The sequence below is a fragment of the Legionella gresilensis genome (genome assembly GCF_900639865.1).
Classification (GTDB): Bacteria; Pseudomonadota; Gammaproteobacteria; order Legionellales; family Legionellaceae; genus Legionella_C; species Legionella_C gresilensis.
Window position 1 is genome coordinate 115343 of sequence record NZ_CAAAHX010000006.1, and the last position, 57671, is coordinate 173013.

A 57671-nucleotide genomic window follows, 5' to 3' on the forward strand; every position below is an offset into this window, starting at 1 on the left:
ATTTAGAGTGAGCATAGTTACGGAATAAGATTTTTCTAGAGGCTTCTATGGCAGTTGCAGAATTGCAAAAAAAAGGCTTTATCACTACCTCAATTGACCAATTAGTGGGATGGGCGCGTAGTGGTTCAATGTGGCCAATGACGTTTGGTTTAGCGTGTTGTGCTGTTGAAATGATGCACGTCGGTGCTTCTCGTTATGATTTGGATCGTTTTGGTATCATTTTTAGACCTAGCCCCAGGCAATCTGATGTGATGATCGTTGCAGGAACACTATGCAATAAAATGGCACCTGCATTACGTAAAGTATATGATCAGATGCCAGAGCCCAGGTGGGTTGTTTCTATGGGTTCTTGTGCTAACGGCGGTGGCTATTATCATTATTCTTATTCGGTCGTCCGTGGTTGTGATCGGATTGTACCCGTAGATGTATATGTGCCTGGCTGTCCACCTACAGCTGAAGCTCTCTTGTATGGCATAATCCAGCTTCAGAACAAAATTAAGCATAAATCTGTGATTGAAGTTTAGATTAGGACAGTAAAATCAGATGACAAAATTAGCAGCTTTAACGGAAAATATTAAAAAAGAATTAAATGGCAAATTAGCCTTAGTTAATACTGAGTTTGGTGAAATTACATTAGATGTAGAGATAGCTAATCTCAAATTCGTTTTAAATGCTCTAAAAACTAATGAATTATTTGCTTGCGATCAGCTTATTGATCTCTGTGGTGTAGACTATCTGCATTATGGTTTATATGATTGGGAAACCCAAGAAGCAACAGAGTATGGATTCTCACGCGGTGTTGAGCGACATGAGTCCAGAGCTTACATTATGGATAAACCTCGATTTGCAGTAGTTTATCATTTATTATCCACAAAGCTTAATCATCGCATTCGAGTTAAAACCTTTGTAGAGGAACATCATTTGATTGTTCCGTCTGTACATGATTTATGGAAAGGGGCTAATTGGTTTGAGCGAGAAGCTTATGATTTATATGGCATTTTATTTGAAAATCATCCAGATTTAAGACGTATTCTTACCGATTATGGCTTTATTGGTCATCCTTTTAGAAAAGACTTTCCACTGAGTGGTCATGTGCAAATGCGTTATGATGCTGCTACACAACAAGTGATCTATGAGCCAGTTGATATAGCGCCTCGCGTCCTTGTTCCTAAAGTCATACGTAATGATAATCGCTATTTTGATGTGAAAGGGGTGGTTAATGATTGAACTTAAAAATTATACACTCAACTTTGGGCCACAACATCCTGCTGCGCATGGCGTGCTACGCTTAGTATTAGAACTTGAAGGAGAAACGATAGTAAGAGCTGACCCTCATATAGGACTATTACATCGTGCTACCGAAAAACTGGCAGAAACCAAACCATATCTTCAGAATATTGGTTACATGGACCGTCTTGATTATGTGTCTATGATGTGTAATGAGCATGGTTATATTTTGGCTATTGAAAAATTACTAGGTATTGAACCTCCAATTCGGGCCAAATATATTCGTACGATGTTTGATGAAGTAACGCGTATTTTAAATCACTTATTATGGATGGGTGCCAATGCACTTGATATTGGCGCAATGACTGTTTTTTTATACTGTTTTCGTGAAAGAGAAGATTTATTTGACTGTTACGAAGCGGTGTCCGGCGCCCGTATGCATGCTAAATATTATCGTCCTGGTGGAGTGAACCGTGACCTACCTGATAGCATGCCAAAATATAAACCTTCTCGTTGGCATAATGAACGAGAAGTAGATAAAATGAATCAAGATAGGGAAGGTAGTTTATTAGATTTTCTATGGGCTTTTACAGAGCGCTTTCCTAAACGAGTTGATGAATATGAGACCTTGCTTACGGATAATCGTATTTGGAAGCAACGTACAGTAGATATAGGTATTGTTTCACCTGAAGATGCATTGCAATGGGGATTTACAGGGCCAATGTTGCGAGGTTCAGGTATTGCTTGGGATTTACGTAAGAAGCAGCCTTATGCTGCTTATGATCAGATGGAGTTCGATATTCCCGTAGGAAAAACAGGCGATTGCTATGATAGATATTTAGTTCGTGTAGAAGAGATGCGTCAATCCAATCATATTATTCGTCAATGTATAGAATGGTTGAAAGCAAATCCAGGGCCTGTAAGAATTAATGATCATAAGATAACACCGCCAAACCGAGCTGAAATGAAACATGACATGGAAGCCTTAATTCATCACTTTAAACTTTTTACGGAAGGTTTTTGTTTGCCACGTGGTGAGGTTTATGCAGCTGTAGAAGCACCTAAAGGCGAGTTTGGCATTTATTTAGTATCGGATGGGGCAAATAAGCCTTATAGAATAAAAATCCGTGCGCCTGGTTTTGCTCACTTATCAAGTTATGATGAAATGGTTAAAGGACATATGTTAGCAGATGGTGTGGCAATTTTGGCAAGTCAGGATATTGTATTTGGGGAGATAGACCGGTAATTAGTACTTACGGGTCTATTTTAAACTTAGAATTAAAGCGACAAAACTAGCTTCCAAATTAATAAATTATAGTGTAAATGATTAATTTGGCAGGTACTCAAAGTTACTACATTCTTAAATATAACTATAGAGAATTGCATTAAGTTTAGCGCTAGGTTTTGTTCAATAATAAAGAAACTGAAAATTAACTGTAGTGTTTCATATTGGCTGATCGTCAATTGCTAGGTTAACTATTTTTAAGGTTAAAATATGTCTCAGAATTCAGCAAAACTACTTTGTCAATTTTTAACTCCTGAGCGAATAGCAGAAATTGATAGTTGGATAGCAAAATATCCTCCCGATCAAAAACAATCTGCAGTGATGAGCGCTTTGCATATTGTACAAGATCAATATGGCTATTTAACATCTGAATTGATGGACGCTGTTGCTGATTATCTAGATATGCCTGCAATTGCTGTATATGAAGTATCAACTTTCTATTCCATGTACGAGCATAAACCTACAGCTAGAAATATAGTCAATGTATGTACCAATATTTCATGCCAGTTACGAGGTTCAGCAGAAGTCGTTGACTATTTACAACAGAAGCTTGGAGTAAAATTAGGCCAAGTTACAGCTGATGGACGTTTTACTATTCGTTCAGTCGAGTGTCTCGGTGCATGTATCAATGCGCCTATGATGCAAGTGAACAAGGATTATCACGAAAACTTGACCAAAGATAAAATTGATCAAGTTTTAGAACAATATTCGTGAGTGAGGTCGTAGCAATGATTCAACTAAATCAAGTGTGTTACCGAACGCTTCATCTTAAAGAACCGTGGGCATTAAAGTCTTACGAAAGTTTAGGAGGATATAGTTCATGGCGACGTATTTTAGCTGAACAAACGCCGCCTCAACAAATTATTGATGAATTAAAAACTTCTGCTTTACGAGGCCGAGGTGGTGCAGGATTTCCAACAGGGCTTAAATGGAGCTTTATGAATCGTAATGCGCCTGTGCAAAAGTATGTTGTTTGTAATTCAGATGAAGGTGAGCCAGGCACCTGCAAAGATAGAGATATTCTGACTTATAATCCTCATCAGTTAATAGAAGGCATGGCTATTGCTGGTTATGTTATGGGGGCAACGGTTGGTTACAATTATATCCGAGGCGAGTTTTGGTTGCCATTTCAACATTGCGAACAAGCTTTAAAAGAAGCTTATGATGCAGGGCTATTAGGTAAAAATATTCTTGGTAGTGGCTTTGACTTTGATTTGTATAACCATTTAGGTGCTGGCGCTTATATATGTGGTGAAGAAACCGCTTTGTTAAATTCACTTGAAGGCCGTAAAGGCATGCCACGTTTCAAGCCACCTTTTCCGGCTAACTATGGTTTATATGGAAAGCCCACCACAATTAATAATACTGAAACCTTTGCTTCTGTGCCGGTTATTTTAGAAAAAGGTGGAAACTGGTTTTTAAAGCTGGGCAAACCCAATAATGGTGGTACAAAGTGCTTTAGTGTTAGTGGTCACGTCAATAAACCTGGGAATTTTGAAATTCCACTAGGCACTCCTTTCAAAGATTTATTAGAGCTAGCTGGCGGCATGCTTAATAATAACCGTATTAAAGCTGTCATTCCTGGTGGAACATCCATGAAAGTATTACCAGGTGATGTTATGATGCAGCTCGATATGGATTATGACAGTATTCAAAAAGCAGGTTCAGGATTGGGATCAGGTGCGGTAATTGTTATGGATGAAACAACATGTATGGTTGATGCCCTTTATCGAATTTCTGAGTTTTATATGGATGAATCCTGTGGCCAATGTACGCCTTGTCGTGAGGGTACAGGTTGGATGGTACGCTTAATTCATCGTATTCGACATGGTCATGGTGAGCCTGGAGATATTGAGAAATTAGTTAATGTTGCTAATAAGATTGAAGGCCGTACGATTTGTGCATTAGGAGAAGCAGCAGCTTGGCCTGTACAAAGCTTTGTGAAACATTTCTATCATGAATTTGATTATTTCATCAAGCATAAACGCTCAATGATTGCGGCATAATTGATAAGGTTTAAAAATGGCTACTATTGAAATTGACGGAAAAACGCTAGAAGCGGAAAACGGTAAAATGATTATAGAGGTTGCCGATGACGCAGGCATTTATATTCCTCGTTTTTGCTACCATAAAAAGTTATCAATAGCTGCAAATTGTCGAATGTGTTTAGTTGAAGTTGAAAATGGTCGTAAACCTGTTCCAGCTTGTGCTACGCCAATTACTGATGGTATGAAGGTATTTACGAAATCAGAAGAAGCTGTTCGTTCTCAGCAAGCCGTGATGGAGTTTTTATTAATTAATCATCCACTAGATTGCCCTATTTGCGATCAAGGCGGTGAGTGTGAATTACAAGATATTTCATTAGGTTTTGGTTATTCAAATTCTGAATACGATGAATCCAAGCGATCAGTTGTGGATGATGATTTAGGGACCTTAATTGCAACGGAAATGACTCGCTGTATTCATTGTACTCGCTGTGTGCGTTTCGGTACTGAAATAGCGGGTGTTCGTGAACTTGGTACTTTAGGACGTGGCGAAAAGACGCAAATTGGTACTTTTATAAATCATAGTATGACTTCAGAAGTATCTGGAAATGTTATTGATTTATGTCCCGTAGGCGCCCTAACTTCTAAACCTTATCGTTTTACTGCTCGCCCTTGGGAATTAGTACAGTATGATAGTGTTGCGCCGCATGATTGTTTAGGATCGAATGTTCATTTACATGTAAGAAACGGAGATCAGCTCATGCGAGCTGTTCCACGCGAAAATGAACAGATTAATGAAATGTGGCTCTCTGATAGAGATAGATTTAGTTATTTAGGTTTAATTGGCCCAGGTCGAGCGGCACAGCCTTTAATTAAAAAGGATGGTCAGTGGGAAGAGGTTGATTGGCCAACTGCTTTAAAATTTACGGCTGAAGGTATTAGTCGGATCATAAAGCAATATGGTGCAGAGCAATTTGCTGCTTTTGCCTCGCCTTCTTCAACATTAGAGGAATTCTACCTATTACAAAAGTTAATGCGGAATTTGGGTGTTAACAACCTTGATTATCGCATTCATCAAACAGATTTTAGTGATCAAGATAATTTACCTGTGGTCGTAAACAATACCTTAACTTATGCCGAGTTAGAAAAACAGGCACATATTCTATTGATAGGTTGTAATATTAACCGAGAAGTGCCTTTAGCTAGTACGCGCATTCGTAAGGCTTATCGAGACGGTGCAAAAATTTATGCAATTAACTCAGTTGATTACGATTACCACTTTGTTGTAGATACAAAAGAAATTGTCTCTCCTTTAGAAATACCTCAGCAAATTGCGCAAGTGTTACTGGCAATTGCACCTGATAGTTCACAATTTTCAAAAGAAGTGCAACGGTTATTAATTGGACTTAAACCGAGTGAAAAATCAAAAGCGATTGCAAATGGTTTACAACAACCACAATCGGTTATTGTCTTAGGAGCAACTGCTGAGAATCATCCACATGCAGCCTTAATAAGAACATTAGTATATGCTTTAGAGCAAGTAACAGATGTGAAGGTAATTCGTTTTACAACAGGTGCAAATACTGCAGGTGCTCAATTAGCAGGCATGCTGCCACACCGTGGTGCTGCAGGTAAAGTAATAGATAATTCTGGATTTGATATTCAAAAAGCTTTAGATAATAAACTTAAAGGTTATTTCTTACTGGGCCTTGAACCTGGCTTTGATTTCGCTAATCCTTATGGAGCTCGTCAATCCATGTTGGGCGCTGAATTTGTAGTGATGCTCTCAGCGTTTAATCATGATTCTATGAAGGATTATGCAAATGTCATATTACCTATAGCGCCTTACACTGAAACGTCCGGAACTTATGTTAACGTTGATAATATTTGGCAATCAGTTAAAGGTGTATGCAAGCCATTCGGGCAGGCCAGGCCTGCTTGGAAAGTACTTAGAGTTTTAGGAAATTTATTAGATTGTGAAGGTTTTGAGTATACTTCTTCAGAAGAAGTGTTAGATGAGATTAAAACACATGTAAACATGATGAGTGAGATAAAATATCAACCTTATTACCCTGAATCTTTGCCTGTGTTAAATCAGCAGTTAGTTCGAATTGGAGAATGGCCTCTATATCGCAGTGATTATATCGTTCGGAATGCAGAAGCGTTACAGCACTGTGCTGCTGCTGATCCTGTTTGTATTAGAATTCACCCAGAAACTGCTAATCGTTTGCAATTAGATAACGTTGCTACTGTTTCTCAAGGAGATATTGAGATAACATTGCCACTTGAACTTGACGAACGGATAGCTTTAGATGCCATCTGGATCGTAAATGCAGTACCAGAAACGTTAGATTTAGGGCATTCATTTGCAGCAATCACCATTAAGCGCTAAATAGGTAAGAACATGCTTCATGATATTAGCATTTTGCTTTGGATTATTATTAAAATCCTAGTTATTGTAGTTCCATTATTGCTCGTTGTAGCCTATTTAACTTATGCGGAACGTAAAGTTATTGGTTATATACAAGCACGTATTGGCCCTAATCGTGTTGGGTTAAAAGGGCTATTACAACCGTTTGCTGATTTAATTAAACTTATACACAAAGAAATTGTAGTACCTAATAAGTCTAATAAATATTTATTTATTATTGCTCCTTTATTTGCATTAGCACCAGCACTTGCTGGATGGGCAGTGATACCTTTTAGCCAAGGACTTGTTTTATCCAATATAAACGCAGGCGTCTTGCTTATCTTTACACTCAGCTCGTTAGCTGTTTATGGTGTATTAATTGCCGGTTGGGCATCGAATTCTAAATATGCAATGTTTGGTTCTCTACGTAGTGCAGCACAAACAGTTTCCTATGAAATTGCTATGGGATTTGCTTTTGTAGGTGTATTGCTTGCTGCTGGTAGTATGAATTTAACTGATATCGTTCTTTCTCAAAAAGGTGGCATTTGGCATTGGTGGTTCATTCCTTTGTTTCCTCTTTTTGTTATATTTTGGATTGCAGCACTTGCAGAGACTAATCGTGCACCGTTCGATTTAGCGGAGGGTGAGTCAGAAATTGTAGCGGGTTTTCATGTTGAATATTCTGGTATGGGCTTTATGATTTTTTTCTTAGCAGAATATGCAAGTATGGTATTAATTTCAACAGTGATCTCACTATTATTTTTAGGCGGTTGGTTATCTCCCTTTGAAGGTATTCCAATTTTAGGCGATATTTTCTATGTTGTACCAGGGTTTGTGTGGTTGTTGGTAAAAATTTCATTTTTTCTATTTGTTTATCTATGGGTACGTGCCACACTCCCACGCTATCGTTATGATCAATTAATGCGTTTGGGCTGGAAAGTTTTAATTCCTGTAACTATTGTATGGGTTATTGTTACTGCTTTAATGGTATTGGCACAGCTAAAACCGTGGTTTAATTAGTAACTGAGTAAATTAATGAAAAACATATACCGAGTCATAAGATATTATATTCGAAGCTTTTTACTGCTAGATATATTGGCGGGTTTAAAACTAACAGGAAAATACTTTTTTAAGAAAAAAGTGACTATCCAATTTCCTGAAGAAGCAACCCCAATTTCGCCCCGTTTTCGTGGGCATATGTTAGCATTGAGGCGTTATCCGAATGGTGAAGAGCGCTGTATAGCCTGCAAATTATGTGAGGCCGTCTGTCCTGCATTGGCTATTACTATTGAGTCGGAAGAGCGCGCAGATGGCTCAAGACGTACAACGCGCTATGATATTGATGCCTTTAAATGTATTTATTGTGGTTTGTGTGAAGAATCCTGTCCTGTCGATTCAATCGTGTTAACACCTATACAGCATTACCATATTAGTCAGCGTGGCCAAAATATCATGACAAAAGAAAAACTCTTGGCCGTTGGCGATTTGATGGAAAAAAGACTGGCTTCTGATAGAGAAGCTGATAAAGAATGGCGATAATGGGGTAATGATGGGAAATTTATTAGTTCAAGTAATTTTTTACGTCTTTGCAGCACTTGCTTTACTCTCTGCAATCATGGTCATTACACAAAATAATCCTGTTCGTTGTGTTTTGTTTCTTGTTTTAACATTTTTTGCAAGTTCCGTACTGTGGATTTTATTAAGAGCCGAATTTTTAGCGTTAATTTTAGTATTAGTTTACGTAGGCGCGGTTATGACGCTCTTTTTATTCGTAGTAATGATGTTAAATATTGATACAGAATCTTTAAAGGCGCACTTTGCTAGATATTTGCCATTTGGCATGATCTTAATTGCCCTTCTTGTTGGATTACTGCTAATAGCTTTACCAGATGCATGGTACTCACAAGCTGTCGCACCATCTGTACCTACAGCTCAGCCTTTGGATTTGCATGATATATCAGATGTGAAGGCAATGGCTAATAGATTGTCAAATACAGAACAGATAGGCATGGTTCTTTATACTGATTATGTTTTAGCGTTTGAGTTAGCAGCGGTCCTTTTATTAGTTGCTATTATTTCAGCTATCACATTAGCGCACCGTGGTATTATACGTTCGAAAAGACAAGATATTAAAAAACAAATTATGACTCGAGCTGAGGATAGAGTTAAACTTGTTTCGCTAAAATCTGAAAAATAAGTAGCAGGAAAACTCATGATACCAGTTAATCATTACCTAATCTTAGCTGCCCTTTTATTTGGCCTAAGTTTAGTTGGCATTATGCTAAATCGAAAGAATATTATTCTTCTTCTTGTTTGCATTGAATTAATGCTTTTAGCAGTCAATACAAATTTTATTGCTTTTTCCCATTATTATGGCGGGATAGCAGGACAAGTTTTCGTCTTCTTTATTTTAACCGTTGCTGCTGCTGAGGCTGCAATCGGTTTGGCTATTGTTGTGTTGCTTTATAGAAATCGTGGCAACATTGATATCGATAAAATGAATCATTTAAAAGGTTAATAACGTGCATATTCAACAACTATGTCTTTTACTTGTTCTTGCCCCGCTTATTGGCTCAATCATTGCTGGATTTTTTCGTAATCAAATTGGGCGCGTTGGTGCTCACTCAGTAACTATTGCTGGTGTCGGTTTTTCCTTTATTTTATCTCTTATCGTAGCTACAGCAATTTTTACTGGTAGGGCTGATGATTTAAATACCAATCTTTATACCTGGGCAAGTGGCGGTGCTTTTTTCCCTTATACTTTTCATATTGGCTTTCTAATTGACCCGCTAACCTCTGTAATGCTAGTCGTTGTTACGTTTGTATCCTTACTTGTGCATATTTACAGTATTGGTTATATGGCTGATGATGATGGTTATCAACGCTTTTTTAGCTACATTTCGCTATTTACTTTTATGATGTTAATGCTAGTAACAGCTAACAATTTTCTGCAATTATTCTTCGGGTGGGAAGGCGTAGGTTTAGTCTCTTATCTACTTATTGGTTTTTGGTATACGAAAGAGTCAGCTATAGAGGGTAATTTAAAGGCTTTCTTAGTTAACCGTGTTGGCGATTTTGGTTTTGTGCTAGGTATAGGCCTAATTTTAGCCTATACAGGTAGTTTAGATTATGAAACAGTTTTTAGAGGTGCTAAGTTTTTAGCCGGCCAGTCTATTCAACTTTACAGTGGGCATGATTGGTCATTACTGACGGTTATTTGCATACTGTTATTTATTGGCGCAATGGGTAAATCAGCTCAAGTGCCGTTACATGTTTGGTTGCCTGAATCCATGGAAGGTCCTACACCTATTTCTGCGCTTATTCATGCCGCAACCATGGTCACCGCTGGTGTGTTTATGATTGCTCGTATCTCGCCTATGATAGAGTTTTCTAATACAGCGCTAAGTTTTGTTCTAATTATTGGTGCAACAGGTGCTCTTTTTACCGGTATTCTTGCAATTGTTATGAATGATATCAAGCGTGTTGTCGCTTATTCAACTTTATCTCAACTAGGTTATATGATGGTTGCTATGGGCGCATCGGCCTATAATGCAGGTATATTCCATTTATTAACTCATGCTTGCTTTAAGGCATTATTATTCCTAGGGGCAGGTTCAGTTATTATTGGCATGCACCATGAGCAAGACATGCGTAAAATGGGCGGCTTATGGCGAAAAATGCCAATTACTTATGTGACATTTATTATAGGTAGCTTGGCTTTATGTGCCATTCCTCCGTTTGCAGGTTTTTATTCTAAAGATACAATTATTGAAGCAGCTAAATTGGCTACGGTGCCGGGTGCACGTTATGCTTATTTTTGTGTTGCTCTAGGTGCTATGGTTACAGCTCTTTATACCTTCCGTGCTTTATTTATGACATTTCATGGTAAACCACGTATGGATGAGCATACATGGTCGCATTTACATGAATCACCAGCAGTAGTATGGGTGCCATTAGTTCTTCTGGCTATTCCGTCAGTTATTATTGGTTATATATTATATATGCCTATGTTGTTTAATAGGCCTTCTCTATTAGATAAATCAATCTTTGTTTTACCAGAGCATAACGTATTAGCTGAGTTAGCGCATGAAGTAACATCACCATTAATGAGCGCTATTCATTCTCCTTTAACACTTACCTTTTGGGTAACTGTAGCTGGTATTTTCTTAGCGTGGCTCTGTTATATTGCTTTTCCAAACACACCAGCAATCTTGGCAAGAAAATTCTCTGGTGTTTATAAATTACTATTAAATAAATATGGATTTGATACATTCAATGATAGGGTTTTTGTACGTGGTTCTAAAGCTCTAGGACGTGTATTTTACCGAGGGGGCGATCAAACGTTAATTGATGGCTTCTTCGTTAATGGAACTGGTCGTATGGTACGCTGGGTCGCTGGAAAAGGACGAGCGCTGCAAAGTGGGTATCTATATCATTACGCTACTGTAATGGTATTGGGTCTGTTTGTCTTTTTATGCTGGTTGTTACTTGGCTAATAGAAGGTGAGGAAATGCATTATTTGCTTAATTTATTAATCTGGTTACCTATTATTGGCGGAATATTTGTATTTTTGACTGGTGATGATAAAAGCCCAAATAATTCTCGCTTTTTAGCATTATTTACTATTTTGCTCACTTTAATCCTTTGTATTCCATTAGTTATTGGATTTGATCCTAATGTAGCTGGTATGCAATATGTGGAAGAATTACCTTGGATGCCTGCTTTTGGTATTAATTATAGTCTTGGCATTGATGGTTTATCACTACTAATGATTGTACTTAGTGTATTTACTAATTTAATTGTTGTTTTAGCAACTTGGGACAGTATTCATAAACGCATTGGTCAGTATTTAGCTGCATTTCTAATTATGCAAGGCTTATTAGTTGGTATATTTTCGGCAACAGACGCGATTGTATTTTATATCTTCTTTGAAGCAACTCTCATTCCTATGTATCTTATTATTGGTATCTGGGGTTCTGATAATCGAGTTTATGCGGCCATAAAATTTTTCCTCTATACCTTTTTAGGTTCGGTTTTAATGCTTGCTTCTTTCATTTACCTTGGATTTCAAGCAGGTTCGTTTAAAATTGAAATGCTTTATGCTGCTAACTTAACTATGACAGCACAATCATTAATTTTTATTGCCTTTTTCCTTGGTTTTGCAATTAAGATTCCAATGTTTCCTGTGCATACTTGGCTTCCTGATGCGCACACGGAGGCGCCAGCTGGTGGATCAATTGTATTAGCAGCGATTTTACTTAAATTAGGTGGATATGGATTTATTCGCTTCGCGCTTCCAATTGTACCTGACGCCTGTCGTTATTTTGCGCCAGTCATGATTGCTTTATCTTTAATTGCAGTTGTATATATTGCGCTGATTGCCATTATCCAACAAGATATGAAGCGTTTAATTGCTTATTCTTCTATTTCACATATGGGTTTTGTTACCTTGGGTTGTTTTGCTATCTATGCAATTGCCAACCATGCAGGTTTAGCTAATGCAGGTTTAATCCTTGAAGGCGCGATTGTCGTCATGATTTCACATGCTTTTGTTTCAAGCGCCATGTTTGCAGGTGTGGGATATCTTTACGACCGCATGCATACTAGACAATTAAAGGATTTTGGTGGAATCGTAAATACGATGCCTGTTTTTGCTTCTTTTTTTATGCTTTTTGCTATGGCTAACGCCGGCTTACCAGGCACTTCGGGCTTTGTAGGTGAATTTATGATCATTCTTGGAAGTATTAAGGCGAATTTTTGGATTGCTTTCTGGGCCGCAACAACCTTAATTACCGGGGCTGCTTATACTTTATGGATGTACAAAAGAGTGATATTCGGCAGAGTAGCAAATGAGAAAGTTGCTGCCTTGAAAGATTTATCAGGTTTTGAGTTAAGTGCTTATGTTTTATTAGCATTAATGGTTTTAGCAATGGGCATTTATCCAAAACCGATACTTAATTACGTACATCAATCTGTCAGCTACACGCTGGCTCATGCTGATAAATCCAAATTATAATGGTAGGTTAATTACATGATTTCATTACTTGATAACCTTAATTTTGCTCTTCCCGAAATAATAATTTTAATCACAGCATCTATTGCTTTGCTGGCTGATTTATTCTTTAGGGACCATTATAAAAATATAACTTTATCTATTAGTTTAATTGGACTTGCTTTAGCTGGCTTATGCAGTTTTATGCTGCTTGGAAATTTTAAAGTTCTCATTTTAAATGGCTTATTCATTAGCGATGATATTGCTCAGTTGATGAAGATTTTTATTGCAATTAGCGCATTTATTTGTTTTGTTTATTCAAGCGCTTATATTGAGGAACGTCAAATGCCAGCAGGTGACTATTACATCCTGGGGTTATTTTCAACCCTAGGCATGATGGTACTTGTTTCGGCGCATTCACTATTGACTATCTATTTAGGCTTAGAGTTATTGTCTTTACCTCTTTACGCTATGACGGCTATAAGAAGAACAAATAGTGATGCTGCAGAGGCTGCTTTAAAGTACTTTATCATGGGTGCGATAGCCTCAGGCATGCTACTTTATGGCTTCTCTCTTCTTTATGGCGCTACTGGTAAATTAGATTTACTTGATATTGCAAATGCTATCGCTGTTAATTGGAATCAGCAAAATATGCTTATTTCTTTTGCTCTCGTTTTTATTATTGTAGGAGTAGGATTTAAGCTTGCAGCAGTACCCTTTCATATGTGGGCGCCTGATGTCTATCAGGGTGCACCAACTTCTGTAACTCTATTTATCAGTTCTGCACCTAAAATTGCTGCGTTAGGTATGGCTTTAAGAATATTAACGATTGGTTTAATTAATGTAACGCCACAATGGCAGCAAATTATTTTAGTTATGGCTCTTTTATCGACGGCAATAGGTAATTTTATCGCTGTAAGTCAAACTAATATTAAGCGACTACTTGCTTATTCAGCCATTGCACATGTGGGCTACACATTATTTGGCATACTAGCTGGCAGTGCCGCAGGTTATGCTGCAGCAACATATTATATTCTTGTGTATTCTTTAATGACAGTCGCTGCATTTGGGTTTATTGTTTTACTTTCCAAAAGTGGATTTGAAATTGAAGAGGTAAATGATTTAAGAGGCCTAAATAAGCGTAATCCCTGGTTAGCATTTATGATGTTAATTGTTATGTTTTCAATGGCTGGTGTTCCTCCAACGGTAGGATTTTTTACAAAATTACTTGTTTTAAAAGCATTGATTGATGTTGGTATGACATGGGTAGCTATATTAGGATTAATTTTTGCTGTAGTAGGTGCTTACTATTATATTAGAATTGTGAAGTTCATGTATTTTGATGAGCCTGCTGAAACTTCTGAAGTATTTTTCTCCAAATCATCGACCATTATCTATTCATTAAACTGTTTATCTCTTTTATTTTTAGGGATATTTCCTTCTGGCTTAATTAATGCTTGTATCAATGCCTTTACAGGATAGGAAATAATAGACTTCTGCGGAAACTCTACTACAGAGGCGCATTGCTTCGTCAATACGATGCTCGAATCCTCATGTACTTATGTGTGTACACTCCGGTTCTGCGCGCCGCGTCTCCTCGCACTGCACTCTTTGTAGCGAGTTTCCGAAGAAGTGTATTAAAAAAAACTTGCTATATTTTGGAGGCATGCTTATAATTGCCTCAGTTGATGCGGGGTGGAGCAGCCTGGTAGCTCGTCGGGCTCATAACCCGAAGGTCGTAGGTTCAAATCCTGCCCCCGCTACCACTATTGAAAGCCCCATTTATGGGGTTTTTTATTATGTATAGGTTAGCTCGACGTATAGGGGTGAAATAATTCTACCTAATTTAATTAGTTAGGATTTATGCTTTGCGTTATTAATGTGGCCGACTAAATAAATTTAATAATTAAACTTAGTCGGTAGTCATCTTCCTTGCATCTGGACACGAATTATTGAATTATTGGTATTCAAGCGATGCAAGCCGATAACTATTCATAATGAATAACTTTAATATTGGATATTTTTACATCCACAGAGAAAATTTTACTATTGGCAAGTTTTAGTAATAAAGAAAGGTTTTTTGCCTGATTAAGAATCACCAAATAACGTTAATCTAGAATTAAGCCCTAGGTACTTTATTCAAATACTATGTAAATTGAGTATGTTATGATTAGAAAGGATATTCAAGATTTAATAGAGCCTGTAGTAAATCAATTAGGCTACATATTATGGGGCTGCGAGTATTTATCGCAGGGTAAATATTCGTTGTTAAGAATCTATATTGATAAGAAAGATGGCGTTAACATAGATGATTGTGAACGAGTAAGTAAGCAGGTAAGTGCACTTTTAGATGTCGAGGATCCAATTCAAGGACATTACAACTTAGAAATTTCATCACCTGGTATTCCGCGCCCTCTATTTGATAAAGAACATTATCAACAATATATAGGTTATGGTATAAAATTGAAACTTCATAAACCTATCAAGGGTAAGCGTACCATAAAAGGGATAATCCAATCTGTAAAGGAAGATACGTTTATCTTAAACATGGATGATGAAGAATATGAAGTGCAGTTTTCCCAAATTATAAAAGCAAATTTGATAGGCGAGTGAGGCCAAGAATGAGTAAAGAAGTGCTATTAATTGCTGAGGCATTATCCAATGAAAAAGGGGTAAGCAAAGAGGTAGTATTGCAAGCTATTCAGTCCGCGTTAGAATCGGCAACCCGCAAATTATCAGTAGCTGATATTAATGTTCGCGTTAAATTAGATCCTCGAACTGGTGAATATGAGACATTTCGTTATTGGGACGTTGTGCCAGATGAGGAACTTGAATCAACAGAGAGTCAGATTTCATTAAGTGCAGCCAAAGAGCGTTCACCATCTCTTCAAGTCGGAGATACATTAGAAGAGCCAATGCCCTCTATTGAATTTGGTAGAATTGCCGCGCAAACCGCACGTCAAGTTATTACTCAAAAAGTACGCGAAGCTGAAAGACAACAAGTTGTTGATCAATTTAGAAGCAAATTAGGGCAGCTCATTTACGGTACAGTTAAGAAAGTTACTCGAGACAATATTATCGTTGATTTAGGTGGTAAAGCAGAAGCATTTTTACCACGGCAAGAAATGCTTCCCAATGAAATGTTTAGGACAAATGATAGAGTTCGGGCGTATTTATATGATATTACCCCGCAGGCTAGGGGACCGCAGCTCTATATCAGTCGAGTTCGTAACGAGATGCTTGTTGAGTTATTTAGAATTGAAGTACCAGAAATAGGTGAAAATATTATTGAGGTTAAGGCAGCTGCTCGTGAACCTGGCGTACGAGCTAAAATTGCTGTTAAGACAAATGACGGTCGTATTGACCCTGTAGGCGCCTGTGTAGGTATGCGTGGCGCTCGAGTACAAGCGGTATCAAGTGAATTAGGCGGTGAGCGAGTTGATATTGTTCTATGGGATGATAATCCCGCTCAGTTAGTAATTAATGCAATGGCACCTGCAGAGATTTCGTCTATTGTTGTAGATGAAGATACTCATACAATGGATTTAGCCGTACAGAAAGAACAACTATCACAAGCTATCGGACGTAATGGTCAGAATGTAAGACTAGCTAGTCAGCTGACTGGCTGGACACTCAATGTGATGACAATTGAAGAGTTTAATAATAAAAATCAAGAGGAAGCTTCAAAAAGTATTAATCTATTTACCTCAACACTAGATATTGATGAAGAATTAGCTACCCTATTAGTAACGAATGGCTTTTCTTCGCTTGAGGAAATTGCCTACGTACCTAAAGAGGAGCTCTTAGCTATAGAAGAATTTGATGAGGAAATTGTTGATGAGCTAAGAAATCGTGCTAATGACACTCTATTAACTCAGGCATTAACTTCTGGAAGTGAAACATCAAATTCCTCAAATGGTGATTTATTAACCTTAGAAGGAATGACAGAAGATATTGCTGCTAGTTTATTAGCACGGGGAATTAATACAGTTGAAGAACTAGCTGAGCTTTCGGTAGATGAATTATTAGATGTTCCGGATATGACTGAGGAAAAGGCCGGTGCTTTAATTATGAAAGCTCGTGAGCCTTGGTTTCTTTAAAAGGGTAAGTAGTACTAACATAAAATAAAAAACCTATATTGGATTTAAAAGGTTTAAAGTTAAACATAAGATTACGTAGTTAACTTTAATAAACTTAAGCTTTGTCATTGGAATTTATATAATTAAATTAAAATGACAGCTTAAAATTAAACTTGGGTCTGTTGACATTTGGTGTTGCCAGCTCAAAATCTGGATAATTTAGTGTAAATTTTAGTTTGAATGAGGCGAATAGCGAATCCTATTTAACGAGTTCAAACTGAAATTTACGCAAATTAGCCAAGTTTTTGAGCCGTAATGCCAATTGTCAACAGGCCCTAAAATAAATCGAGGATCTTATCTTTAAATTTGCAGTTAGTTATTAAGGTTTTAAAGCATGTTGTTAGGTACTTATTCTATAATGCAACAAGCAAAAAATATGAACATAAGCGATGAAATAATTGCTGAACGAGGATCATGAATATGGCGGATGTAACGGTTAAACAATTGGCTCAAGTTGTGGGAATTCCAGTTGAGCGTTTATTGAACCAGTTGCAGGAAGCGGGTTTATCATTTACGAATGACGTTCAAACAGTAAATGAAGACCAAAAGCGAATCTTGCTAAATTATTTAAAAAGCAGCGGTAAACGTGACATACGTACTACACCGGAGCGCTTTACTTTGCAACGCAAAAGCTTAACACAGATACCGCAAGGTAATGATATTCACAAATCTAAAACAGTAAATGTGGAATTTAGAAAAAAGAAAACGTATGTAAAGCGCGCAGCACTGCCAGAGCAGTCCGCAAAAGAACAGCTCACTACGAGTGAAGGTGTCCAACAAGAACAAGCTACGGATTCTTTAGTAGAGGAGAATTTAACAACTCCAACTACTGAATTAGAAATAGAAAATATTGATGAAACTACTGCAGCTACATCTTCTGAAGAAACTGAAGCGCTTGATACCAGTATAGGCGAAGAAGAAGTAAAAACGCCTGCTGCTGAAGAGGAACAATTAGCTAGTGCAGAAGAACAAGAGGCCGAGCCTACCTCTGATCAAATTGATGAAATAAGTACTACAGAAGAGTTAGAACAAGAAGAGGATTTGGATCTGAAATTATTTGTAAAAGATCCAGCGTTAGTCACTCCAAAGGCAGAAATAGAAAAGGGATCTAAGAAAAAGCATTTTGACTATGAAGAGAGTGATAAATCTGAGAAAAAAGGTAAAAAGAAGAATAAATATCAACCTCAAATTGATGATGAAAATGCTCAAGTCCGTTTTAAGCGTAATAAAGCAAAAAAACGTAAAGGTAATGAAAAATCCGAAAAATATCGTGAGGCAGAAGAAGCATTAACACATGGTTTCGCTATGCCTACAGCGCCTGTAATTCGCGATGTAGTTATCCCGGAAACAATTACTGTGGCTGAGTTAGCTAAACGGATGTCTGTAAAAGCGGCAGAGGTGATTAAAGTTATGATGGGCCTTGGCGCCATGGCAACAATTAACCAAGTAATTGATCAAGATACAGCTGTTATTGTTGTTGAGGAAATGGGGCATCGGCCAAAAGTACTTAAAGAAGATGCTATTGAACAAGATTTAGGTAACACTCTAACACAAGGTAGTAACCAAGAACCTCGTGCGCCTGTGGTTACTATTATGGGTCACGTAGATCATGGTAAGACCTCTTTACTTGATTATGTTCGCCGCACTCGAGTTGCTGCTGGTGAAGCAGGTGGGATTACTCAACATATAGGTGCCTACCATGTAAGCACACCTAAAGGGAATATTACCTTTTTAGATACACCAGGCCATGCTGCATTTACTGCAATGCGCGCCCGTGGAGCACAAGCAACTGATATTGTTATTTTAATCGTTGCTGGTGATGATGGTGTAAAACCGCAAACTATTGAAGCAGTGCAACATGCTAAAGCTGCGAAAGTTCCGATGATTGTTGCTGTTAATAAAATGGATAAACCTGATGTTGATCCTGACCGAGTAATGAATGAACTGTCCAACTACGAGGTTATTCCTGAATCGTGGGGCGGTGATACTATGTTTGTAAATATTTCTGCAAAGACAGGAATGGGTGTTGATGAACTTCTTGATGCGGTGTTGTTACAAGCAGAAGTATTAGAATTAAAAGCACATACTGATGGTGCTGCTCGAGGTGTGGTCATTGAATCCAGACTTGATAAAGGACGAGGTCCGGTTGCAACTGTACTCGTACAAAATGGTACTCTGCATAAAGGGGACATATTATTAGCTGGCTTTCAATACGGTCGTGTCAAAGCCTTGGTTAGCGATAATGGTTCGCAGATTGACAGCGCAGGCCCATCTATTCCAGTAGAGGTCTTAGGTTTATCTGCTATTCCTCATGCTGGTGATGAGGCTGTTGTTGTTACTGATGAAAAGAAAGCAAGAGAAGTTGCATTGTTTCGCCAAGGAAAATTCCGTGATGTAAAATTGGCGCGTCGACAAAAATCCAGTATTGAAGGTATCTTTGAAAATATGGCGATGGCTGAGACTAAGGTGCTTGGCATTGTACTCAAAGCTGATGTACAAGGTTCAGTTGAGGCTATCGCTGATGCATTAGTTAAATTATCTAATGAAGAAGTAAAGGTACAAATCGTTGCAAGTGGCGTTGGTGGTATTACTGAATCTGATGTACATCTAGCAATTGCTTCCAATGCTATTCTTATAGGCTTTAATGTTCGCGCAGATGGTGGGGCTAAACGTCTTGCTGAGCAAGAGTCTGTTTCTCTGCATTATTATAGTGTGATTTATGACATTGTGGATCAAGTTAAAAGTGCGCTTTCAGGCATGCTTGCACCTCAATTTAAAGAAGAAATTATTGGTATTGCTGAAGTACGTGATGTCTTCCGCTCACCAAAATTAGGTGCTATTGCAGGTTGTATGGTCACAGAAGGCACGATAAAAAGAAATAATCCTATACGTGTATTACGTGATAACGTTGTCATCTATGAAGGTACATTAGAATCTCTAAGACGATTTAAAGATGATGTTATTGAGGTTCGACAAGGCTTTGAATGTGGTATAGGCGTTAAAAATTATAACGATGTCAAGGCTGGTGATTTAATTGAAGTATTTGAGACAGTAGAAATCAAGCGAGATTTATGAGTAATAACTTTAAGCGCACCGATCGTGTAGCAGAAATGATTCAGCGCAAGCTATCACAAATTATTCAGCAAGAGATCAAAGATCCACGTATGCCTGCTTTCGTCACTATTTCAGCAGTAAAAATTTCTGCTGATTTAGGACATGCAAAAGTGTATTTTACTGTTTTAAATAGCGATGTAGAACAAACAGCGCAGATTTTAAATACTGCAGCAAGTTATCTAAGAACAGCTCTAGCACGTACAATAAAATTACGCACTGTTCCTCAGTTGCATTTTGTCTATGATGAATCAATAGAATATGGCCGGCGCCTAAGAAAGCTTATTGATGATGTAAATGTGCCTCGCCAAGATCCTGATCATGAGTCTGAATGAAACGAAGAAGCCAATAAACGGAATATTGCTTTTAAATAAACCGCAAGGAATTACTTCTAATGTAGCCTTACAAAAAGCGAAACGTCTTTTTAAAGCAATGAAAGCAGGCCATACTGGCAGTCTAGATCCGCTCGCTACAGGTATGCTACCCATTTGTTTTGGCGAAGCGACTAAATTTAGTCAGTACTTATTGACTGATAGTAAAGTTTATATAGCCACAGGTTTATTAGGCGCTAAAACCGATACAGGCGATGCTGACGGGGCAACTATTGCAGCGGTCGACAAGTATGACGTCCAAAAGCAACGATTAGAAGAAGTTATTAACCAATTTGTTGGCGCAACGCTGCAAACACCTTCTATGTATTCTGCATTAAAGTTTAAAGGTCAACCACTTTATAAGTTTGCACGTGCTGGAATTACGATAGAGAGAGAAGCAAGACCCATAAATATCTATTCCATAGAGCTACTGGCTTTTGATGGCCAATATTTCACTATTAAAGTACATTGTGGCAAGGGAACTTATATTCGCAATTTAGTTGAAGATATTGGAGAAAACTTAGGTGTCTATGCGCATTTAACTCAGCTCCATAGGGTTTATATTGATCATTTTAAAGATAAGCCGATGTACGAATTGAGTGACTTAACCTGCCTTGATTCGGAATCATTAGCAACGTGCCTAATTCCCTGTGAATATGCCGTTAATCATTTGCCAATTGTTACTATTGATGACTGCCAAGAAATACATTTACGTCAAGGAAAAATCGTTACGGCTCTAAATAATGATCTAGCATATGGCTGCGTGCGCTTACACAATCAGCAAGGCCAATTTATCGGTCTAGGAGAGCTAAGCGATTCTAGAGTACTTAAAGTAAAGCGTTTGTTAGCTAAAAATGTAAACAGTTTGCGCTGAAAATATATCTTTTGAGTATTAATTGGGCAAATAAATGGTTGCTTCTCTGCTTCTTATAAGGGCTCTTTGTTAAATTAATTTATTACTGGACTGAGCAAAATATTAACTATAATTGTGGCTAAGTACTTGTGTCCTAGCAGAGGCCTTGCTAGAATACACAACTTTATTAAAATATACTTAGCTTATATTTGGGAGTAAGCCTATGTCGCTAGCTAGCGCACAAAAAGCAGAAGTTGTAAAAAAGTATCAACGCGCTGACCAAGATACCGGTTCACCAGAAGTTCAAGTTGCACTCATGTCTGAGCGTATTAAATATTTAACAGAACACTTTAAGGTAAATCGTAAAGATTTTCATTCACGTCGTGGTTTACAAGCACTTGTTAATAAAAGACGTAAGCTTTTAAAATATTTAAAGAGCATAGATCAAGCACGATACCAAGATCTTATTCAAAGCCTTGGACTGCGTGATTCTTATTAAAAGTCTATCTTCCTTAGGGATAAGACACCTGCTGTTTACATCATAAAAGGCGCAGTTATTCTGCGCCTTTTTTTTAATTTCTAATGAGGTAAGTTACGTGAGTAGAAAAATTGTTAAAGAGATAAGGTTTGGTGAACATATTTTATCCCTAGAAACGGGTGAAATAGCGCGCCAAGCTGATGGAGCTATCTTTGCAAGTATGGGTGGCACTCAAGTTTTGGTGACTGTAGTAGGGAATAAAGAAGGTGCTGGTGATAATAGTTTTTTTCCTTTAACAGTGAATTACCAAGAAAAAACCTATGCTGCTGGAAAAATCCCTGGTGGATTTAATAAGCGAGAAGGACGCCCGTCAGAGTCAGAAACGTTAATTTCTCGTTTAATGGATCGCCCTTTGCGCCCTCTATTTCCAGACGGTTTTTATAATGAAGTGCAGATTATTGCTACAGTCATGTCATTAAATCCAGAAGTTCCTGCCGACATTATAGCGATGATTGGTGCTTCTGCGGCACTCGCTATATCTGGTATTCCTTTTCAAGGACCTATAGGCGCAGCACGTGTGGGTTATAAAGATGGTATTTATTTACTGAACCCAAGTTATAAAATGATTCAGCAATCTGAGTTAGATCTTGTGGTTGCAGGAACCAATGACGCTATTTTAATGGTTGAGTCAGAAGCGCGCGAATTAAGTGAAGAAATCATGCTTGGTGCCGTTTTATTCGGTCATGAAATGTTTCAGGCTGTGATACAGGGAATTAAAGAACTAGCAGCTGAGGTAAATAAAACACCTTGGAACTGGACACCACCGATTAGTAATAAAGAATTAAAAAATCGTATTGAAGATCTTGCTACAGAAGCCATTATAGGTGCTTATTTAGTTAAAGATAAGCAAGAAAGACGACAACAGTTAATCAATATTAAACAACAAATTATTGATACGATTGTCAGTGAACAACCGGACGTTGATATTGCAAGTATTCCGGAATTTATTAGCGACTTAGAGAAAAAATTAGTTAGAAAACGGATTTTAGATGGCGAACCTCGTATTGATGGTAGGGATAATCAAACAGTTAGACCAATCGCTATTCGCACAAAATTTTTAGAGCGGGCACATGGTTCAGTTATTTTCACCCGTGGTGAGACTCAAGCTATAGTTGCTGCTACATTAGGTAATGAGCGAGATGCACAAATTTTAGATGGCTTAATAGGCGAAAGTAAAGACCGCTTTATGCTGCATTATAATTTCCCTCCTTATTCCGTAGGTGAAACTGGCATGGTAGGAAGTCCTAAACGTAGAGAAATTGGTCATGGGCGTCTTGCTAAACGAAGTTTAATGGCTGTTTTGCCACAGGCTAATGAGTTTCCGTATGTTTTACGTGTTGTTTCAGAGATTACAGAATCTAATGGATCAAGTTCAATGGCTACTGTTTGTGGTACTAGCTTAGCGTTAATGGATGCTGGTGTGCCATTAAAAGCACCTGTAGCTGGTGTGGCTATGGGGCTTATTAAAGAAGGCGAACGTTTTGCAGTTTTGACAGATATCTTAGGTGATGAAGATCATTTAGGTGATATGGATTTTAAAGTAGCGGGCACTGAAAAAGGTGTTACTGCGCTACAGATGGATATTAAAATCACAGGTATTACTAAAGAAATTATGCAGCAAGCATTAGATCAAGCTTTAGCAGGTCGAATCCATATTTTAGGTGTTATGAATAACGCACTTTCTGAGCATCGTGAAGAGCTTTCTAAGCATGCACCACGTATTACTACTATGAAAGTTGCAGAAGATAAAATCCGCACTGTAATTGGCAAAGGTGGTACAACAATTAAAGGTTTAATTGAATCTACCGGCGTTTCTATTGATATAGATGACTCTGGTACAATTCAATTATTCTCGCCTGATGCTGAAGCTTTAGAAGATGCACAACGGCAAATCAAAGCATTAGTTGCTGAGGTTGAAGTAGGACAAACCTATAAAGGTAAAGTTAGTAAAATTGTCGATTTTGGTGCTTTTATTAATTTGTTACCTGGAAAAGATGGCCTATTGCATATTTCACAAATTTGTAGTGATAGAAATCAAAAAGTTGAGTCAGTACTTAGCGAAGGTCAAGAAATTGAGGTGTATGTTGCAGGTATCGACAAGCAAAATCGCATTAAACTTGAATGGAAAGACAAGCCTCAAGCTCCAGCGCCAATCCAGCCTGAAGCTCCTGAAGAACAAGGGCAAGAGTCTTTAAATTCAGAAGAGGTAACTAATCAGGAAGACAAAACATCTAATTTAGATGGACAAAGTAATGTTACTGAGCCAGAGGAATTGTACTCGCCAAAAGAAGATTAACTTGGTGAAGCACTGCCTTTAAAGCAGTGCTTCATTTTTGATAAGGAATCAGAATTAGCTTTTAAATGAAATTTATTATTTAACCAACTTTAAAAATTCACTTCGGCTGATGGAATGTTCACGCATTTCACCTAACATAACTGAAGTAATCATAGCTGAATTCTGTTTTTCAACGCCCCGCATCATCATACATAAATGCTTAGCCTCAATGACGACAGCTACACCACGAGCCGCAGTAATATCTTCAATACAATGAGCAATTTCAGATGTTAATCGTTCTTGAATTTGCAAGCGCCTTGCATAGTAATCAACGAGCCTTGCAAATTTAGATAGCCCTAAGACCTTACCATGCGGAATATAACCTATATGACATTTGCCAAAAAAAGGTAATAAATGATGTTCACACATTGAATATAATTCAATATCTTTTACGATAACCATTTCGCTCATATCAGAAATAAAGAGTGCATTATTAATGATATCTTCTAGCTTTTCCTGATAGCCTTTAGTTAAGTAATGCATGGCGTTTGCGGCGCGTGTAGGCGTATCTATTAAGCCTTCTCGATCTGGATCTTCACCAATCTGCTTTAAAATTTGTCTGTATAAATCGTGCATGGACAAAACCCTATCCTGGAGGCCACATCATTTGCCGGCCGCCCAGTAAATGTAAATGAATGTGGTAAACTGCCTGTCCACCACCGGCGTTAACGTTAAAGATTAATCTATACCCACTCTCACTAAGTTGTTGAGCTTTTGCTATATCCCTAGCTTTCAAAATCATCTGACCTAATAACTGCTCATCAGTATGCTCTGCATCATTAATTGTCGAAATATGTTTTTTAGGAATAATTAAGATATGTGTAGGTGCTTGGGGATGAATATCATGAAAAGCAATCATATTTTTATCTTCATAAATAATATTTGCTTTAATTTCACCTTGGGCAATTTTACAAAACAAGCAATCCATACGTATCCAGGGCTAAAGTAAATATGCATTATACTCTTAGAAGGGGAAGAAGAAAAAGTATTTAAATTAATGTGAGTTCAATATATAAAGACCCGGAGGTTCCTTTATATTGCTGATTGAATGTTATTCGATGGCATGCAAAGTATTGTACGGAACGTAAATTAAAAATAAATAAGTTTGGCACAAAAGATTTCATGAATCATTTATGTCTAACTTACAATAAATTTTAATTATAAAAGTCTTTCACAAGTTAATTAATCTATTAATTAATTTATCTAAAAATAAATTTAGGAATTTTTGCCTTTTAAAAAAGATTTACGCATAATACGCTGTTTTTGCAAATTGGATAAAATAAAGTGAGCTTAATAAATATTGATAGTGGTCGTAATGTACCACATGAAATTAACGTTATCATTGAAATCCCTATGTACGGCGCTCCAGTTAAATATGAAGTTGACAAAAAAAGTGGCGCGTTATTCGTGGATCGATTTATGAGTACGGCTATGTTTTACCCAGTGAATTATGGCTATATTCCCAGTACCTTATCACGAGATGGTGATCCTGTTGATGTATTAGTTGTTGCTCCAGTTCCTTTATTAAATGGTTCTGCTATTGCTTGTCGAGTAGTAGGTATGTTGAAAATGACTGACGAAGCTGGAGAAGATACAAAGCTATTAGCCATACCTACTAATAAGCTGACTAAAATTTATGCTGATGTTGAAACGTATGAAGATTTACCAAAACATCTATTACAATCCATTGAGCATTTCTTTAAACACTACAAGGATTTAGAAGAGGGCAAATGGGTTCAAGTAGATGGTTGGGATGGCATTGACGCAGCTCATAAAGAAATTATGGATAGTATTGAGCGCTTTGCCAAAGACAAAGCTTAAAAGCTTTGATTGATTTAGGGTTGAATTCATATTTGCTAATGTGGGGCTGTTATTGCCCCACTTCAGTTCGTTTTCGTTGGCGACTATATGAGCGGTCAATTTGCTGGTCGCTTTGAAGAATACGTTCAAGTTCAATATTCGAATAGCGTGAATAGCGAATTAGCTCATGTTCTTTGTCAAAAAAATCAAAAGATTCATGTAGCGATTTCTCATCAAATTTAGAAAAAATCTTTGCTTTACGGCTGATACTCTCTGAACTATGTCCTAAATCTATCATGACATCACGGGCCATTGATAATGAAGAATCAAACGTTTCACGTTTAAAATACTCTACCCCTTCTTTGTAAAGCTCATAAGCATGGCGTCTATTCCGAGCCCGGGCATAAATCTTTAAATTAGGAAAATATTGTTTGGCTAATTTAATAATTTTAAGAGAAACCTCCGTATCACCTATAGCCACAATAAGTATTTTGGCTCGATTTGCGCCGGCATGACGTAAAATATCAAGTCTAGTTGCATCACCAAAATTACCTTGAAAGCCATATTTGCGCAATAATTCAATTTGCTCCGGATCTTTTTCTAAAATAGTTAAACTTATATCTTGAGCGCGTAAGAAACGACCAATAATTTGACCAAAACGCCCGTAACCAGCCAAAATTATAGGATTTCTTTCCTCAATCTCATCAAATTTTCTATTAGGGATTCTACTTAGATATCTTGGAACGACAAACCGATTATAAATTAGCATGAGAAATGGCGTAAATGCCATAGAGAGTGCGACTACAAAATTAAACAGATTTGCAGTTTCAGTTGATATAACTCTGACATTACTCGCATATTGAAAGAGGACAAATGCAAATTCACCTACTTGTGATAAAGCAAGCGCAAAGCCAATTCGCTGTGAACCCGTTAAACCAAATAAGCGACCTAAAAAAATTAATAAGGATGCTTTTATAGTAATAATAGTAACAACTGCAGCTATAATGGGTAAAGGATACGCCTTAAAAAGGCTAAAATCCATATTCATACCTACAGAAATAAAAAATAAACCTAGTAGCAATCCTTTAAAAGGTTCAATATCCATTTCCAAAGTATGCTTATATTGCGAATTTGCTAAAACAACACCTGCAATAAACGCACCTAGTGCGGGTGAAGCCCCTATCGTTAGCATAAGTAAAGTAATACCTGTGACTATTGCTAAAGAGGCAGCTGTGAAAACTTCACGCAAGTTAGTTTTGGCAATAAGAAAAAATAGATGATGAGATAAGTAATGACCCATAAGTATAATGGCACTAATAACGCCAATAACAAAGAGAGCATGGAGCCATCTAGGAGAAATTATAAATTCTTGTGGCAAATGAGAAAGGTGAGAAAACCCTGCCGGGGCAAGCAGCGGTAAAATAATTAAAATAGGAATAACAGCAATATCTTGAAATAATAAAACAGCAAAGGATGTTTCGCCTTCTACGGTACGTAATAAATTTTTTTCCTCAAGCATTTGTAAAACAAGTGCGGTAGATGATAACGCCAGTGCCATACTAACTGCTAAACTCTCCTGCCATTTATATTGTAATAAGATACCTATTAAGGTAAATAGCGTCGTTGTTAAAGTAACTTGTAAACTACCTAAGCCAATAATTGCTTTTCTTAATCGCCAAAGCATTTCAGGTTCAAGTTCTAGGCCAATTAAAAAGAGCATCATTACAATACCAAACTCAGCAAAGTGCATAATTTGTTCGGCATTACCTAATAATTTAAAACCATATGGGCCTATTAATATACCAATAACAAGATAGCCTAATACCGAACCTAACTTAAACCGACTAGCAATAGGGACAATAATGGCAGCTGCAGCCAAAAAAATAAAAACATGCATGAGTAAACTATTATTCATTAGCTTTTAAAGCCATTAATTATTGAATTAAAAAAGTATAGCAAGGGTTTTTTATAGCGTCTCCCATTAAGTTTCATACCAAGTTACAACTTCTATCAGTTGCTAGCCATGTACTTCTATCCAGTCGTTTATCTTCCTATTTTGTGCCTTGTCTGAAAATTAGTGGGAAATACTATATCTTTGCAAAGGCACCCTAATTTCTTAAAATTAAGCATTTAAGTGAAATAAAGCGAGAATAATGTAGTGTATAATTTACAAATATCTCTAAGTACAGTAAAGTTAGGAACTTTGTTTATTTTTTATTCTATTATTAAGGTTTTCTTAAGCTAACCTTCGTATAATGATTTATTTGCCAGTTTTAAATAGCAAGAAGGAATGCAATGAGTAGTAACAAGCACGTGTTGAGTATTTTTAGTCTCACCATGATCACTGTAGGATCAGTTGATAGTATTCGTAATTTACCTGCTACGGCATTATTTGGTAGCCAATTGATTTTTTTCTTTTTTTTTGGCGCATTATTTTTCTTAATCCCTACTGCATTAGTTTCTGCAGAATTAGCATCGGGTTGGCCTCGACAGGGTGGAATTTATATTTGGGTTAAGGAGGCTTTTGGTAAAAGAGCTGGGTTTTTAGCTATTTGGTTACAGTGGATTGAAAATGTCATTTGGTACCCAACTATTTTATCTTTTGTTGCTGGTACAATTGGTTACTTAATTAATCCTACACTTGTCACTAATCCGTTATTTTTATGGTTGGTTATCACTATTTCCTTTTGGATTGTAACAGGCATTAATATTCGTGGAATGAAGTCGGCTGCTCTTTTTAGCAATATTTGCGCAATTACAGGTTTAATTATTCCTATGACATTAATTATTGTGTTAGGAATTCTTTGGTTAGGAGGCGGTAATCCTTCTCAAATTCAATTTAATATGCACAGTATTATTCCACAGTGGCATGACCAATCATTATGGGTTTCTTTAACAGCTATCATGATGTCTTTTTGTGGTATTGAAATTGCTACTGTCCATGCCAATGATGTTCATAACCCTCAATATGCCTTTCCTCGAGCCTTAGTGATTTCAGTATCGATTATTTTAATAACTTTAATCCTTGGATCCTTAGCGATTGCTATCGTTTTACCAAATAAAGATATTAATTTAGTTGCTGGCATTATGCAGGCTTTTGATGCCTTTTTTGCGCGCTATCATTTACTATGGATTATGCCGATTATTGCGTTAATGTTAATTATGGGTGGCTTAGGTGGCGTAAGTAATTGGATAATTGCACCAACAAAAGGCCTGATGGTTGCTGCCGCTGAAGGAAATTTACCGAAGGTGTTTAGACGTTCTAACACGTCTGGTGCGCCTGTGGTTATTTTAATAACACAGGCCATTATTGTTACTGGTTTATCAGCCCTATTTCTTTTTATGCCAAGCGTGAATGGTTCCTATTGGTTATTAACTGCGTTAGCTGCTCAATTGTATATGTTAATGTATTTAATTATGTTTGCTGCAGCTATTAAACTACGCATAAGTTATCCTAATCAACAGCGTCTTTTTAAAATTCCCGGTGGATTATTAGGGCTGATAACTGTTTCAGGAATAGGTATTATGGGTGTATTAACTACTTTAATCGTTAGCTTTGTGCCGCCTGAAAATATCAACATTGGTAGTATTACTCGTTATGAGCTAACGTTAATTTTTGGCTTAGTTATAATGTGTCTACCACCTTTTATTAGTACTAAATTTTATCGAGGTGAAGCTGATCCAAGTGAAAGTTTGGAAGTTGCCTAAATAATAACGACTTGAAGAAGGGGAGTGATAATTAATAATGTCCATTGATTCATTATTAGCTAGTCTTCTGAAACGTCTTCCTGAATTAGAATGGCAGTTAAGTAAGTTTGGGCCGGTTTTTTCTTTCAAATTATTTCCGCCTGGGTTATTTCGCTGCTATCCTAAAGATGATATTGACGCTTATAGTAAAGAAATTAAAGATGATATTAAGATTTTAAGTCAGCAAGAAAATAGTCAAGCGTCTCATTATTTGGCTCAAAAAATTAATCAAAAGATTAATGTATTGGTTACTTTTTGTCAGCAGCAAGCAAATCAAAAAATCCCCTTAACTAATAATGACTTCTCTATAAATAAATTAACTACTCGGCAACAATGGCTACAGAATTTAGAGGGACAAATTATCCTATTAAGACACCAAAAAGAAGCGTTAGTAAATCGTCTTTCTCAATCGAAGTCATTAGGTGGTGAAGTGGTATTAAAGCTTAATGCAGAATTAGGCCAGCTGCAAAAACAATTAACTTTAGCTGAAGAAGCTTACACAAAAGCTCTTAACTAAACGTAACGAATTTAAAAGGCGGTGTAGCGATAGTCCGATGAAAGATTAAATTAAATGGTCCTATAAATATAACCATGTAGCGGTAGGAAATCCTATTTTACAACTCAATTTAGCTGCGCTAAAGTATTTACTATTTGTGTGCAAGGCAAAAAAAACGCCAACTTAATTAAGTTAGCGTTAAATAGTGTTAGAAATTGCGTTATAATTAATCGCAATTTAAATTAACAAGTTGGTCCCCATTATTTAGTAATCCTAATTTAGCGCGCTTATCTAATTCAAAATGCATATTATCACCTAGGTGAACGATAACTGTCATTGAATTACCTTCAGGGAGAATTAATCCATTGACCACAGCTCTCTTTTTTAAAGCAGTCACTGAAATTGGATTTGCTTCAGTACCTTTAGCTCGAACTTTACAATGCAGAGTGCGGGTACTAAACCAATTACCTTCTAAAGAGCGTTCTTCATGAGGCATTAAATCATAACCCTTTGAGCGACTAACAAGCTCTTCTTGTCCAGCAAATGCATTAGCTGCAAAAAGAACACTTGAACCTAATAACAATGCGCCTATTTTTCTTATTTTCATATTACAACTCCTAATCTTTCTTATTTTTAGATGTTATTTAATTAATTTTATTTATCTTCTTAATAAATTATAAAGTATAAAGCCTATACCACCTGCAATTAATAACGAATTTACAGGATTTTGTTTAACAGCATTTATAATTTCATCAGAGTTAGCTTGCAAATAATCTTTTGCCTCGTTAACCATTTTTTTACTTTCATCATAGAAATCACTTGCTGACTCTTTTACTTGTTGATATAGATCTTGAGATTTCTCTTTGCCTTGCTCAACTGCTTCATTTAACTTTTTTTCACCTTGATGATAAGCTGCTTGAGCTTTTTGCTTACCATTTTCATATAAGTTATTTACTTTTTCTTTTTCATTTTCAAAGGCTGATCTATTGTTATTCATTTTTATTCCTTAGTTAACTTCAGTTAACACAGTAAAGATTGTAATATTTATCTTATCGACGAACTACAAGATTATTCTCAACTACTCTAACTCCTTGTATCTGGCTAGCTAATTGACCTGCTTTGATTTTCTGTTGGTAGGTCTTAACAAAGCCACTTAAAAGTACAGTTCCTTTATCTGTTTCAACGTGTATACGTGAAGCAGGTAAACCTGTATTGTTCAGAAGAGCTGCTTTTACTGAGGTAGTAATCGTTGCATCTGAGCCATATTGATTAACACTTCTTTCGCCGGACATAACTTGACAGCCTGAGAGTATGACCAATGAACAACCCACTAGTATACTGGCAATTTTTTTCTTCATTGCTACTCCTTTATTTACAACAAGTTACTGAGTAAATTTATTTCCAAATTAAGGTGACAACTTTAAGTTACACCTTTGAGTCACATATGTCAAATCTTTTAAGTCAAAATTCAAAAATTATTGTTAATGAATTTTTTTCATGATATAAGACATTTCCTGACTTAAACTTGTCACACTAATTAAGAGTAAGGATATTATGCTTATTGTCCCAGAACCAGCTACCCAAAAGAAAATCGCATTTCGTATTCGCATGAATGTTAAGACGCATGAAGAGATAATGGCATACTGTCAATGGGCCGGAATCACTTATCGAGATTTTTTTATTGAAGAGGCATGTAAATATATTTTAGCTCACGATAAAAAGTGGAATGCCTATAAACAAATTAAACAAAATGAAGTTGGCCTAGAAAGTCAATCTCTCAAAGAAAATGATGAATTTGTGACGTTAAATATTGCTGAGTTATGAGGGTAACTCTTTTTTATCTAATCTATACGAGAGCTTATCCTGCAACAGCAATGGATATTGTTGTATAAATAAGTTTGAAGTCTGATTATAACGAAAGTGTGTCTATATTATTCCCTACAAATTCATCGTCATCCCCGCATAGGCGGGGAGCTATCTATCAATTAGCATTGAGGCTAATTCCCACATAGATTCCTGCCTACGCGAGAAAGACATTGATTATTCACGCAACAATACTCAGTAATGTTAAGCTCTATCTTGCAAAAATTTTAGCTTTATAACTTTTCTCCACTTAAAAGGGTAATATCTTTAATATCCATATGCAGAATTATTAAGTTAAGTCTATTTTTCCTAGTTAGATTAGAGTAACATTAAAGAGCCAGTTGAATTGCTTTGCCTGTGGATATCTTTTTTATTTAGTTCTATTAATTAACTCATCTTATTATATTTTGCTACGTCTAGCCCTTAGTAAATAAGGTTTTTTTCGCTTGTTTTAATAAAAATAAGAGTGATTTGCTTATTAATAAACCTGTGGATAGTTTTGTGTATATAGGATTAAATTTTTTATATTTAAATAATTAAGCTGTTTTAAGAAATCAAAAAATTTGTTACAACTCTATAAAATCAGACCTAAGCTAAAGTTAAAATTGGTTGAGGCAACGGAGTATTTTCTCCAGTTAGTTTTGTAGAATTAAAGAAATTATTTTGATTAGAATAACTAGCATCATAATCAGCAACATCATGCTGATGAGATGGTTTTTTATTTTCTTTATTTTTAATTGATTTCTTATCGGAAAAAGTTTGGGTAGGTATAATTAATCTTTTCTCTATGGCAACCTCAGAATGATTCGTAGGTAAAGTATTAGAAGCTGGTATTGTGTTATCTCGTGTTTGATTTAATTCAATTACCTCTCGTAACTCCGTGTTTAATTTTAGAGTATATTGATTTAAATTTTTGGTTTGCTTACACCAAAGCGCTTTATCAATATTTAGCTCAGCATTCCTTACCGCTATATCTGTCATATAAATAGCAACAATTGGCGCTATCACAACAATAGCGATTCCAACCCAAGGAATAATACTGAAACTTGCCATCAAGCCTAAACCCATTAATAAACCAGTGAATCCAGCAAAGCCGCCTGCAATAGTACCAAATGCACCAACAAAACCTTGAAAGGCAGCTATATTTATTTTTGACTTCTCTATATCGGTATAAGGGGTGTTGTTTAATTGATTAAGTAAAAATTGATTAACGTATTTTTGTAGCGCTCGATTAAATAACTTTGGTTCTAGAGGATTATATAAATTATAAATGCCTTCAGAATTTAAAAAGCGCAAGAAATTAGCACCTAATTTATCTTCATCTGTAGATTTTTGCTCAAGTTCTTGTGCTTTTTGTTCTATGAATTCTGTTAAAGTTAATGTTGTATTTAACATTTTATATTTATATAGTAGGGCAAAAAAAGTGGTAAGACTAATGAGTAAAGAATTTTCATGTTTTTCTTTTTTTCTTCTTAAATCTTCTTGCTGCTTTTTCAAGTCTTGATAGCTTATATAAGCAATAGGAACACTTATAAGTAAAAATACAGCGCTACAAATACTTCCCAATATAAGAGCAAGTGTGCCGCCAATACATAAATTCAAGGTTGCACTTAAAATTCCAAACATAGGCCAAGCTACTCCGCTGGCACTACCAATTCCTTCTAAAGCGGGTTTCATTATTGTCATTATTCTACTACCTTGCAGTAATTAATCAGTATGGTTCAACAATTCTGAATAGAATTCAACCTGTATGAATTAAAAAAATCACCTTAGTAGATAAATCGTCAATTTTAAAGGGTTAAAAGAATAGAGCCCAGCATTATTTTGTTTATTGCTTACTAGATCAGCCAAACAGACCAACTTTTATTAAAACTCATTCTAATAATTTGTGACATTGGTTGTCAAATATAATATGACAGGGCTTGGGTTGTATGATTTTTAAAAATCTGGCAAAATTATATAATATTGTTTTGTCACAAATAATTTATATTTTTATGGAGACACATATGCTAATAACTCGCGAACCTATAGCTCAAAAAAAAATACAGTTCAGAATTAGAATGAGTGTTCAAATTTATGAACAACTTATGCAATATTGCCAGTGGGCTGGGATTAACAAAAGAGATTTTTTTATTGAGGAGGCATGTAAATATATTTTAAATAATGATATGGAATGGATTAATTATAAGCAAAGTAAAGATGTAACTAATTTATTTTCCTTACAATCTCAAGATATTTCTATCATGCCTTTGCAGGATAATAACTGTAGTAACGAGACAAACTTGTCAGTAAATGAATTGGCTAAAGATAACTAATTATTTTAGAAATTTTAGTTAATTAATTAATTTACATTGTGCAGAGGTTAAAAGTTATGAGATCAAGGATAATTAGAAGGAGAAATATATGTCTATTGCTATAAATAAGCCTACTATTATGGGAGATAATTTTAAACCCGTATCTCCTCATCTTAGGAATATTCTTTTACCACCAATTTTTATAATTATTTTGGCAACGTTAGGTAATTATTTTTATCAAAAATATATATACTTTTTTGTTGATAAAACTGATTTGCCAGCGCTCAATATTATTGAGCAATTTAGTTTTTATTTTTCTTTAGCTTTAAGTTTTTATTGGCTATTTACTCGTATTATAAATAATTTTACGAAATACTTGTTATCTACCTCCTTTTTAACTGCACATCAAACAACAAGTATTTTACTACCTTTCTTTTCTAGCATATTAAAAACAATTGTTTTTTTAATTTTGTTTAATGCATTAATTCCTTACTTAGGACTACCAAGTCAATTTTCCTATTTTTTAGATAAACTGAGTAGCTGCTTAATTATTTGTGCTATATCCTGGATTTTATTTAAGTTGGTTCATATAGCTGAGCAACTACTTTTACATCGTTATACTGGTACGGCTGATAATAATGCTTTAGCAAGAAAAATATATACCCAAACCTTAATCTTAAAGCGAATTGCAATGGCAATTATTGCGATTCTAACAGTAGGCGCTATTTTGATGTTATTTGATAATGTGCGTGCTTTAGGTGCGAGTGTATTAACGACTGCGGGGGTCATTGGTTTGGTATTGACCTTTACTGCACAGCGCTCTTTAGCAAGTCTATTTTCAGGTTTAGAAATTGCTTTAACGCAACCTATTAAGATAGGTGACTCTGTTGTTATTGAAAATGAGTTTGGTGTTGTTGAGGAAATTAATTTTCGTAATGTCATTATTAAATTGTGGGATTGGCGACGTTTAGTTGTTCCAACCAATTATTTTCTAGAACATTCCTTTCAAAATTGGAGTAGGGAAGAGAGTAATAATTTAATTGGGACAGTTTATTTGTATGTAGACTTTACTTTACCTGTTGATGAAATGCGAGATGAGTTAAAACGTGTTTTAACTAACTCTGTGCTCTGGGATGGTAAAGTGTGTAGTATTCAAGTCAGTGATGTGCAAGATAGGGTGATGGAATTACGGATTTTAGCAAGTGCGCGAACGCCGAGTGATGCTTGGGACTTACGTTGTGAGGTAAGAGAAAAATTGGTAGATTTTATTGTTAAAACTCATCCAACAAGTCTACCCGTAACTCGTACTCGCCAAATGCAATTAGGTGAAAAGAAAATTACAGCGTAGTCTAGTGTTACTTAGGTGTTACGGTTAATTTATTAATATAATCTTATAATAGGCATAGGATAGCTAGAGCAAATTCTTATTATAATTATTTTCAATAATTCTAATAGGAAAAGAGCTGCCCTATGTTTATTTTGCTTAATATTTACTTAATTTAATTAAGTTATAATTGCTGCTGCAAAATTAATGGTATGTAAAAAATGTCCGATCATTTAGCCATTGTCAATCTATACAATGCCTTAAATTATTCAGAAGACAAAAAAGGTGTATGTAAGGGATTTTCACTTCGATGGTTAGAAGCTGCTTTATTAGGTGATGAGGAAAGAGAGTGCTTTGAAAAGCGTATTAGGTTTATCGCTTCAAACGTAACGGAGGACTTGGCTCAAGCTATTAATCAAGTTTTAAAAAAAGCAGGGCAAAACTTAACAGATGAAGACAATTACCTCCTTGAAATCCTAGGTTTCTATGATCATTTAACATTATTTCAATCACCAATTGATTGGTCTTTTCTAGTTAATAAACCATTTATTGAGCGTTTCGAAATACTTTCTCCTATTGCTTCTTCAGACATGATCAAAACCCAAGGCGGTTTAACTGTACCTTACTCTGCTCCTTTCATGATGACTGAACAAGAAATTAAAGAGCATCTAGATATATTAGGGAAATTGTTAGAAGAAACGGCTTATCTATCTAATAAGCCTATCGGTTTTTTAGTTGAGAATGCCAATCATACTACCGCTTTAGTTTACACCCCAGGCCAAGGTTGGATTTATCGAGATGCTAATCAGGATCCGTTAGAAATTACAAAATTACCTAATACTACTGACTATATAGCAGCAGCCCTTAAAAAGGGATTTGCTTATGATAATGACGGTTTTTACTCTGCTTTTAATATGAGCTTAGTATTAACTAAATCTGATCCACGCTGTAACGTCTTAAAGGCAAAATTTGCAAACTTAAAACAACCTATTAGTAAAGCTAAAGCTCGTTACCAGTCTGATACAGTCAGCTTAACTTATATTGCCGCTCAACATGGACATGATGATGTTATTAAAGATTTAATTAAAAAAGGAGCTAATCTAAATCAAGTACGTAAAGATAGCCTTACACCCCTTTGGGTAGCTGTTCGCAATAAACATACCCAAGTTGTTAAGACTTTAGTAAAAGCTAGGGTTAACCTAAACGCTATAGATAAAGAAACAGGAATAACGCCGCTGTGGCTTGCTGCTCAATGTGGCCATACACAGATTGCTAAGATCTTAATTAAAGCTGGCGCCCTATTGGAAAAAACAGATAGTAATCATGTGACCCCACTTTGGATTGCGGCGCAAAGTGGTCATACTCAAATTGTAGGCTTGCTAATTAAAGCAGGAGCATTACTTAATCAAATAGGTAGTGATAATGCAACACCATTATACATAGCTGCTCAAAATGGTCATGCCCAGATTGTAGAAATGTTAATTAAAGAAGGTGCCTTAATTAATCAACCAAATAAGAATGGTTGCACGCCATTATACATAGCTGCTCAAAATGGCCATGCTCAGATTGTCGAAATGTTAATTAAAAAAGGTGCCTTAGTTAATCAAGCAGAGAGAGATAACACAACACCATTATACATAGCCGCTCAAAATGGCCATACTCAGATTGTCGAAATGTTAATTAAAGGAGGGGCTTTAATTAATCAGCCAAACAAAGATAACTGCACGCCTTTATATATAGCCGCGCAAAATGGCCATACTCAGATTGTCGAAATGTTAATTAAAGGAGGGGCTTTAATTAATCAATCAGATATTGATGGTTTAACGCCACTTCACGTCGCAGGTCAAAATGGTCATATACAAATTGTTAAAAGTTTAATTGCAGCAGGTGCGCTGATTGATTTAGTGGATCATGAAGGTGTCACTCCTCTGTGGATTGCTGCTTATAAGGGGCATAAGTCGGTTGTCGAAGCCTTAATTAAAACGCATGCCAATCTAGAGCAAACTGATTTAAAAGAGAAAATAACACCCCTTTGGATTAGTACTTATAATGGTCATGTCTCCGTGGCTAAGTCATTGATTGCAGCAGGTGCTTCGCCTAATATAATTCATCAACAATATGGCATAAGTCCACTTTGGTTAGCGGCTGCTACAGGACAGATATCATTGGTTGCAGACTTAATTGACGCGCATGCTGATCTAAATAATATACGTATAGATAATGGCGCTACACCGCTTTGGGCTGCTGCTTATGGCGGTTTTACCCCGGTTATTGATGCTTTAGTTAAAGCAGGCGCTAACCTTCATCAAGCGAATAGAAGTGGTATTACACCCTTATGGATAGCTGCACAGGAAGGTCATGAAGATGTCGTTAAATTATTAATAAGTTGCGATGCTAACTGTGCTCATGCAGGTAAATTAATTGTTAGTGAATTAAAATCTCTTGTAGTAGATAAAGACAATGATACCCAGCAAAGAATGAATTTAATTTTAGAAGGCAAGCAAGAAAATGATGAGATATTACTTGCCCCTTATGACATTGCTAAGATTATGGGGCATGATGCTATTGCTGAACTTATTAAAAAGCAGAATACCCAAAAAATAAACGTTGAATATTCTCGTTTTTTTACAAATAAAAAATTTAGCTCACGATTTTCACAATCTAAGCAACAACCAGATAAAAATGTACAAATTAGTAGATAATTACTGACATGAAAATTTGTATTTTAGAGATTTCAATTTATAGTAAAAGGTAATTATTGGGATAATTTTTTTATTGTATCACTTAAATTTTCTACTTCACCTGAATAATGATAATAAACTCGCTTATGGGTGCAATCAATAATACATAATGGCTCTTTAGGTTGATTATCTAATTGCTTAAAGACCCAATACAAACCTACTTCATTGTCCTGTTGGACCAATTTTAAAAGTTCTAGCATTTTATCTTTTTCAATTTCAGCATAAGTACAAATTAAGCCTGCAACATTGCTATTTATCTTATAAGCGAAATGTTTCTCTTTCATAATAAATTCCTATTAATTTATTATCTTTCTCTTAATTAAAGCTTATTAAATAAATTCAATGATTACAAATAAAGGAATTTATTTATTTAATTAAAGAGTAGAGTTATTAAGATTTTCATCGCAGGCTATTGCACGAAACTTCTGTATTAACAAAAAAAATAAAAAAATAAGTTAATTATTTATAAGGATCTAAGCTCACCCTAAAATTTTTTTTAGGATGAACTTAGATAAATAAAGTTAGCCTATCTATACAATTGTAACTAAAGCTTAAGGCTTTTTATTAAATAAGTGTTTTAAAGCAAAATCTTTACCAATACATTCGCCAATAGAATGTCCCCATTTTCCTGCATTTTGCTGATTAATTGTTGCTGGAATTTGAGAGTAAAGTTCTTTTTGGCATTTATCAACGCTTTCGGGTATTAAACTAACACATTTATCATAATTAATATTAACTTCGGTTAATCGTTTATTAAGCGCTTCATCTTGCATAAATCCTTTGCAAATTAAATCGGGCACTACAGCCTTTAATTTTGATAACCATTCATCTTTAGTCATTTCTTGGGCGGAGCTATCTTTATCAGTAGTGCTGGATTCACCACCAAAATTAGTAAGGGCAAAATCAGTACCTATACATTCTCCAATTGTTTTACCCCACTTTGATGCACTATCTTTATCCATTGTTGCAGGAAGATCAGAGTAATATTTGCTTTTACATTTATCAAAACTAGCAGGAATTAAACTTACGCATTTATCATAATCGATATTTTCTGCTTTGAGACGTTTATTAAGTTCCTCATTTTGAGTGAAATTTTTACAAATAATTCCAGGTACTACCTCTCGCATTTTAGAAAGCCATTCATCTTTACTTCTTGGTTGATCATCTGTAGAGGTTACACTTGAAGAAGTAGCTGTATTGGTTGTTGAACCAGCATTCATGTCTGTCGCTGCTGCAGCTACAGCAAACGAGGATAAAGAAAGGCTAGTTAAATAGAACAATGTATTTAATATATATTTTTTTAACATAATGATGTCCCTTTCATAAAATGTTTATCTATTAAAGAATAGCCTTAAAATCATAGAATACATAATTATTGACCTGTTTTCATAACATAATTGTCTATTAAACGCACATTTCCGATTTTAACTGCTATAAACCGGCGATTTTCATGCTCTATAAAGTATTCGACACTTAACTCATTTTCCTTTAATTGATTTAAAATCTCGTTATACGGTTTATCTTGATGGAATAGAGTAGCAAAGCGTTCTGCTAATTCGCGCTCGTTAGCTGTAAGAAGATTGTTGCGAGAACTGTAGGCAAGTTGACTTGCTTCACGAATTGTTGGACAAATTTTTATAGAAACTGGCATAAAAAAAGCGCTAGCCATATCGCGAATTAAACAATATTGCTGATAATCTTTTTCACCAAAATAGGCATTTTGGGGCCGCACTAAATTGAGTAGTTTCATAACTATCGTTAACACACCATTGAAGTGACCAGGTCGATGGGCGCCCTCCATGATTTGAGAAAAATCAGTTTCCATAACTTTATACCTGTAGTTATCAGGATATATTGCTTGCTCGGTCGGAGTAAGACAGTAATCAACACCATTTTCTTCCAGTAATTTAAGATCCAATTCTAGGGTGCGAGGATAGTGAGTATAATCATCGGGCCGATTAAATTGGGTTGGATTAATAAAAATACTAACAGCAGTTAGATCATTTTCACGTTTACTAATTGTCATTAAAGAGCTATGGCCTTTGTGTAAATTGCCCATAGTAGGTACAAAACCTAAACTTAAGTGAGGATCAAGGGTATCTCTAAAATTGATCCAGTCATTTAAATTATTAAAAACTTGCATGAATTATCCTAGTAAATAATTGAATTAGGCTGCTTTTTAGCAGCCTTTGAAAAGTAATTTAATTAGTAAGCGTAGCTTTCTGATGGAAAGTAACTTTGTTGAACATCTTGAATATAATTATTAATCGCTGTTAACACAGTACTTTTAGAATTTGTAAATTGTTTTACAAATTTAGGTACAAAATCTTGTTGTAAACCTAACATATCGTGCCAAACTAAAACTTGTCCATCAGTTACAGAACCTGCACCTATACCTATAGTAGGAATAGATAGGCTATTAGTTATTTTTTTTGCTAATGCTTGAGGAATGCATTCAAGAACGAGCGCTGAACAGCCAGAAGCTTCTAGGTTTTTTGCTTGTTGTAATAGTTGATTTGCTTTTTCATCGTCTCGACCTTGAACTTTATAGCCACCATATTGATAGATAGATTGCGGCATTAAGCCTATATGGCCGAGTATAGGAATACCAGAAGACACTAGATAAGCAATAGTACGGCAAGTATCGTCATCTCCACCTTCAATTTTAATAGCCTGAGCGCCAGCTTGTATTAATTTTTTAACATTGATTATTGTTTCAGCTTGAGACGAGCGATGGCAAAGAAAAGGTAAGTCGCTTATTATTAATTGATTTGTAATTCCACGAGCTACTGCTTGCGTATGCAAAACCATCATATCAATGGTTGCCATCACAGTACTAGAATGGCCATGAACGACCATCGCAACACTATCCCCTACTAAAACACAGTCTAATTGTGATTCAGCAATAATTTTAGCAGAGGGATAATCATAGCAGGTAAGCATCGTTATTTTTTCGCCGGTCAGCTTTTTTTTAATAAATTCGTTAATATTCATTCACTTACTCCTAATTGAAAGGAGTAGGCAAAAATAGAATTTAAAAGCATTGGTACCTGTCTCATGGATCAAGTCCTCCAAAAAAGGTTAATAGATTTCTTTTAGCGAGTTGCCAAAGAAGACTAATGTAAGTTCCTCTGTCTAATAGCAAACGAAAGGATTAAGTCGCTGCAATTTGTCAGCGCAAAATAAGTTTAAAGGACGCGCAACAAATTGCAAGATCGGTTATTATTAATACTTTAGTAAGTTAGTTATGAATGAATTTATGTTACCTATCGCAAATTTACTCACGCCTGGTGAGCATGCTTTTCTTTTTCAAGGGAAAGTTGGCAATTTAGAAGCTATATTAACGCTTCCTACAGAAATAAATTTTAATTACCTAGCATTATTAGGTCACCCACACTCGTTGCAAGGTGGGACAATGAATAACAAAGTTGTCACAACAATGGCACGTTCATTTAAAGAATTAGGTATCCCTTCGATTCGATTTAATTTTCGTGGGGTCGGTAAATCGGAAGGTCAGTATGATGCGGGTATAGGTGAAAGTGAGGATATGTTGGTTTTACAACAACTATGGCAACAGCAATACCCTTATACTCAATTTATATTCTCTGGCTTTTCTTTTGGTTCTTTCGTCGCTTACAGAGCAGCAGCACAAAGTGATTCGATTCTCTTAATTACCATAGCACCGCCTTTTCATCACTATAATTATTTAGAATTTAAGGCACCGAGACCGTGGTTTATTTTACAAGGTGAAGAAGACGACATTTCACCTTTAGACATGGTTCTTGATTTTGCTAATCAGGCTAACCCTAAAATTCCTGTTGTTTGTTTTGCAGAAACTGGGCATTTCTTTCATGGTAATTTACTTTTATTAAAATCTAAACTAATGGAGATAGTGCGTATACAGGTATTAAGCTTATGAGTTTACTTAATCAATACAATGCAGCTATTGATTCTGGTGATATTCAAGATAATCCTTCTCAGCGGCAAGTATTAATTCATCTAGATAGGCTCGTTAGTGATTTATCTAACCAGAAAAAAAGCTGGTTTAATTGGCTTAAGAAAACATCATTAAAAGGGATTTATATTTACGGGCCAGTCGGAGTTGGTAAAACCTTTTTGATGGATCTTTTTTTTAACACCATCCCCTTAGATAAAAAATTACGTTTTCATTTTCATCATTTTATGCAACAAGTGGATGCGCAGCTACGACAATTGCAAGGGACACCTAATCCATTACAACAGATCGCAACAGATATTGCAAAAAAAGCACAATTACTTTGTTTTGATGAATTTATGGTAGATGATATTGCTTATGCGATGATTTTAGCTGAACTTATGCAAGCTTTATTTGCTAGAGATGTCGTTTTAGTTGCTACATCAAACTCTGCGCCTGACGATCTATATCGTAATGGCGTACAACGGGCTCGTTTTCTGCCGGCAATTAGTGCTATCAAAAAGCATTGCGAAGTAATTCATCTTAGTAGTAAGCAAGATTATCGTCTAAGTCGCGAATTAAATTTTGAAACTTATATTTATCCTTTAAATGAAGAAACAACCAGTCTTTTAAATAAACAGTTTGATTATATTGTACCTGCTGCTCAAACGGAAGGTACATTAATAGTTCAAAAGCGCGAAATTCCTTATATTAAACTAAGTGATCGAGTTGTTTGGTTTGATTTTAAAGTTATTTGTAATTTACCCCGTAGTCAACTGGACTACTTAGAAATAGCTGAGCGTTTTGATACTGTTTTTGTAAGCGAGATTCCGGTATTGGGAGAAAGTGATACCGTATTTGCTATTTTATTGATTCATTTTATTGATGTTATGTATGATCAAGGCATTCGTCTAGTATTATCAGCCGCAGCCCCCATTAATGAACTTTATATACAAGGTGAAATGCAACAAGCCTTCAAGCGAACACAAAGTCGCCTACATGAAATGCAATCAAAAGATTACATTCAACGTCATCCAAGACGCGCTATGTCTTATTTAACTTAAAAACGTGGATCCCTATATAAGGCGGGCTCAAATTAGCTCTGCTAGTTCTTTGCTTTGCATCGTTTTGCCTTGCTCTCTTTGATTTTTCTTGATTTTAAACGATCCTTATCCCGAATTCGCGTTAAAATAATTTATTTTCGCTCAAAATGAGAATGATTATCGCTATCATCTATGCTAAAATACAGCAAAAGATTTAAATTTTTGCAATCTATCCAATTTAGTTAAGAATAGAATGAAAAAAATTCATATTAATGATTTACATAAGGGTGACCGTGTTCGGTTAGTAAATTTCGGTAATACTAATTTAGTTTACCGCAAGCGACTCTTATCTTTGGGTATAACGCGCGGCGTGGAAATAAAAGTAATAAGAGTTGCACCGCTAGGTTGCCCTCTACAAATGGAAATACGAGGAACATCAATTACATTGCGTAAAGAAGAAGCTGCTGAATTAGAGTGGGAACCTGTATGACGCATATTTTATTGTTAGGAAATCCCAATTGCGGTAAAACAACGTTATTTAATGCGCTTACGGGTGATAATCAAAAGATTGGTAATTGGCCTGGCGTAACAGTAGAAAAAAAAACAGGGTTTTTTCAATTTGCTAATCAAACAGTAGAAATTACTGACTTACCAGGTGTTTACTCATTAAATTCCTCTTATACATTAAGTCAAGATGAAAAGATTACGGCTCATTCTATTCTTACAATTCCTGCCGACATTATTGTTAATGTTATAGATGCTTGCCATTTAGAGCGCCATCTTTATTTAACAAGCCAACTCCTAGAATTAGGTAAACCTATTATTATTGCACTTAATATGAGTGATATTGCCAAGCAAAGAGGCATTCATATTGATACAGCACTATTATCAAAGCAATTGAATTGTCCCGTCATAGCTATTCAAGCTCATAAAAAAATAGGTCTTATTGAGTTACAACAAGCTATAATTGCCAAACCAGTTAAACCTAGCAATTTTAATCTGGCGCTTCCTTTAGATTTACATAAACAAATAAATAAAATTAAACATAATCTCATCTCAAATTATCATTTATCTGCAAATCTAGCTCAATATTACACTTTGCGAACTTTAGAAGGCGATCAATGTTTAATAGAAACTATGTTAGGTATAGTGAATTTAGAGGAGTTTGAAAAAGGTCTAGATGACGATATTGTCATTGCTGATGCACGTTATCAAGTAATTCATCAATTAGTTAATTTAACTCAGAAAAAACTTAGTGATACTAGTGAACATTTCACAGCAAAGATAGATCGCATTATACTGCATCGATTTTTTGCATTGCCTATTTTTTTTGCTGTTATGTATTTGATGTTTCTATTTGCAATCAATATTGGCGGTGCCTTGCAAGATTTTTTTGAAATCAGTTCTAGCGCACTTTTTGTCCAAGGCCCAGAGTGGTTATTACTAAAACTACATTCTCCCCACTGGTTAATTGCTTTGCTTGCGCAGGGAATAGGGGTAGGTATTACGACAACCATTGCATTTATTCCGGTTATCGGCGCCATGTTTTTCTTTTTAGCATTACTAGAAACATCAGGCTACATGGCCCGGGCTGCTTTTGTAGTCGATAAGATTATGCGTATGCTTGGATTACCTGGAAAAGCATTTGTGCCTATGATTGTTGGGTTTGGCTGTAATGTGCCAGCAATTATGGCTGCGCGTACGTTGGATTCAGACAGGGAACGACTATTAACGATTGTCATGAGTCCTTTTATGTCTTGTAGTGCTCGTTTAGCAATTTATTCAGTGTTTGTGGCCGCTTTTTTCCCTAGAGGGGGACAAAATATCGTCTTTTGCCTTTATATGACTGGTATTGTATTGGCTGTGTTAACAGGTTTTATGTTACGTAAAACTATCTTACAGGGTTATTCATCACCATTAATTCTTGAGTTACCTGCTTATCATAGGCCAACTGTAAAGCGGTTATTAAAGGAAATGTTTTCTCGATTACGTTATTTTATTATTCGGGCCGGTCGCTTAATTATTCCTGTTTGTATTATCTTAAGTGGGTTAAATGCGCTAACTATTTCCGGTGGTTTTAGTAATGATCAAGCAAATGTTCAATCTATATTATCTTTATTAGGTCAATGGGTTACTCCTTTATTTTCACCCATGGGAATTGAGCCTAATAATTGGCCTGCGACAGTAGGTTTACTAACAGGGATGTTAGCAAAAGAAGTAGTTATTGGGTCTTTGAATTCACTGTATGCTCAATTGGCCCATCTCAATAATGCTCATCTTCCTTTAACATTTAATTTATGGCAATCATTACAAGAGGCATTTTGGTCGATTCCCCAGAATTTATCTGAATTAGGTCACGCATTTATCAACCCTATTTTAGCAAGTGCACCTGACAGTGAAGTATCACAAACGGTATATGGTAAAATGGTGCAGCTTTTCGATGGTCAAGCAGGCGCATTTGCTTATTTACTCTTTGTGTTACTTTATATTCCTTGTGTATCTACTATGGCTGTAATTAGACAAGAAGCGAATCGAAAAATCATGTGGTTTTCTGTAATCTGGTCATTTCTCATTGCTTACGCTTCTGCTGTTATTTTCTACCAAATAGCTCGATTTACGGAACATCCAGCACTTTCTTTGTTTTGGATTATGCTAATGTTAATAAGTATTGGACTATTTATAGCTAAACTTTACTATCAAAATCTTTCTTCAGGAAATAAGTATGCTCTTACAGATTCTTAATTATTTACGTCGTGAAGGAATAGCAAGTAATCAGCAACTAGCTCGTGAGTTCGATCTAGACTTAATGGCTTTAGAGCCTATGCTTGATGTATGGCTAAAACGAGGTGCAATTGCATTTTGTCAGGATGAGGTTCATTGTCAGAAGAGCTGTCTTAAAAGTTGTCGCAAGCAGGCAATAGTCTATTATAAAATAACATGAGTTTGACACAGAAAAGACAAATTCTCTTGGGGGGGATTTACTTTAATTTAAACATATTGCCTTAAAATTTTAAAAAAACCGCCAAATTTACACTTTTTTTGCTATTTTTTAGTTAAAGCGTTTCATGCTTAAGTATTAATTTTAGGCTAAGATACGGTTATACGTTAAGACGAGTAATGATCATGGCAACTGAAATAGACGTCTCCGATCCAAATTTTGAGCAGCAGATGGAAGAGATACGGCAGCAAATTGTAGTTGATAATTATGACGATCCAGTCGTGCTTATTGAGAGGGTTTACCAACTTTGGTGGCATTGGGCTAATTTTGACCTTCTCATTATTAATCCTGTTATTGAGCCTATTTTGCCTCCTTTAGTCATTGAGCCTGAGCCAATAGGCGATAATGAATATGAGTTTGTATATACCATTTTAGATTGGGGTTATAGATTAAGTACATCTAAAGCGCAAGATATGTTTACAGCTGGTATGTCTATGTGCAAGCTGTATTTTACTATTGAAAAAATGATTTATCTTTTAATTGAACGCCTAAAATCAAGTGGTACTAGTGCTGAAACCGAAGTGCAAGTAGCTTTTAGTGGACATGAAAAAGCTCAACGTAAGGCTTTTGAGTCCATTATTAATTTAAATTATAATGTTGTAGTGACAAATTTTGATCCGGGCGCTTGGGGAGAACGCTATCTTAAATTAGTTAAAACCTTAAATGATAAGGGTTATGGCTATCCATCGGAATCACCTCGTCAGCCTTACTTACAACATGCTAGTTCTGGGCCTAAGGTTTCGCGATAATATTATTTTTATTTTATAGAAGGGCATGTCTCTTCTATTATAGATATAGTTGAATATTCTTTTCTCTACATACTTTTCTTAAATTGTACTTAAGTAGTTTAAGGAGCCTTGGGAATATTATTAAAGATAGATTCTAAATCACTATCATCTGTAAAAGAATTACTGGTACCTTGGCTGCTATCAGGAACACTGTTGAAACCTGCAGCTGCAGACCCTAGCGGATTACTAGTATAACTTGAGGTGTTTTGTGGCATCAAGGTGACGCCAGAGGATTGATTTTCCTTTAACAGATCTTGCATTATACTATCTACTTCACGCTCAGCTTCTTGCCTTATCTGTTCCTCTGTAGATTTTCTCTGGTTATCGTAAGCATTACGTACATCATCATTTTTTAGATACTTATCATAGATTTCGTCAAGTTGTTTTAATAATTGCTCCTTATCTTTTGTACTTACAGACTCATCTAAGTTTATAGTTCTTTCAGTTTCTAAATAAGCTTCCCAAATTTCCTGTCTGGTTGCATCTGGCTTGACCCCGATAGTCATATAAGGATCATTATTTTTTAAGCCAGCTTGAGCTTGCCCTGTAACTTGTCTAATAGCATCACTTGTCATCTGATTTGTTTAAATTTGTTAAATATTGTAATAATTATAGTCTATAACTATAAAAACTATAGAGAGTTAGAAAAAGCTTAATTTTAGTTTTATTAAAACAGCTTTAAAGCATCAACACACAAATAAAGTAAGTTTCAACGGCAATAAGAAGCTGAGAATAAACAAAGATAGGTTAATTATAGCGCCACCCACTAAGCTTTATACGGCGTTGTAAGCTCATTCGGCGAAGTACACCTATGTACACTCCTTCACCTCACTTCACTATTCACTGCAGGAACTTTACATAATTTAACGTTGGTCCACTTAAAGAGAAAATATTGCGGGCTTTTAAATCGTAAAAATCCATAACTTATTGCAGGCAAAGCAAAACATAACCATAAAAAAGTTTGCAATAGCGTTAATTGATTTCTGTTAGTTACCAATTTCAGTTGCCAAGTTTTTAAACCTATTGTTTGCCCACCAAATTTAAAGCATAAAAGATAATAAAAGAATACGACGGCTACAAGTAAAAATTGATACCAGCGAGTACCAGCAGGGATAGATGATTGAGGATTAAAAATTAGGCAAACAGCTGTTATAAGAAATAATAGCGCTAAGATAATTAATAAATCATAAAAACTAGCAAGAATAAATCTAAATAACATGTTTATTTCCATTTTTCTGTAGGGCCTGTTTACAATTGGTCTTGCGAGATAAAAATCTGGATAATTTAGCGTAAATTTTAGTTTGAAGGAGGCGAATAGCGGGTCCAATTTAACAAATTCAAACTAAAATTTACGCAAATTAGCCGGGCTTTGAGCCGTAACGCCAATTGTCAACACGCCCTAGCTATTATATTAATACTGTACATTTTATTAAGCTACTATCTGCTTAATAGCCTAAAGAATCTTCCTCACTTTATAAATGTGTTGCTAGTTACTAATACTGTTTACCTAGGTTTGACTTTAACGGCTCTTCCCCTTGACTCGGAACTAGTGCGCCAAAATTTAATAAATTTTCATTAATTTTTTTTAATTCATCAGTGGAGGCATTCTCACTATTTTTCATTACTGCCAAAAGATTATTAATCTCCTGCAGCGAATTATCTTCTTCTTTATTAGGATGCGTCTGGAAAAAAGAGCTGGGGCTAGAATTTTGATTGGCAAATGTTGATAAGAGTTTAATTGTATTATCTATATCAACTTTACCTTTTAAATCAGTAACTATAGTGATATTTTCATCAGGAATTTTTCCTGTGAACCTCCTAACTAAATTATTAAAAAGTAATTTACTTCGATAGTACAAAATCTGCTTTTGAATAATATTTTCAAGGTTGTTAACAGCGCCTGTTCTTCTCGAAGTTTTACCAGAGGTCTGATGGTATTCTTTCCAATTGTCAATGGCATTCTGTACTTCTAAAAGCAAGGCAAGTGTTTTAATAGGTTTCGTGTATTCTGCAAACTTTGAAAACCTTTCAACAGCTCGGTTTAATTGAATGGTTTGGACAGAAGGTGAACTAAAGGTTGAGCCTTCTTTCTTCCAGTTATGCATTAAATTATTAATCTCCGCCTGCCTATTAAAATGAGTATAGAGGGGTAGCGCATGTTCCTGCAAATAGGTAGATGTAAGTGCACGTAAATCTAAGTCGTTTAATGTACAATAATCTATAATGAGCGCTTCAAATTGAGTATAATTTTTATCACTAAATGTCCTTTCTACCTCTCCCTTTCCCTTTTTACTTGGTCTGTAGTAGGGCAACTTAGTATAATTTGTTATGATTTCTAAGTCTTTAAGAAATGAAATAGCATTTTGAGTTTGTTCATAATCTGGGAGGTAATGGCCGCTTGCACTATCTATCATAGTCGGCTCTCCTGTAGGTATTTCTGTTTGCCCTGCCATAAAAAGAGGCACTCCAGAATAGGAATCTGAATAGGAAGGATGAAGTATTGCTTCAGGATCAAATAGCATGGATGTTCGTTGTGGTGCAAGGCTGCGGCCGATGAAAATACTACCATTGATATGAATAGTATAAATACCTCGTTTTGAATAATCTTCTGACGCTTGCAAGAAGGTATCATAAGATTTAACCGCTAATTTGCTGGTAGATGCATAATCGAATGTTAGATGTCTGTTATCTCTAGTGCCCGAGGTAACCAATTTAATAAGCTTTCCTTGATGAGGAATAACGCGAAATTGTTCTAATTCTTCCTTGGTATAGGATTTTTCTTCAACATCATCTTCTGAGCGGTATGCCCAAAAATTATAATCAGAATCGCTATTACGCCCGCCAAGCTCTAACAGATTTCTATTTTGTTTTAAATTATTAAAAAACTGATTAAATTCACTTTTTTTATCCGCTTCAGTTTTATTTGCTATGCTTTGGTAGAGGGCGTAGGGATCGTTATTTATATTGCCTGGGTTAGGACGAGCCCATGGTATATAATACGGATCAAAGTCTCGTATAATTCTTCTTGCTGTAATTTTTTTCTCAATGTTAGTCTCCTCACTCTCATTAAGAATATGACCAATCACAGATAATATAGAGGAAGACAAGTCTTTATAGTTGACATCATTTAATCTGGCTTGAGCATGTTCTCTTAACGCTATGAGGTGATCAAAACGCTCGTATAGAGTTTGAGCTTCATATACCTTAGTAAGTAATTCTTCAGCCTCCTTATCAGGATTCCTTTTTGTTTTACTGCGCCAATCATTAACGGATAAAAGAGTAGGGAATGGCATAATAGTTTCTTACAAAACAATTAAAATTAAATTAAATTAAATATAGCTTAATTTATTAGCAGCGTTTTGAATGAGACAACTAAGAAAATTTAAGGGGCCTATGATATTTAAAAAAAGAAAAGCTATTACAGAGATTTTTCTAGTTCTAAAGAGATAGACCTCTTTTGGATAGCTTTCAACAGATGAATTTAAAAATAAGCTTAATATACGGTATTCATATTAATAACAATTAGTTCTCTTTTGATATAGACACTTTGCGCTAAAAAGACAGAGTGGTATACTTCTAGCTCTTGCTACGCCTAAAGGCGAGAAACAGCGATTCGATTTAAATACTGCCATTAGTTTACTTTATGACATGTGATGTAAAGCTGACATCTAGCCAGCGGTTTGTAATTAGTTATGTTTAAATAAGACAGGTTTATAAGCTTACAATACTTGTATTAGGTAGTTAAGCTAAAAGTTGATGTTTAAAGAACTTAAGATATTTATTAGATTTCATCTATTTGTTAGATAGAAGCTAACCATTTTATTATTTACTGAAGGATAAATTATAACGTGAACAAGAAGAGACCAGTAAACCTTGATTTAACCACAATAAAATTCCCTCCTATGGCAATTGCGTCCATTTTGCATCGAATTTCAGGGCTTGCCTTGTTTTTCCTCTTTCCTATTGTTCTTTATTACCTTGAGTTATCCTTAGCTACCCCTGCCTCATTTATGAATTTGCAATCTATATTGGGGGGTGTAGGAGCAAAATTAATTCTTTGGGCTTTTGGCGCAGCGTTAATTTATCATTTATTGGCAGGCATTCGTCATTTAATTATGGACGCAGGTTATGGTGAACATCTAGAGGCAGGCCGTAAAAGTGCTGTTTTTGTGATTATAGCTGCAATTATTTTAACTCTACTTCTAGGATTTTGGATATGGTAAGCAATGTCACTAGTTTAACAGGAAATGGTTTAAAAGATTGGCTAATTCAGCGAGCTACAGCTATCTATTTCGCATTATACTGTCTTTTTTTATTTGGTTTTTTATTGTTTCATCCACATTTACAATATCAACTATGGCATACCTTATTTTCTAACGTATTCTTTAAAGCTGCAACTATTATAGCGCTAGTAGCTCTCTCCTTACATACTTGGGTGGGTGTATGGACTGTTACGACTGATTATGTTAAATCCACCTTCTGGCGTCTATTTTTGCAAATGGTTGTTCTAATTTGGCTTAGCGCCCAATTTATTTGGGGTTTAATGATTGTATGGGGGCAATAATATGAATATGCCAATTGCAAGGAATAAATTTGATGCAGTTATTATTGGCGCTGGTGGCGCTGGTATGCGTGCTGCTTTACAGCTTGCTAATTCAGGCTTAAAAGTGGCTCTACTTTCTAAAGTATTTCCAACTCGATCACATACTGTTTCAGCTCAAGGTGGTATTACATCCGCACTAGGCAATGCTCATCCAGATGATTGGCGATGGCATATGTATGATACTGTAAAAGGTGCTGATTATATTGGTGATCAAGATTGTATTGAATATCTATGCAAAACCGGTCCTGAAGCAGTTTATGAATTAGAGCATATGGGATTACCATTTTCGCGTCGGGATGACGGTACGATTTATCAACGCCAATTCGGTGGTCAGTCGAAAAATTTTGGTGGAGAACAGGCAGCCCGGACTTGCGCGGCTGCAGATAGAACTGGACATGCATTACTACATACTTTATATCAACAAAACCTAAAAGCTAAAACGCATGTCTTTAGTGAATGGTTCGCGCTCGATCTGGTTAAAGACGCGCATGGACGAATTGCTGGCGTTACTGCTTTATCAATAGAAACAGGTGAACTTGTTTTTTATCAAACTCGGGTTTGTATTTTAGCTACAGGTGGTGCAGGCCGTATTTTTCAATCGACAACAAATGCTTATATTAATACTGGCGATGGCTTTGGTATGGCGCTAAGAGCAGGTATTCCGCTACAAGATATGGAAATGTGGCAATTCCACCCAACAGGTATCGCTGGCGCTGGAACCCTAGTTACGGAAGGATGTCGTGGTGAAGGCGGCTATCTAATTAATAAAGATGGGGAACGTTTTATGGAACGTTACGCGCCTCGTGTAAAGGATTTAGCTTCCCGGGACGTGGTCGCTCGCTCTATGGCTTTAGAAATTCGTGCGGGCCGAGGCTTTGATCCTAATGGCATTGATCATGTTAAATTAAAATTAGATCATTTAGGTGCGGATTTGATTATGTCGCGCTTGCCTGGTATTCGCGAACTATCTATAAAATTTGCAGGTGTTGACCCTATTGTTGAGCCAATACCCGTTGTACCAACTTGCCATTATAGTATGGGCGGTATTCCTACTAATATTCATGGCCAGGTTCTGATGCATCAAGACGGTACTGATCAAATTGTTGAAGGATTATATGCTGTTGGTGAATGCGCTTGCGTTTCTGTACATGGTGCTAATCGCTTAGGTGGAAATTCTTTACTTGACTTAGTTGTTTTTGGCCGTGCTGCTGGTTTACATGTGGAAGAATTATGGCTTGCAAACGAGCTTCCTGATATGGCTTACATTTCAGATGATGATTTGGCACCCGCGCTAGAGCGTTATTTGCGTTGGGAGAATTCAACTGAAGGCGAGAGTCCGGCTGAAATTCGAGATGCTATGCAGCGGGTTATGCAAGAAGATTTTGGTGTTTTCCGTACTGGTAAGGTGATGGAAGAAGGCTTGCATCGTTTACAGGCACTTCGAGAACGCTTAAAGCATGCTAAACTAAGTGACAAAAGTCACATCTTCAACACAGAACGTATTGCTGCCTTAGAATTAGATAACTTAATGGCCACAGCTTATGCAAGTGCCCATTCAGCCTTGGCCCGAACTGAAAGTCGAGGCGCTCATAGCCGTGAAGATTATCCTAAACGAGATGACACTAATTGGATAAAACATACACTGTATTTTGAGGAAGGGGAGCGTATTGATTATCGGCCTGTAAATACAGCACCTAAATACGTCGAGCCATTTGCGCCGAAAGAACGCGTTTATTAAGAGGGTATGTTATGGCTGATTATAAAAAATTAACTTTATCCATTTATCGATATAATCCGGAAGCTGAAGGTAATGAAAAGCCTTATATGCAAGATTATATAGTAGAGATTCCTGCTAAAAGTGATCCTATGCTTTTAACACTGCTTGAGCGAATTAAGGCTGAGCAAGATGTAACTTTAGCTTATAGGCGATCTTGTCGTGAAGGCGTTTGTGGCTCTGATGGTATGAATATTAACGGAACGAATGGCTTAGCTTGCATTACGTCACTTTCACAGCTTAATACCAATAAAATAGTTATTCGTCCTTTACCAGGATTTCCAGTTATTCGAGATCTTGTTGTTGATATGACACAATTTTATCAACAATATGAGCGTGTTGAACCTTATTTACAAAATGACAGTAATATGCCAGCAAAAGAACGCTTGCAAACGCCTGCAGAACGCTCATTATTAGATGGTTTATATGAATGCATTTTATGTGCCTGCTGTACAAGCTCATGCCCCTCTTATTGGTGGAATCCAGATAAATTTATAGGACCTGCCGGGCTTTTACAGGCTCGTCGGTTTTTAGCTGATAGTCGTGATACTGCAACGGCACACCGCTTAGAAAAATTACAAGATCCATTTAGTGTATTTCGTTGTCGCACAATTATGAATTGTGCAAATGTCTGCCCGAAGGGACTCAATCCGGCGCAAGCGATTAGTCATATTCGCCTGCAAATGTTGAATCAGGAAACATAAATAATTTTTTCTGAGTTGCTTTAAGTAGCAATTAAACTCTTTGGAGAAAAAACATGAGTAGTAATCTGCAAAAACAATGGGCTTCCTCTTATCTATCGGGCGGTAATATGGCCTATGTTGATGCATTATATGAAGACTTTTTAGCAGATCCTAATTCTGTACCTACTGATTGGCGCTTAGCTTTTGAAGCGCTACCTAAGGTTGATTCAGTAGCAAAAGAAATTTCTCATCGTGATATACGTAACTACTTTCTAGAAAATGCAGATAAAAAATATTTTAATCAAAATAGTATCGTTTCTGAAGATAGTAAGCAATTTCAAGTAGCTCAATTAATTAATGCTTATCGTGCTTATGGGCACCATGCGGCTAAGTTAGATCCGCTTGACATGACAGAGCGCGTTCATGTTCCTAGCTTAGAGTTAAGTCATCATAACTTATCTGAGGCAGACTTAAATAAGAATTTTTGTGCTGGTGATTATTTTCATTCAGGGCAACAAATGCCACTTAAAGATATATTACAAGCATTAAAAGATACCTATTGCGGTAGCATTGGTATTGAGTATATGCATATATCAAATATGAATGAGACGCAATGGTTACAACAAAAATTAGAAACAGCACGTGGCCGTCCTAACTTTGATATAAATAAAAAGCACGAAATACTTAATGACTTAATTGCCGCAGACGGTTTAGAGCGCTATTTAGGAACCCGCTATGTTGGTCAAAAACGGTTCTCCTTAGAAGGAGGTGATGCTTTTATTCCTATGCTGAAGGAAATTATTCGGAAAAGTAGCTACGAAAATGTAAAAGAAATTGTTATTGGCATGGCTCATCGTGGCCGCTTAAATGTTTTAGTTAATGTTTTAGGCAAGGCACCTGATCAACTTTTCCAAGAATTTGAAGGTAAAATAATATCGGAAAGAACAGGTGACGTTAAATATCATATGGGTTTTTCTTCTGATATCCAAACTAAAAAGGGACCTATTGTCCATTTAGCGTTAGCCTTTAACCCTTCACATTTAGAAATTATTGGTCCTGTGGTGGAGGGCTCAGCAAGAACACGACTTGAACGCCGTAATGATATAGTAGAAAAAAATACTGTAGTCCCGGTTGTAATTCACGGTGATGCTGCTTTTGCCGGCCAAGGTGTTGTTATGGAAACCTTTAATTTCTCTCAGGCAAGAGGTTATTCAACAGGGGGTACAGTTCATATTGTTATCAACAATCAAATTGGATTTACCACAAGTAACCCTTTAGATGCCCGCTCAACACTATACTGTACGGATGTTGCTAAAATGGTTCAAGCACCTGTCCTTCATGTTAACGGTGATGATCCAGAGGCTGTTGTCTTTGCAATGCAGATTGCATTTGATTTTCGGATGAAATTTAAGCGTGATGTAGTTATTGATTTAGTATGCTATCGTCGCCATGGGCATAATGAAGCTGATGAGCCTTCTATTACTCAGCCTGCCATGTATAAAAAAATTAAAAGCATGCGGCCGTTACGTGAAATTTATACTGAACAATTAATTAAAGAAGGAATAGTCACTCAAGAAAAAGTAAACGAGCTTATGGAAGCCTATCGAAATAAACTTGATAAGGGTCAGCCTGTTATCAACGTTACTCGTGAAAACTATGAAGGTAAGATATCTATTGATTGGTCACCTTATTTAAATGCCAAATGGACAGATAAAGTAGATACTACAATCAGTGAACAAACATTAAAAACGCTTTCTCAACAGTTACATAGTTTACCTAAGGGTTTTGAAATTCACCCGGTAGTTAAAAAATTACTAAGTGAACGTGAGAAAATGTCAAATGGTGAAGTGCCCATGAATTGGGGTTATGCTGAAACAATGGCTTATGCAAGTCTTCTTAACGAAGGTCATTGTGTCAGATTATCTGGCCAAGACTCTGGTCGTGGAACATTTGCTCATCGTCATGCTGTGTTACATGAGATTCAAACAGGTGAAGTTTATATTCCATTAGAAAAGACAGCAACGAAAAATACACATTTTGTTGTTATTGATTCAGTATTATCTGAAGAAGCCGTGCTTGCTTTTGAATATGGTTATGCGGCTTCAGCACCAGATTCTTTAGTTATCTGGGAGGCGCAATTTGGTGATTTTGCCAATGGCGCTCAAGTTGTTATTGATCAATTTATTAGTTCTGGTGAACAAAAATGGGGCCGCTTATGTGGGCTAGTCATGTTTTTACCTCATGGTTATGAAGGCCAAGGGCCAGAACACTCATCGGCAAGGCTTGAGCGTTATATGCAATTATGTGCTCAACATAATATGCAAGTATGTACGCCCACAACACCTGCACAAATTTTTCATATGTTACGTCGCCAGGTGATACGTAAGTTTCGTAAGCCTTTAATTGTTATGACCCCTAAAAGCTTATTAAGACATAAGTTAGCTGTCTCACCGATTAGTGATCTTCTAAATGGTCAATTTCACAATGTGATACCTGAAATTGACGAGCTTGACGCAATGAAAGTAACGCGAGTCGTATTATGCTGCGGTAAAGTCTATTATGATCTTTTACAAAAACGTCGAGATGAGCAATTAAATCACGTTGCTATCGTGCGTATAGAACAATTATATCCTTTTCCTAAAAAGTCGTTGGTTAATATACTAGCTAATTATCCTCTAGCGAAAGATATTGTGTGGTGCCAAGAAGAGCCACAAAATCAAGGCGTTTGGTTTGCATCGCAGCACAATATTAAAGACTGTTTACAAGTTGATCAGCATTTACGCTATGCTGGTCGTGGTTTTGCAGCGTCACCCGCTGTAGGTAGTCCAATTTTACATGCCCAGCAGCAACAAGAATTGGTCAATCAAGCATTACTGGATTAACTATCAAAATTATAATCTTAAGAAGGTCTAACCATGTCTATAGAAGTTAAAGTACCTAATTTGCCTGAATCGGTTGCTGATGCAACCATTGCCGCCTGGCATAAGAAAGCAGGCGATAAAGTAAGCCGAGATGAAAATCTTCTTGATTTAGAAACTGACAAAGTTGTTTTGGAAGTTCCTGCGCCAGCAGATGGTGTGATTAAAGAAATACTCTTTAAAGAAGGTGATACAGTTACTTCCGGTGAGCTATTAGCGCGTATTGAAGAAGGTGAGAGCGTTAATAAAGCTGGGGCTGCACCTAAAAAATCGGATGAAAGTGCAGGTGTTAAAACTGCAGAGGCTGAGAATGGTGCTATTGAAAAAGTGGCAGGTCCTGCTGTACGTCGTTTATTAACTGAAAATAATTTGCAAGCATCTGACGTTCCAAGCTTGAGTAAAGATGGGCGGCTAACTAA

Annotated in this window: 51 protein-coding genes, 1 tRNA gene and 3 pseudogenes (1 of these 55 cut by a window edge); 41 read left to right on the forward strand and 14 right to left on the reverse strand. The window is 36.1% G+C overall.

Annotated elements, in window-relative coordinates; all coding sequences use genetic code 11:
* The first annotated feature begins 47 nt into the window (after nucleotides 1–47).
* The 22 genes and pseudogenes from E1P04_RS09035 to pnp form a co-directional block, all read left to right on the forward strand.
* On the forward strand, nucleotides 48–524 hold the full coding sequence (locus E1P04_RS09035; RefSeq protein ID WP_115332292.1) for a NuoB/complex I 20 kDa subunit family protein: 477 nt from the start codon (nucleotides 48–50) through the stop codon (nucleotides 522–524).
* A 19-nt stretch (nucleotides 525–543) separates the two neighbouring features.
* A complete protein-coding gene (locus E1P04_RS09040; RefSeq protein WP_131782592.1) occupies nucleotides 544–1227 on the forward strand; it encodes an NADH-quinone oxidoreductase subunit C in 684 nt (227 codons plus the stop codon).
* Complete coding sequence (locus E1P04_RS09045) at nucleotides 1220–2473, forward strand: NADH-quinone oxidoreductase subunit D (protein WP_131782593.1); 1254 nt, start codon at nucleotides 1220–1222, stop codon at nucleotides 2471–2473. Before E1P04_RS09040 ends, E1P04_RS09045 begins: the two co-directional genes overlap by 8 nt.
* Nucleotides 2474–2722: 249 nt before the next feature.
* Nucleotides 2723–3226: an NADH-quinone oxidoreductase subunit NuoE gene (nuoE, locus tag E1P04_RS09050; protein ID WP_131782594.1), complete on the forward strand. Its 504-nt coding sequence runs from the start codon at nucleotides 2723–2725 to the stop codon at nucleotides 3224–3226.
* Between the two features lie 14 nt (nucleotides 3227–3240).
* A complete protein-coding gene (nuoF, locus tag E1P04_RS09055) occupies nucleotides 3241–4518 on the forward strand; it encodes an NADH-quinone oxidoreductase subunit NuoF (RefSeq protein WP_131782755.1) in 1278 nt (425 codons plus the stop codon).
* 16 nt (nucleotides 4519–4534) lie between these two features.
* Complete coding sequence (gene nuoG / locus E1P04_RS09060) at nucleotides 4535–6889, forward strand: NADH-quinone oxidoreductase subunit NuoG (RefSeq protein WP_131782595.1); 2355 nt, start codon at nucleotides 4535–4537, stop codon at nucleotides 6887–6889.
* 12 nt (nucleotides 6890–6901) lie between these two features.
* Nucleotides 6902–7927 (forward strand): NADH-quinone oxidoreductase subunit NuoH, encoded by a 1026-nt coding sequence (gene nuoH, locus E1P04_RS09065; RefSeq protein WP_131782596.1) that lies wholly within the window; start codon nucleotides 6902–6904, stop codon nucleotides 7925–7927.
* 15 nt (nucleotides 7928–7942) lie between these two features.
* On the forward strand, nucleotides 7943–8446 hold the full coding sequence (nuoI, locus tag E1P04_RS09070; protein WP_131782597.1) for an NADH-quinone oxidoreductase subunit NuoI: 504 nt from the start codon (nucleotides 7943–7945) through the stop codon (nucleotides 8444–8446).
* 10 nt (nucleotides 8447–8456) lie between these two features.
* Complete coding sequence (locus tag E1P04_RS09075; protein WP_131782756.1) at nucleotides 8457–9104, forward strand: NADH-quinone oxidoreductase subunit J; 648 nt, start codon at nucleotides 8457–8459, stop codon at nucleotides 9102–9104.
* Nucleotides 9105–9119: 15 nt separating this feature from the next.
* Nucleotides 9120–9425 carry an NADH-quinone oxidoreductase subunit NuoK gene (nuoK, locus tag E1P04_RS09080; RefSeq protein WP_131782598.1) on the forward strand — a complete coding sequence of 102 codons (306 nt, stop codon included), beginning with the start codon at nucleotides 9120–9122 and terminating at the stop codon, nucleotides 9423–9425.
* A 4-nt stretch (nucleotides 9426–9429) separates the two neighbouring features.
* Entirely contained in the window at nucleotides 9430–11403 is a 1974-nt protein-coding gene (gene nuoL, locus E1P04_RS09085; protein WP_131782599.1) for an NADH-quinone oxidoreductase subunit L, read from the forward strand.
* Nucleotides 11404–11417: 14 nt separating this feature from the next.
* Nucleotides 11418–12923: an NADH-quinone oxidoreductase subunit M gene (locus tag E1P04_RS09090; protein ID WP_131782600.1), complete on the forward strand. Its 1506-nt coding sequence runs from the start codon at nucleotides 11418–11420 to the stop codon at nucleotides 12921–12923.
* 15 nt (nucleotides 12924–12938) lie between these two features.
* Nucleotides 12939–14381 carry an NADH-quinone oxidoreductase subunit NuoN gene (nuoN, locus tag E1P04_RS09095; RefSeq protein WP_131782601.1) on the forward strand — a complete coding sequence of 481 codons (1443 nt, stop codon included), beginning with the start codon at nucleotides 12939–12941 and terminating at the stop codon, nucleotides 14379–14381.
* 207 nt (nucleotides 14382–14588) lie between these two features.
* Nucleotides 14589–14665, forward strand: a tRNA-Met gene (locus E1P04_RS09100).
* 400 nt (nucleotides 14666–15065) lie between these two features.
* Nucleotides 15066–15512 carry a ribosome maturation factor RimP gene (gene rimP, locus E1P04_RS09105; protein WP_131782602.1) on the forward strand — a complete coding sequence of 149 codons (447 nt, stop codon included), beginning with the start codon at nucleotides 15066–15068 and terminating at the stop codon, nucleotides 15510–15512.
* 8 nt (nucleotides 15513–15520) lie between these two features.
* Nucleotides 15521–16999 carry a transcription termination factor NusA gene (nusA, locus tag E1P04_RS09110; protein ID WP_131782603.1) on the forward strand — a complete coding sequence of 493 codons (1479 nt, stop codon included), beginning with the start codon at nucleotides 15521–15523 and terminating at the stop codon, nucleotides 16997–16999.
* A 459-nt stretch (nucleotides 17000–17458) separates the two neighbouring features.
* A pseudogene (locus E1P04_RS18380) lies at nucleotides 17459–17783 on the forward strand (translation initiation factor IF-2 associated domain-containing protein); the annotation flags it as partial.
* Nucleotides 17784–18130: 347 nt separating this feature from the next.
* A pseudogene (gene infB, locus E1P04_RS09115) lies at nucleotides 18131–20113 on the forward strand (translation initiation factor IF-2); the annotation flags it as partial.
* A complete protein-coding gene (gene rbfA, locus E1P04_RS09120; RefSeq protein ID WP_131782605.1) occupies nucleotides 20110–20484 on the forward strand; it encodes a 30S ribosome-binding factor RbfA in 375 nt (124 codons plus the stop codon). The pseudogene infB and the gene rbfA, both read left to right, overlap by 4 nt.
* Nucleotides 20471–21394, forward strand: coding sequence for a tRNA pseudouridine(55) synthase TruB (gene truB, locus E1P04_RS09125; protein WP_131782606.1), 924 nt, complete (start codon nucleotides 20471–20473; stop codon nucleotides 21392–21394). Before rbfA ends, truB begins: the two co-directional genes overlap by 14 nt.
* A gap of 202 nt (nucleotides 21395–21596) precedes the next feature.
* The gene (gene rpsO / locus E1P04_RS09130; RefSeq protein WP_115332276.1) at nucleotides 21597–21872 is read left to right on the forward strand and encodes a 30S ribosomal protein S15; all 276 of its coding nucleotides are present in this window, start codon (nucleotides 21597–21599) and stop codon (nucleotides 21870–21872) included.
* Nucleotides 21873–21969: 97 nt separating this feature from the next.
* Nucleotides 21970–24061, forward strand: a pseudogene (pnp, locus tag E1P04_RS09135) (polyribonucleotide nucleotidyltransferase); the annotation flags it as partial.
* 221 nt (nucleotides 24062–24282) lie between these two features.
* Here the strand turns inward: pnp and folE are convergent.
* Nucleotides 24283–24822 (reverse strand): GTP cyclohydrolase I FolE, encoded by a 540-nt coding sequence (gene folE / locus E1P04_RS09140; RefSeq protein WP_131782608.1) that lies wholly within the window; start codon nucleotides 24820–24822, stop codon nucleotides 24283–24285.
* Nucleotides 24823–24832: 10 nt separating this feature from the next.
* Entirely contained in the window at nucleotides 24833–25174 is a 342-nt protein-coding gene (locus E1P04_RS09145) for a histidine triad nucleotide-binding protein (protein ID WP_131782609.1), read from the reverse strand.
* A 356-nt stretch (nucleotides 25175–25530) separates the two neighbouring features.
* On the opposite strand from E1P04_RS09145, the gene ppa reads away from it, so the two are divergent.
* Complete coding sequence (ppa, locus tag E1P04_RS09150) at nucleotides 25531–26067, forward strand: inorganic diphosphatase (protein WP_131782610.1); 537 nt, start codon at nucleotides 25531–25533, stop codon at nucleotides 26065–26067.
* Between the two features lie 49 nt (nucleotides 26068–26116).
* On the opposite strand, the gene E1P04_RS09155 is transcribed toward ppa, so the two are convergent.
* The gene (locus E1P04_RS09155) at nucleotides 26117–27961 is read right to left on the reverse strand and encodes a monovalent cation:proton antiporter-2 (CPA2) family protein (protein WP_131782611.1); all 1845 of its coding nucleotides are present in this window, start codon (nucleotides 27959–27961) and stop codon (nucleotides 26117–26119) included.
* Between the two features lie 380 nt (nucleotides 27962–28341).
* On the opposite strand from E1P04_RS09155, the gene E1P04_RS09160 reads away from it, so the two are divergent.
* A complete protein-coding gene (locus tag E1P04_RS09160; RefSeq protein ID WP_131782612.1) occupies nucleotides 28342–29754 on the forward strand; it encodes an APC family permease in 1413 nt (470 codons plus the stop codon).
* A 37-nt stretch (nucleotides 29755–29791) separates the two neighbouring features.
* A complete protein-coding gene (locus E1P04_RS09165) occupies nucleotides 29792–30310 on the forward strand; it encodes a hypothetical protein (RefSeq protein ID WP_131782613.1) in 519 nt (172 codons plus the stop codon).
* 205 nt (nucleotides 30311–30515) lie between these two features.
* Here the strand turns inward: E1P04_RS09165 and E1P04_RS09170 are convergent, their stop codons facing one another.
* The 3 genes from E1P04_RS09170 to E1P04_RS09180 are packed head-to-tail and all read right to left on the reverse strand — an operon-like array spanning nucleotide 30516 to nucleotide 31581.
* The gene (locus tag E1P04_RS09170; protein WP_131782614.1) at nucleotides 30516–30896 is read right to left on the reverse strand and encodes a hypothetical protein; all 381 of its coding nucleotides are present in this window, start codon (nucleotides 30894–30896) and stop codon (nucleotides 30516–30518) included.
* 51 nt (nucleotides 30897–30947) lie between these two features.
* Nucleotides 30948–31286, reverse strand: a complete 339-nt coding sequence (locus E1P04_RS09175) for a hypothetical protein (RefSeq protein WP_131782615.1) — start codon at nucleotides 31284–31286, stop codon at nucleotides 30948–30950.
* Between the two features lie 52 nt (nucleotides 31287–31338).
* Nucleotides 31339–31581: a BON domain-containing protein gene (locus E1P04_RS09180; RefSeq protein WP_207386003.1), complete on the reverse strand. Its 243-nt coding sequence runs from the start codon at nucleotides 31579–31581 to the stop codon at nucleotides 31339–31341.
* A 262-nt stretch (nucleotides 31582–31843) separates the two neighbouring features.
* Here E1P04_RS09180 and E1P04_RS09185 point away from each other — a divergent pair, with 262 nt between their 5' ends.
* On the forward strand, nucleotides 31844–32113 hold the full coding sequence (locus tag E1P04_RS09185) for a hypothetical protein (RefSeq protein ID WP_207386004.1): 270 nt from the start codon (nucleotides 31844–31846) through the stop codon (nucleotides 32111–32113).
* A 627-nt stretch (nucleotides 32114–32740) separates the two neighbouring features.
* On the opposite strand, the gene E1P04_RS09190 is transcribed toward E1P04_RS09185, so the two are convergent.
* Nucleotides 32741–33838, reverse strand: a complete 1098-nt coding sequence (locus tag E1P04_RS09190) for a hypothetical protein (RefSeq protein WP_131782617.1) — start codon at nucleotides 33836–33838, stop codon at nucleotides 32741–32743.
* 320 nt (nucleotides 33839–34158) lie between these two features.
* Here E1P04_RS09190 and E1P04_RS17875 point away from each other — a divergent pair, with 320 nt between their 5' ends.
* The 3 genes from E1P04_RS17875 to E1P04_RS09205 all read left to right on the forward strand — a co-directional run bounded on the left by E1P04_RS17875 (nucleotide 34159) and on the right by E1P04_RS09205 (nucleotide 38472).
* Nucleotides 34159–34467, forward strand: a complete 309-nt coding sequence (locus E1P04_RS17875) for a hypothetical protein (protein WP_207386005.1) — start codon at nucleotides 34159–34161, stop codon at nucleotides 34465–34467.
* An 88-nt stretch (nucleotides 34468–34555) separates the two neighbouring features.
* Nucleotides 34556–35794: a mechanosensitive ion channel family protein gene (locus E1P04_RS09200; RefSeq protein WP_131782618.1), complete on the forward strand. Its 1239-nt coding sequence runs from the start codon at nucleotides 34556–34558 to the stop codon at nucleotides 35792–35794.
* A 197-nt stretch (nucleotides 35795–35991) separates the two neighbouring features.
* Nucleotides 35992–38472, forward strand: a complete 2481-nt coding sequence (locus tag E1P04_RS09205) for an ankyrin repeat domain-containing protein (RefSeq protein WP_131782619.1) — start codon at nucleotides 35992–35994, stop codon at nucleotides 38470–38472.
* A 53-nt stretch (nucleotides 38473–38525) separates the two neighbouring features.
* On the opposite strand, the gene E1P04_RS09210 is transcribed toward E1P04_RS09205, so the two are convergent.
* The 4 genes from E1P04_RS09210 to panB all read right to left on the reverse strand — a co-directional run bounded on the left by E1P04_RS09210 (nucleotide 38526) and on the right by panB (nucleotide 41505).
* Nucleotides 38526–38795 carry a hypothetical protein gene (locus tag E1P04_RS09210; RefSeq protein WP_131782620.1) on the reverse strand — a complete coding sequence of 90 codons (270 nt, stop codon included), beginning with the start codon at nucleotides 38793–38795 and terminating at the stop codon, nucleotides 38526–38528.
* A 267-nt stretch (nucleotides 38796–39062) separates the two neighbouring features.
* Complete coding sequence (locus tag E1P04_RS09215; protein ID WP_131782621.1) at nucleotides 39063–39818, reverse strand: hypothetical protein; 756 nt, start codon at nucleotides 39816–39818, stop codon at nucleotides 39063–39065.
* Between the two features lie 65 nt (nucleotides 39819–39883).
* On the reverse strand, nucleotides 39884–40654 hold the full coding sequence (gene panC / locus E1P04_RS09220; RefSeq protein ID WP_131782622.1) for a pantoate--beta-alanine ligase: 771 nt from the start codon (nucleotides 40652–40654) through the stop codon (nucleotides 39884–39886).
* A 62-nt stretch (nucleotides 40655–40716) separates the two neighbouring features.
* Complete coding sequence (panB, locus tag E1P04_RS09225; protein ID WP_131782623.1) at nucleotides 40717–41505, reverse strand: 3-methyl-2-oxobutanoate hydroxymethyltransferase; 789 nt, start codon at nucleotides 41503–41505, stop codon at nucleotides 40717–40719.
* A 265-nt stretch (nucleotides 41506–41770) separates the two neighbouring features.
* Here panB and E1P04_RS09230 point away from each other — a divergent pair, with 265 nt between their 5' ends.
* The 6 genes from E1P04_RS09230 to E1P04_RS09255 all read left to right on the forward strand — a co-directional run bounded on the left by E1P04_RS09230 (nucleotide 41771) and on the right by E1P04_RS09255 (nucleotide 47235).
* Nucleotides 41771–42430, forward strand: a complete 660-nt coding sequence (locus tag E1P04_RS09230; RefSeq protein ID WP_131782757.1) for an alpha/beta hydrolase — start codon at nucleotides 41771–41773, stop codon at nucleotides 42428–42430.
* Nucleotides 42427–43509: a cell division protein ZapE gene (gene zapE / locus E1P04_RS09235; RefSeq protein ID WP_131782624.1), complete on the forward strand. Its 1083-nt coding sequence runs from the start codon at nucleotides 42427–42429 to the stop codon at nucleotides 43507–43509. The genes E1P04_RS09230 and zapE overlap by 4 nt, the downstream gene beginning before the upstream one ends.
* 232 nt (nucleotides 43510–43741) lie before the next feature.
* Complete coding sequence (locus E1P04_RS09240) at nucleotides 43742–43978, forward strand: FeoA family protein (RefSeq protein WP_165482723.1); 237 nt, start codon at nucleotides 43742–43744, stop codon at nucleotides 43976–43978.
* Nucleotides 43975–46230 carry a Fe(2+) transporter permease subunit FeoB gene (feoB, locus tag E1P04_RS09245; RefSeq protein WP_131782625.1) on the forward strand — a complete coding sequence of 752 codons (2256 nt, stop codon included), beginning with the start codon at nucleotides 43975–43977 and terminating at the stop codon, nucleotides 46228–46230. The genes E1P04_RS09240 and feoB overlap by 4 nt, the downstream gene beginning before the upstream one ends.
* On the forward strand, nucleotides 46211–46429 hold the full coding sequence (locus tag E1P04_RS09250; RefSeq protein WP_131782626.1) for a FeoC-like transcriptional regulator: 219 nt from the start codon (nucleotides 46211–46213) through the stop codon (nucleotides 46427–46429). The genes feoB and E1P04_RS09250 overlap by 20 nt, the downstream gene beginning before the upstream one ends.
* Nucleotides 46430–46611: 182 nt before the next feature.
* Nucleotides 46612–47235, forward strand: coding sequence for a virulence factor (locus E1P04_RS09255; RefSeq protein ID WP_131782627.1), 624 nt, complete (start codon nucleotides 46612–46614; stop codon nucleotides 47233–47235).
* A gap of 98 nt (nucleotides 47236–47333) precedes the next feature.
* Here E1P04_RS09255 and E1P04_RS09260 read toward each other — a convergent pair whose 3' ends face one another.
* The 3 genes from E1P04_RS09260 to E1P04_RS09270 all read right to left on the reverse strand — a co-directional run bounded on the left by E1P04_RS09260 (nucleotide 47334) and on the right by E1P04_RS09270 (nucleotide 50567).
* Complete coding sequence (locus tag E1P04_RS09260; protein WP_131782628.1) at nucleotides 47334–47849, reverse strand: hypothetical protein; 516 nt, start codon at nucleotides 47847–47849, stop codon at nucleotides 47334–47336.
* A gap of 248 nt (nucleotides 47850–48097) precedes the next feature.
* Nucleotides 48098–48493, reverse strand: coding sequence for an RDD family protein (locus E1P04_RS09265; RefSeq protein ID WP_165482724.1), 396 nt, complete (start codon nucleotides 48491–48493; stop codon nucleotides 48098–48100).
* Between the two features lie 274 nt (nucleotides 48494–48767).
* On the reverse strand, nucleotides 48768–50567 hold the full coding sequence (locus tag E1P04_RS09270) for a hypothetical protein (RefSeq protein WP_131782630.1): 1800 nt from the start codon (nucleotides 50565–50567) through the stop codon (nucleotides 48768–48770).
* A 555-nt stretch (nucleotides 50568–51122) separates the two neighbouring features.
* Between E1P04_RS09270 and sdhC the strand changes: the two genes are divergently transcribed.
* The 6 genes in view from sdhC to odhB are tightly spaced (at most 53 nt apart) and all read left to right on the forward strand, a layout consistent with a single transcriptional unit that may run on beyond the window.
* On the forward strand, nucleotides 51123–51497 hold the full coding sequence (sdhC, locus tag E1P04_RS09275) for a succinate dehydrogenase, cytochrome b556 subunit (RefSeq protein WP_131782631.1): 375 nt from the start codon (nucleotides 51123–51125) through the stop codon (nucleotides 51495–51497).
* Entirely contained in the window at nucleotides 51491–51838 is a 348-nt protein-coding gene (gene sdhD / locus E1P04_RS09280) for a succinate dehydrogenase, hydrophobic membrane anchor protein (RefSeq protein ID WP_131782632.1), read from the forward strand. The genes sdhC and sdhD overlap by 7 nt, the downstream gene beginning before the upstream one ends.
* A gap of 7 nt (nucleotides 51839–51845) precedes the next feature.
* Nucleotides 51846–53615 (forward strand): succinate dehydrogenase flavoprotein subunit, encoded by a 1770-nt coding sequence (sdhA, locus tag E1P04_RS09285; protein WP_131782759.1) that lies wholly within the window; start codon nucleotides 51846–51848, stop codon nucleotides 53613–53615.
* Between the two features lie 11 nt (nucleotides 53616–53626).
* The gene (locus E1P04_RS09290; protein ID WP_131782633.1) at nucleotides 53627–54355 is read left to right on the forward strand and encodes a succinate dehydrogenase iron-sulfur subunit; all 729 of its coding nucleotides are present in this window, start codon (nucleotides 53627–53629) and stop codon (nucleotides 54353–54355) included.
* 53 nt (nucleotides 54356–54408) lie between these two features.
* Nucleotides 54409–57216 (forward strand): 2-oxoglutarate dehydrogenase E1 component, encoded by a 2808-nt coding sequence (locus E1P04_RS09295; protein WP_131782634.1) that lies wholly within the window; start codon nucleotides 54409–54411, stop codon nucleotides 57214–57216.
* 33 nt (nucleotides 57217–57249) lie between these two features.
* Nucleotides 57250–57671 carry the start of a 2-oxoglutarate dehydrogenase complex dihydrolipoyllysine-residue succinyltransferase gene (gene odhB, locus E1P04_RS09300; RefSeq protein ID WP_131782635.1) on the forward strand. The gene runs 814 nt beyond the window's last position, so 422 of the gene's 1236 nt are visible here — the first part of the coding sequence; it begins with the start codon at nucleotides 57250–57252; the stop codon falls past the right edge of the window.

Excerpts from the sequence above, each read along its gene's own strand:
- E1P04_RS09035 (WP_115332292.1), top strand. The coding sequence starts at position 48 with ATGGCAGTTGCAGAATTGCAAAAAAAAGGCTTTATCACTACCTCAATT.
- E1P04_RS09040 (WP_131782592.1), top strand. The coding sequence starts at position 544 with ATGACAAAATTAGCAGCTTTAACGGAAAATATTAAAAAAGAATTAAAT.
- E1P04_RS09045 (WP_131782593.1), top strand. The coding sequence starts at position 1,220 with ATGATTGAACTTAAAAATTATACACTCAACTTTGGGCCACAACATCCT.
- nuoE (WP_131782594.1), top strand. The coding sequence starts at position 2,723 with ATGTCTCAGAATTCAGCAAAACTACTTTGTCAATTTTTAACTCCTGAG.
- nuoF (WP_131782755.1), top strand. The coding sequence starts at position 3,241 with ATGATTCAACTAAATCAAGTGTGTTACCGAACGCTTCATCTTAAAGAA.
- nuoG (WP_131782595.1), top strand. The coding sequence starts at position 4,535 with ATGGCTACTATTGAAATTGACGGAAAAACGCTAGAAGCGGAAAACGGT.
- nuoH (WP_131782596.1), top strand. The coding sequence starts at position 6,902 with ATGCTTCATGATATTAGCATTTTGCTTTGGATTATTATTAAAATCCTA.
- nuoI (WP_131782597.1), top strand. The coding sequence starts at position 7,943 with ATGAAAAACATATACCGAGTCATAAGATATTATATTCGAAGCTTTTTA.
- E1P04_RS09075 (WP_131782756.1), top strand. The coding sequence starts at position 8,457 with ATGGGAAATTTATTAGTTCAAGTAATTTTTTACGTCTTTGCAGCACTT.
- nuoK (WP_131782598.1), top strand. The coding sequence starts at position 9,120 with ATGATACCAGTTAATCATTACCTAATCTTAGCTGCCCTTTTATTTGGC.
- E1P04_RS09090 (WP_131782600.1), top strand. The coding sequence starts at position 11,418 with ATGCATTATTTGCTTAATTTATTAATCTGGTTACCTATTATTGGCGGA.
- nuoN (WP_131782601.1), top strand. The coding sequence starts at position 12,939 with ATGATTTCATTACTTGATAACCTTAATTTTGCTCTTCCCGAAATAATA.
- rimP (WP_131782602.1), top strand. The coding sequence starts at position 15,066 with ATGATTAGAAAGGATATTCAAGATTTAATAGAGCCTGTAGTAAATCAA.
- nusA (WP_131782603.1), top strand. The coding sequence starts at position 15,521 with ATGAGTAAAGAAGTGCTATTAATTGCTGAGGCATTATCCAATGAAAAA.
- rbfA (WP_131782605.1), top strand. The coding sequence starts at position 20,110 with ATGAGTAATAACTTTAAGCGCACCGATCGTGTAGCAGAAATGATTCAG.
- truB (WP_131782606.1), top strand. The coding sequence starts at position 20,471 with ATGAGTCTGAATGAAACGAAGAAGCCAATAAACGGAATATTGCTTTTA.
- rpsO (WP_115332276.1), top strand. The coding sequence starts at position 21,597 with ATGTCGCTAGCTAGCGCACAAAAAGCAGAAGTTGTAAAAAAGTATCAA.
- folE (WP_131782608.1), bottom strand. The coding sequence starts at position 24,822 with ATGCACGATTTATACAGACAAATTTTAAAGCAGATTGGTGAAGATCCA.
- E1P04_RS09145 (WP_131782609.1), bottom strand. The coding sequence starts at position 25,174 with ATGGATTGCTTGTTTTGTAAAATTGCCCAAGGTGAAATTAAAGCAAAT.
- E1P04_RS09155 (WP_131782611.1), bottom strand. The coding sequence starts at position 27,961 with ATGAATAATAGTTTACTCATGCATGTTTTTATTTTTTTGGCTGCAGCT.
- E1P04_RS09160 (WP_131782612.1), top strand. The coding sequence starts at position 28,342 with ATGAGTAGTAACAAGCACGTGTTGAGTATTTTTAGTCTCACCATGATC.
- E1P04_RS09165 (WP_131782613.1), top strand. The coding sequence starts at position 29,792 with ATGTCCATTGATTCATTATTAGCTAGTCTTCTGAAACGTCTTCCTGAA.
- E1P04_RS09170 (WP_131782614.1), bottom strand. The coding sequence starts at position 30,896 with ATGAAAATAAGAAAAATAGGCGCATTGTTATTAGGTTCAAGTGTTCTT.
- E1P04_RS09175 (WP_131782615.1), bottom strand. The coding sequence starts at position 31,286 with ATGAATAACAATAGATCAGCCTTTGAAAATGAAAAAGAAAAAGTAAAT.
- E1P04_RS09180 (WP_207386003.1), bottom strand. The coding sequence starts at position 31,581 with ATGTCCGGCGAAAGAAGTGTTAATCAATATGGCTCAGATGCAACGATT.
- E1P04_RS09185 (WP_207386004.1), top strand. The coding sequence starts at position 31,844 with ATGCTTATTGTCCCAGAACCAGCTACCCAAAAGAAAATCGCATTTCGT.
- E1P04_RS09190 (WP_131782617.1), bottom strand. The coding sequence starts at position 33,838 with ATGACAATAATGAAACCCGCTTTAGAAGGAATTGGTAGTGCCAGCGGA.
- E1P04_RS17875 (WP_207386005.1), top strand. The coding sequence starts at position 34,159 with ATGCTAATAACTCGCGAACCTATAGCTCAAAAAAAAATACAGTTCAGA.
- E1P04_RS09200 (WP_131782618.1), top strand. The coding sequence starts at position 34,556 with ATGTCTATTGCTATAAATAAGCCTACTATTATGGGAGATAATTTTAAA.
- E1P04_RS09205 (WP_131782619.1), top strand. The coding sequence starts at position 35,992 with ATGTCCGATCATTTAGCCATTGTCAATCTATACAATGCCTTAAATTAT.
- E1P04_RS09210 (WP_131782620.1), bottom strand. The coding sequence starts at position 38,795 with ATGAAAGAGAAACATTTCGCTTATAAGATAAATAGCAATGTTGCAGGC.
- E1P04_RS09215 (WP_131782621.1), bottom strand. The coding sequence starts at position 39,818 with ATGTTAAAAAAATATATATTAAATACATTGTTCTATTTAACTAGCCTT.
- panC (WP_131782622.1), bottom strand. The coding sequence starts at position 40,654 with ATGCAAGTTTTTAATAATTTAAATGACTGGATCAATTTTAGAGATACC.
- panB (WP_131782623.1), bottom strand. The coding sequence starts at position 41,505 with ATGAATATTAACGAATTTATTAAAAAAAAGCTGACCGGCGAAAAAATA.
- E1P04_RS09230 (WP_131782757.1), top strand. The coding sequence starts at position 41,771 with ATGTTACCTATCGCAAATTTACTCACGCCTGGTGAGCATGCTTTTCTT.
- zapE (WP_131782624.1), top strand. The coding sequence starts at position 42,427 with ATGAGTTTACTTAATCAATACAATGCAGCTATTGATTCTGGTGATATT.
- E1P04_RS09240 (WP_165482723.1), top strand. The coding sequence starts at position 43,742 with ATGAAAAAAATTCATATTAATGATTTACATAAGGGTGACCGTGTTCGG.
- feoB (WP_131782625.1), top strand. The coding sequence starts at position 43,975 with ATGACGCATATTTTATTGTTAGGAAATCCCAATTGCGGTAAAACAACG.
- E1P04_RS09250 (WP_131782626.1), top strand. The coding sequence starts at position 46,211 with ATGCTCTTACAGATTCTTAATTATTTACGTCGTGAAGGAATAGCAAGT.
- E1P04_RS09255 (WP_131782627.1), top strand. The coding sequence starts at position 46,612 with ATGGCAACTGAAATAGACGTCTCCGATCCAAATTTTGAGCAGCAGATG.
- E1P04_RS09260 (WP_131782628.1), bottom strand. The coding sequence starts at position 47,849 with ATGACAAGTGATGCTATTAGACAAGTTACAGGGCAAGCTCAAGCTGGC.
- E1P04_RS09265 (WP_165482724.1), bottom strand. The coding sequence starts at position 48,493 with ATGTTATTTAGATTTATTCTTGCTAGTTTTTATGATTTATTAATTATC.
- E1P04_RS09270 (WP_131782630.1), bottom strand. The coding sequence starts at position 50,567 with ATGCCATTCCCTACTCTTTTATCCGTTAATGATTGGCGCAGTAAAACA.
- sdhD (WP_131782632.1), top strand. The coding sequence starts at position 51,491 with ATGGTAAGCAATGTCACTAGTTTAACAGGAAATGGTTTAAAAGATTGG.
- sdhA (WP_131782759.1), top strand. The coding sequence starts at position 51,846 with ATGCCAATTGCAAGGAATAAATTTGATGCAGTTATTATTGGCGCTGGT.
- E1P04_RS09290 (WP_131782633.1), top strand. The coding sequence starts at position 53,627 with ATGGCTGATTATAAAAAATTAACTTTATCCATTTATCGATATAATCCG.
- E1P04_RS09295 (WP_131782634.1), top strand. The coding sequence starts at position 54,409 with ATGAGTAGTAATCTGCAAAAACAATGGGCTTCCTCTTATCTATCGGGC.